Raw genomic sequence first — 57671 nt, 5'->3', positions numbered from 1 at the left:
GACCGCGTGATCTCACGATCCTGGGTAATGAAGAAGTACAGGATGGTAATGAGAAGCATAACCGGAAGGCCATACGACCGAATGCTAGCTGGGATGACGAGGTCGCCCACGAGACTCGGCACGCCGGTGACGAGAAAGCTGTTAAACAGGTTCGACCCGAGGACGTTACCGACAGCGAGTCCCGGAAGGTCCTTCCGGACAGCCATGACACTGACGATTACTTCGGGCAGTGACGTCCCCACGGCGACCGCAGTGATTGCAACGATCTCGGTGCCGATCTGGAGCGCCGTTGCGAGGTCGACGATTGATTCGACGAGAACGTAGGCTGCACCGAAGACAAATATCAGACTCAGGACCAGCTTGGCGTAGGTCTTCATGTCCACTTGTCCCTCCGGTCTCTCCGCAACCTCCTCGTCACGGTCCTCGATGACTTCCTCGATTAGCATCCCGACGTAGCGGTCCTTCTCTTTGATCGTGAACTGAATATACACCGCCAGTGCCGCCAGCGCAAGCAGGCCTTCGTACCACGAAAACGGGGAATTCCACGTCGCCACGACGAGAAACACGGCCGATGCGACCAACAACGGGAGATCGACCTCGACGAGTTCACGGATCACGCGGATATCTCCGCCGACGACGGCAGCGAGCCCGAGAACGAACAGCATATTCGAGATATTTGATCCGACGACACTCCCCATCACGATCGCTGGAACTCCCTGACTAACAGCCAAAAGCGACGAGATCAGTTCTGGAAGAGATGTCCCCCCTGCCACGATTGTCACGCCGATGATGAACGGGGAAATTCCGAGCGAGAGACCGATTTGCTCGGCAGCAGACGTGAACGCATCGGAGGCGGCCAGCAGAATTCCGAGACTTACAACGAACAACAAGACGGAGACGAAGACACCAACCATCTTTACGTCATCATACGGCAATGCCCATCTAAGGTATTCCGACCGGTGGTACCAAGCGAATAGGAGGACAACCAAGGACTAACAGAGAGAAAATGCGTTGATAATCGACCAGGGTATCGTCAATTTATATGGGTCGTCAGAAGGTTTGATGACTCTGGCTACATTCGGGGTTGTAGTGGCAGTACTTGATGAGAATCATGAATAGTCTGACGACCCGTATAGCTGCTATGCGCAGTCACCCGGTTGACTGAGATATGAGATATCCGAATACAAGGAACATCAGGAGGAGTACCGCTAATAGACCAAATGCCCACATAACTGAAAAAATTGCCTTGATCTGACTCACTACCCATACATTCACTGGTAGAAGTAAGTCGAAGGCAGTCAGAAGCAATAGAGTCCCGATTAGAAGACCTAGGATAATTCCAATACGCGCGATCACACGGAAAGGGTGGTTCATATATTATAGTATGACTCAGAACAACACGGTCTTGTTGAAGTCCTCTTCGGATAATGGGGTCTAGTAGCTGTACTGACTTGATGGAAACGCTGCTATCTCAAGAGACCGTGAAGTAAGAATGGGGCGCCAGAGAGCGATCTGTATGCTGTGTCAATCCCAGCATTGCCGACCGGAGTGACATCCGCCACGGATTCTCCTGTTTCGAACTCGCTCCGGACTTTATTACCAAGCTCACATTCACCAATAAGAACTATCCCTCGTTGAAATATCCGTGTCACAATGAGCGATGAAGAACCGAGTTTCCGGGAGTTGAGTTACCGGGCCATCCGTGTTCGGTTAAGGCCATACCTCCGGACTGAAGGCTTGAGCCACCCGTTTGTTCAAGGTGAAGCGTGATTTCTCTGGTTGGCGTGCCTCACAACGCACCAGTTCAGGAAGATTTGGTGTGGGATGCCCGAGAGCAAGGGCGAGATCAGCAAGTACCGGCTGGGCGACCGACCGAAAGGTCGTCGCCCAGCGTTCTTCCTCTATCTCCTGAAACACCGCTAACACGGCTCTGCTAACCGTCAGCGTCAGCAGAGCCGCCATCACGAGCAGCTCTGCAATCGCTTTATCCCTCGTCTCGAACGTCTCCAGTCCATACCGTGACTTCAGCTCCCGGAACACTAACTCAACCTTCCACCGCAGGTTGTACAGCGCTGCTACTTGCTCTGGCGTAAACTCTTCTGGGAGGTTCGTCACGTAGAGGTGGTAGTCGTCGGTGTCCGTAACGGGGACACCGACGACGCGGAACTCTACGGTGGCTGATGACTGCCTCTCACCATACTGCCGTCGCTTGAACTCGAACTCACCAGTTACATCGATGTGCTTCCGCTTGAGCTTCGAGAGCTGCTCTTGGAGGTGACTTCCTCTCAAGGAAATGGCGCGCCCACGCCATTTCCGTCGTTCACCCACGATTCGCGGATTTGCGTTCTTCTTCAGCCGACTCACGAAGTAGCCGTTGTTCGCGTGGATCAACGCGAAGCGACGGTAGCTGTAGAACCCGAGACCGAACAGAAACAGCCGCCCACGCAGCCAGTTCCCCGTGCGGAACTGGCTGCTTTCGTGAGTTCGTTCGTCGGTGAGGCTGAACTGTGCGAGCGTCCGTTTGGTCATATTGTAGACGAGGTACAACTGTGCGCCGGGTTGACCTCGTGAGTGGCTGGAAACGCTGTAAGAAGCCGATACAACCTGAAGACGGTTGCATCGGCGAACATCGTGTCGCGGAACTGGGTAAGTTGCGGTACGATGGTGTGAGGGGCCGTGACCTCCTCGAGCGCATCGCGAGGAGGTCGCTCAGGAGGTCTCGGAGTTGCGGCGTAAATCGGTCGTAGAAGCTGGAGCGTGACACCTTCTTGTTGGTCGCTGTCTGGTAGACGCGTTGAAACGCGGCGATAGAGCGGGTTTCGTCGTCAACGGCGAAGCGCAAGATAAGCGACCAGACGAGCATCGTGATATTGATTTTCCGGTGACGTTGGACGGCACTGCGCTCGCGCGCGATGCCTTCGATAAGATCCGCTGGAAAGAGAGAACTCAACCGGCGTCGTATGAGCGTTGGAGAGAGTTCAGGTATCACAACCTCTCTTTACGCGGTTTCTGAAGATAACCTCATCAAAACGCTAGCGTCTCTCGGTTTCTCTCCTTAACCGAACACGGATGAAGTGAGCAATTACTTCTAGTGTCTACTATAGAAGGTGATTGGTACGGAACTAGTCCATTCTCTGAAATTGTGTGTCGGCCCCTCACAGGAATTCGGTATAGCGAAATACAGTATATTTCACTATCAGCAATCCACTACTCGATTCTACTAATTGCAGTTGTGTATATTCCACTCCCACATAAGCCGAAGTATTAACATACTGTGAGATGATCAGTGAGTAATGAAAATCTCACATTCAGAATTACNGTTGTGTATATTCCACTCCCACATAAGCCGAAGTATTAACATACTGTGAGATGATCAGTGAGTAATGAAAATCTCACATTCAGAATTACCCCAACACACGGCGAGCGGGTTCCCCGGTGAGAAGCCATGAATTCGAGGACTGACTCCCAGGGTTTGGAGGCTGAAGAGGAGGCTGCAGACGAAGGGACGAGAGAGAAGCGCTACAAATGGTCACAGATGAGCCTCGACGAACTCGTCGACGTCTACTGGCAAGATATCGCACCGACGCGATATCGAGACGGGTTCGACGAGGACCGAGACGTTCCGACCTATGAGTGGCTCACCGAGTACGGATACAGTGGTATCGCGTACGCATTGCGCGAGCATCACGATTTGACGCCCAAGCAGTTCTTCGTCGATGTTGTAGGCCTCGAAAACGAGGTGTCTGATGAGTGGGAGTGGAACGTCAACCACGAGAATACTGTCAACGCTCTAGAAGTGTACCTTAACTCGATACGAACTCGTGGTGGACGGGCAGAGAGTACCGTCGAGACCCACCGGACGAGGTTAGCGAAGTGGGTGCGGACCTATCGAGAGTTGCACGGTACTGATGCGTTGCTCGAACCGCTGTCCGAGTTAGACCAACAGCCGCGAGAGATAGAACGCTGTCTCGCCGTCCTCGACGTCTTCGACGAAGAGCTATCGACCGACCGCTCGAAGCTCGAGTATCTCCACGTTGCCAGAGCGTGGTACGCGTTCGTGAAACGCCGGAAGTACGCAAAGTACAACCCACTCTCAGAGGCTGGTGAGGAGTTCGGCTGGGAAGCCAGTGAGCCGAACCCACAGGCGTTGTCGGCGTCGCAGGTGCGTCGAATCTACGGTGAGGTGGACTCACCCGAAGCGGAGTTACTCGTCGTCGCACTCGCTGGGTGGGGGTTACGGCCCTCAGAGGTTGCCGCGTTGCACGTCGACCAAGTGGTCTTGGATGCAGAGGACCCGCACCTGACGTTCGGTGATGGAGAGCGAAAGAACGGTCCCGGTGAGGTGACGCTACTGTATGGTGTAGACGTCGTCGCTGATCGGATTGATACGCTTTCGGATCGTGAGGCGTGGAACGGGTACCTGTTCCCCTCTCGGTCGTCGTCAACGGGACACGTGTCAGTTAGTACGATACGTCGGCGGTTCAAACAGCTCGCTGACACTGCTGGAGTGGTTGTCGATGGAGATACGCCCACGCCGAAGATGGGGCGACGGTTCTGGTACTCGGCGTATCAGGAGGCTGTTGGAGAGGTTCTGGAGGGACTTGAAGGAGTTGCTGAAGACCAAGGGAGTTCGTCGACGGAGGTTGTGCTTCGGAATTACTTGTCACGTGAGCAAGAGCGGAAAGCTCGGCGGAGGCGGATGTATGAGAAGTTGGATACGGCATTTGAATAACAGGAAAGAAACATCCGATGCGGATACGTGGCCGGCGGCTACTTACCTTAATTATTTAAACTAACTCTCTACATTGGTGACAATGATAATGAATAGTCCAAACAGAATCGGTTTGAAATAAGACAAATGAGCGGAAGCAACTTCATCGGGGAGGATCTTAGTGGAGCCGACCTGTCAGGATTGAATCTACGGGGCGTGAATTTCAGTTCTTCAAATCTTCAGGACGCGGACCTGAGTGGCTCAGACCTACGGTATGCAGTATTTTCGGACGCGAAAATTTCTGGCGCAGATTTCACTGATGCCGACCTCGGATACGCGGATCTGGATAACATACAGGCCGAAAAGACGGTGTTTTCGAACGCTGACCTCCGTAAGTCTGACCTCACTTCAGCTGCTCTTGAGCTGTCCGATTTCTCAGACGCCGTTCTTACTCACGCTAATCTCACAGGAGCAGATCTACGTGAAACAGATCTCTCAGGTTCCGACTTGTCTAACGCTCGTATGAGATCTACTGACCTTCGGTTTGGGAGCCTATTGGATGCCGTTGTCAAGGGTGTGGACCTAACTGGTGGTGATCTTAGGGATACCGATATGATGAGTTGTGACCTTGAGGCGTCGGTACTCATTGACACCAACCTTCGTGCGACTAATTTCACCGACAGCTCTCTACGTAAAGCGAATCTCACTGGGTCGGATCTTGAGGGTGCAGAATTGTCAAACACAGATTTAGCACACGCGACCCTTGACGGTGTTAACCTGTCGCGGACGCAGATTCGTCGTTCCAATTTACAAAACATCAGTGCTTTTGGGGCAGATTTCAGCCAGAAAGATCTGACAGGTAACGATTTTACTAGTGCCGACATCAGGAACGCAGACCTTAACGGTTCGGAGTTGGAAGATATCGACTTCAAGGACGCAAATTTATATAATGCTGATTTATCAAGTGCAAATTTACAACGAGCTAAGTTTCATCGCGCAGAACTCGTCGATGCGGATTTCACCGGATCTGATCTCCGTGGAACGACGTTCTCTTCAGTAGATATTCGAGGTATAAGATTTGACGGTGTAGATCTAAGTGGTGACACCAAATTCTACGGCTTTTGTTCGGAACCCACCAACGCGCAAGAGTGGAATGTGCTGGCAGAGGGATATGAGGCAGTCCGTAAGGCGTTCAGACAGAAAGCGCTTGACGACACTCACCGGGAGCTGTACTATCTTCAACGAAAGGCTCGAACAAAAGAGGCCTCTAAGAATGGCCAATGGATCAAGTATCTTGGAAACCTGACATCCCAGGGACTAACTGGATACGGGGTACGCGTTAGTTACGTACTCATTTGGACGGTGTTATTATTAGCTTCTTCTACAGCTTGGTATTCGCTGGTGGGAACGACAGGTAGTTGGACAGGGGGAAGTCTCTTCTACAGTGTCTCAACGCTCGTGACCTCGGCACCACATCCTCCGAAGAACCTCGTGCCGTGGGTGCCCAGAGAATTCACCGATATTGTTGTGCTGACCGAAACGTACGTAGGAACCCTGCTGATAGTTCTACTTGGGTATGTGCTTGGAAACAGAGATACGATTTAGAGAGACATCTCAACAGCGTACAGTGTGCTATTTTGGTGTAGAAATAATATAAATGATCCTCCAAACGTTTATTAGTACTCTCTAAAACCGACCTACTGACCGCTTTTGTCCCGTCCTATCTTTTGTTCTATCAACTTCTCCACTCCTTGCACCCCGATTGCTTCTGCAGAGATGGACGAGAGTTCGTGACTCAGTGCTTTCGCTACCTTCTCGACGAGATCATTGTCGTCGATGAAATCGGCATCGTCACGTTCGTAGGCGACCTTGGCGAAGGCTTGGACCGCTGCCTCGCGGCGGAGGTCCTTACGGTCGAACAATCGGTTAGCGATGTATTGGCGGGTCAGTATTTTCTCGGTTGGCCCGTATCCGTCGTCCTCGGTTTGGGTGAAATCAGCCATGAACCAGAGTCGCGCAAAGGCTGGTGCGTAGAGGTCTTCGGTCGATTTCGTAAACTTCTCTCGAAGCGATGTGACCGAAGTAGTTCCCTTCATCGGCCACCGGAATCGTACGTAGTCGGGACGCCAGACGACAGCTAAATAGTGCCAGATTCCTGGATCGCCAGCTGCTCTGCGAGGAACGTCGATAAATTTTCTCACGGCGGGTGCGACGGCAGCGTCCAAATCTGATCGATCCGACTCGAATCGATGGCGCCCTTCGTTCATGACGTAGTTGAGCACTTGGCCTAGCGAGTCAAGATCTGCTTCGTAGGCTGTCTCCTCTACGAAGGGTTGGACCTCGCTACAGTCGTACGTTATATCGTTTTCGAGGAACTCGTCGGTTACCAAGTTGCCTTCGCCACCAGTAGTGAGTCTGCAGAGTGTCTCCATCGTTAGATCGTCTCCAAGAGTCGCTTGACGTCGTTGTATGGTTGCTGTCGCTGCTGGTAGATCGCCTCAACCTCGTTTATCGTCGTGGAGATTGCTTCTATGCCCAACGAACTCTCGAACTCGTCGACTGTACCATCAGTAAAGTAGTCTCCACAGAGGTCGGTCAAGAGTGTCTCTTGCCAGTCGTACTCGATTCCCCCTTTGATGACTGCGTGTGTAGCCGCTTTGATCGTGAACTGTGTCAACATAGAGACGGCAAGGTGGTTTAGTGCGACACGTCCGATGAGCCCCTGTTTGGTCGGTCTCTCGATAGCGTTGACGGCTGCAACGACAGTCGGGGACGCTTCGTTGAGATACAGTTTTGGTTTAGCAGCGTCGGTGACGTCTACGTGCCACTCAGCTCCTGGCTTACCAGGGTTGTCGTCTTCGTTGAAGTCTGCGGGGATGACGGGAAGGTCACCGCTGAGCGACAACCGTGGTGGGTCGAGATACAGATCGACGTACGGACCGTGAGCGAGCATCCGACCACTCTGTCTCGCGTACTCGTCGTCGTCCGGTCGGTAGTCATTACGAATCAGGAGTGCCTCGAACTCGACACGACCACGGTAGGATTCCCTCTCTATTACGATGGTATCGCTGTAGGTTCCTTGGTCGAGGTCGCCTGTCTTGATTGGCTCGATGAATCGACCGTGTGTCTGTGGAGCGTATCCAGCTACGACTAATGCACCTTCGACTTCGTTTGGTGGGAATACGTAGTTCAGTGTGTCGTCTGTGACAGACAACTCGACGTCAAACTCGGCAGTATCCCACGCTTCGTCGTGTTCGAATAGTGGGAACTCCGACGGGTCTTTTGGGAGTTCTTGTTCGTCACCGTCCAGACGTAGTTCGGTCACCTCGAATCCGAGTGACTCACCATCGTGATTGTATGGATAAGCGTCCTGTTGGTATTGGTGAGTCGTCACGTGTTTGACCCTCCAATATCGGTCTCGACAGTGAAATTGAGCCGTGCTCTTCCTTCTCCGACCGCGTCAAGGTTTGCTGTCGAAACCGACACTGCGTCGAATTCGATGGTGTCCTTTCCACCGGGAACTCGAACCAGAGTCCCGTGGTTTTCCACAGACAAATTTGCGCCTGTTTCGGGGTCTGCGCCAGAGATGTTGTCCAACGCAACGGTCTCGATTACGTTATTTGACGAATCGAGTACAGCGAATTCTACCGTCAACCCCCAGTCGCCCTCGAACGCCTCTGTTAGCTCTAGAGTTCCAGTACTACGGTACTTGTCATCGATGTGATTGAGATCGGATCTGACACGGTCTATAGTCCGACTACCGCCACCACCACCACCGCGGTTTCGACCTCGGTTCGGACCACCTGAGAAGTAAGGGAACCGCCGCCCGACGTCCCCGAGCATTTCACTGTCGTCGGAGCCGGCGGCGGTGAGAAGTTCTGTCAAATGTGCTGGTAGAGTGTCTTTGAACAGCGTATCGATCTCGCTGCTACCCCCTGGATAGTTGTGTTCCAGCTTGCTAACTTCTTTCTCCCAAGTATCGTGGGCTTTCGGCTCAGCCTTACGGAAGAAATCCTCGACCACGAGATCCGAATCAGGAATATCGTCGTCGACAGAGCCGAACGGATGTCGAGCTTTCCCCGCGAGAATGATCGCCTGAAAGTGCTGAGTCGCGGATCGGGCGATGTGGTCGTACTTCCGGTATTTGACCACGTGACGTGCGCCACGGAACAACGCAATCTGGTTCGGCATGCTGTCGGGTCGTGATTCGTGGCTTCGAACTACGAGAGTGACCTCTGCATCCGTTGACGACCCTCCATCCTTGTGTGCGGGCACTGTCAGTGGGATGTTGATCGCGGCTACGTCAGGTGCAGCATCGAGTGTTTCACTCGCCGAGTCCCGCTGTTGGTACGCTTCGATGAACGCCTCCAGATCCTTGTTCGTGGTTGGATCGATAGCCGAGGGTGAGATATCGTCGGGTGCTTGGACAGAAATCTCGAGACCATCCTCGAGAATTAGTGGCCAGTAGTACACGACTGCCAGATCTTCGATCCGCTCTATCACCTTCTGGGGAGAGCGACGGCTGCGACTAGGCTCTCGGAATCCAACGACAATTGCCGTGGTCCCCGTCGCATCGGCTCTAGCCCGACTTTCGTCTATGTGTAAGGCGTCCGCGGCTATGTCTGCTGCAGCAGGCCCCTCTATCGATACTGCTCTGCGGCCCTGAGTGTCGCTATTACCAATCCACCCGTCTCCGTGCCATTCTTTCCCTCCGTATTCGTGGAATGGCAGGTCGATTCGGCCCACGAATCGAGGTACATCTGTGTCAGCCCATCCCTCAGGCGTCGTGAGAAACATGGCAGTCTTGATTCCGGAGAAACCCCACAGTACAGACGCACCGACACCGTGAACTCCGCCTTCTGATTCGTCTTTCGTAGATCGGCCAAAATCTTGAATGAGAGACGCGTAATTAGTGTCGTCAGAGAATTCGTCCCCTGTCAACCCGGTCGTGTTCTTGTCTTCGACCATCAGAAGTGGAAGCGTGCCCCTCTCTATCCGGTCGACCATGTTCTGTACACCAATCTCGTCGTCGTTTTCTGCGACGGCCTCTAGGTGATCCCGGAATTTCGTGTCCCAATTGATTGCGTCTAAGAACTCGTCGAGACGAGAACCTTCGAGTTGATCGAAGCGGTAGAGGAGTTCGGGCGTCAACCCATCTTGCGCTTCGTCAGCACTGTTTTGGGCTGTTTCACGGACGAACTGTTCGAGCCGTTGGTCGAGCGCGATGTCGGTGAGTGCAGTGCCCAGCCTGCGTTCTCCTTCATCACGTTTGTGGAAGTATGTCTCCAAATTCACAGACGATGCCGAACTGTGACCATCAGTGATATTATAATTAACTGATGAGTCGAACGGATATTGGAATCGCTCTGGTGCTTGGCCGATACCTCAATTCCCCAGAAGGACTAATAAGCTCACCTGACACTTGACTAATCATCGTGAGCGGAAGCCAGATCGATGCCGAAGAAGAATTCGTCCACAAACTGTACGGTGAGGACTATCTCTACCAGATTCCCAAGTTCCAGCGTCCATTCTCGTGGACAGAAGAGAACTTCGTAGATCTCGTCGACGACTTGACCGACGCCTACGAATCGAACAGTCAGTCGCATGGCGATCTATTGAACCGCGACCAGAAACTCGACAAGTCCCGAACGAAGGCCTACGAACCGTATTTCCTGGGGAGTATCATCTTGAACCGGGGCGGGTCGACCGGAGACCGCTTCGACGTCATTGACGGCCAGCAGCGACTCACTTCGGTGGCCATCTTACTCTGTGTCCTCAGGGACCGTCTCGATCACGAAGGGTGGTCGACTTCTCTCGACCGCTTCGTCCAAGAAGAGGAGGACTTCGCGAAGGGGCAGGAAGGCTCCGTTAGACTCCGTATTCGAGACCGAGACCAAGCCTTCTTCGAGGAGAACGTTCTAGAACGCGGGGCGACACTCGATCCTGCCGACCCAGCCGACGGCGACACCGAACCACAGCAGAACATCCTACAGGCGGTCTCTACCTTCGACGAACGGCTCGAACAGTGGGCCGATCGTGGGAACGACCTCACCTCGTTGGCAGCGTTCATCCCGCAACGAGTCGTGATGGTCCGGATAATGACGGACTCACTGAGCTCTGCGTTCCGTCTGTTCAACGTCACGAACGCCCGTGGGATGCCCCTCAACAACGCAGACCTCCTGAAGAGCGAGAATCTCAGTCAGATTCCCGAGGCCCACCGCGACGAGTACCAGCGAAAGTGGGAAGATATGGAAGAGGAGGTCGGGAATGAGGGCCTCGAACGGTTCATCGGGTACATGCGACACATCCTCGTCAAGAACAAGTCTCAGAAGTCTATCTACGACGAATTTAGTGACGTCTTCACGAAAAAACCGACCTACCGCGGTCGTGACTTCGTCGACGAGCTCGAACAAGTCTTCGACGTCCATCGGAAGCGAGTGTACGACGCCAAACTAGACGCCGACGACGAACACAAGAACGTCTACTACGCGAACTTGGTCTCGGTCATGCGCGACTTCTACCCGTCGGACGAGTGGGTCGTTGCGTTGATAGAGTTCGACAAGACGTTCGACGACGAGGGATTACTCTACGACTTCGTCTGTCGCCTCGAACGTCGGCTCACAGTCGACTGGTTGACTGGCTCGTCAAGCAGTGACCGATACTCACGCGTGTACAGTATCCTCAAAACCATAGAGTCGGCCGACGGTCCGCGAGAAGTCTTGCGGTCAGACTATCTCACAGGTGACTTGCGAGCGGAGAAAGAGGACTTCGAGGAATCGTTGGACCTACGCAACTTCTATCGGAAGGGGAACTACCAGTGGCCGAAGTACATCTTGATGCGCCTCAACTTGGAGCGGTACGACAACCGGAACGTCAAGGTCCAGTACGGGAACAACATCAACGTAGAACACATCCTCCCACAGAACCCGAGTAGTGGTTATTGGACTCAGCGCTTCAGTGACGAGTTGGAACGAGAGAAGTGGACGAACCGTCTCGGAAATCTAGTCCTCTTGGATGGGCGCAAGAACTACAAGGCGAGTAACCGGCCGTTCCCGAGAAAGTACAGAGAGTACTTCGAGAAGAAGAGCGACTTCGCGATAACGAATGAGTTGTCCGAGTTCGACAGTTGGACGCCGAGTCTACTCAAAGAGAGACACGAGAACCTGATCGACGAGTGTCTCGGACTGTGGGTCGATTCGGCTGCCGAGACCGAGACGAACGTGGTATAAGTGAGTAATAGGATGATGCGCACAATGCTTTCCGGAGGATTTCCGAGATGAGTTCTAATCTCGCAGCAGTCGACCTCTTCTGTGGTGTCGGGGGACTAACTCACGGGCTGGAGCAAGCTGGTATTCCCGTCGCCGCCGGCGTCGAGATAAACCCCAACTGTAGGTACCCCTACGAAGCGAACAACGACGCCGAGTTCGTCGAGGCGGACGTCTCGGATATCGACTCGTCCGACGTTGAATCACTCTTCCCCGACGATTCTACCAAGATTCTCGCTGGCTGTGCTCCTTGTCAACCATTTTCTAATCTCAACAATGGACGAGACACGTCGCAGACTTCCGAGTACAGTCTCCTCCAGAGTTTCGGGGAGTTGGTAGAAGATATTCAGCCTGCTATCGTCACGATGGAGAACGTCGCCGAGGTCCGAAATGAGCCGGTCTACTCGGACTTCGTGAACACGCTGTTCAGAGAGGGGTACCAACTCTGGTTCGACAAAGTGAGTTGCCCCGACTATGGCATTCCACAGCGCCGCAACCGAATCGTCTTGTTGGCCTCGAAGCTCGGAGACGTCTCTTTGATCGACCCAACCCACGATCCCGTCAACTATCCCACTGTTCGTGAGGTGATCGGTGACCTACCACCGATCGAAGCTGGAGAATATTTGGACGAAGACCACTTACACAAATCCCGTACGCTGGAAGAGCAGAACCTTGAGCGGATCGGGCAGTCACTACCCGGTGGGACGTGGAGAGATTGGGATCCGGATATCAGGCTCGATTGCCACCGAAAAGAGAGTGGTCGCTCTTTCGACTCTGTATACGGGCGTATGGAGTGGGACGCGCCTGCTCCGACGATGACGACCCAGTACTACAATTACGGTAGCGGCCGATTCGGGCATCCCGAGCAGGACCGTGCCATCTCACTCAGAGAGGGTGCAATGCTCCAGACGTTCCCCGAAGATTACGACTTCGTCGAAGAAGGAGGCGACGTAGAGTTCAAGAAGATTGGGAAGATGGTCGGGAACGCGGTACCGGTCCGCCTCGGCGAGGTAATCGGCCGAAGTATCGTCGACCACGTGGAGGAACACGATGTCGCAGCTTGAGCCAGAATCTACAGAGTCGGAGAGTGACTCGCCATACAAGATGTCTCTCAGCCTCAACGTCTTGAATCACCTGGGGCTGAACCTCTACAGCAACGTTCCGGCAGTACTGTCTGAAGCAGTCGCTAACGCGTGGGACGCCGACGCCGAGAACGTAGACGTGGACATCTACCCCGACGAAGAGAAGATCGTGATCGTCGACGACGGGCAGGGGATGGACGCCGAGGACGTGAACGAGCGGTACCTCCGTGTCGGGTATCGCAGACGTCGAGACGACGAACGCTCGAACCGTACACCGAAACACGACCGACCTGTGATGGGTCGGAAGGGTATCGGGAAGCTCTCCCTCCTGTCCGTGGCCGAGACAGTCGACGTTTACACAGCCAAAGACGGCGACCAGAATGGCTTCCGGATGCAACTGAGCGAGATCCAGCGAGCCATCGGTGAAGAGGAGTCGTCTTCTGGAGTCCAACAGCAACAGTACGTCCCGACGCAACTAGACGACTTCCCGGACGAACTCACCAAAGGGACGAAGATCGTCCTCACCGACCTCACGAAGCGGGTCCACACCACCGAACACGCACTTCGGAAACGGCTCGCACGACGGTTCAGTATTCTCGGGACCGAGTACGACTTCACCGTGAGGATCAACGGTGAGGAGGTCACCGCGACCGACCGTGACTACTTCCACAAAGTTCAGTTCCTGTGGACGTTCGAAGATCACCACTATCGAGATCTTTGTCGTGATTCCAAGCTCGAAGCCCACGAGGAGCGGGAGGGTAAGACCCCTGACGGCTACGAAGTGTCCGGATGGATCGGAACCGTAGAGAAACCGAGTGACTTAGTCGAGGACTATCCGGGTCACGACACCGAAGCCGACGACCTGAACAAGATCTCTTTGATGGTTCGTGGGCGGATGGCCAAACCAGACCTCTTGGAGAGTGTGAACGACAGTCGAATGTTCTCGAAATACCTCGTCGGCGAAATCCACGCCGACTTCCTAGATTACGACGACCAAGAAGACATCGCGACTTCGAATCGTGAGGACGTCGTCAAAGAAGATCCACGGTATCAGGAACTCCTCGACTTCCTTCGAATCCAATTGAGTCACATCGCTGGGAAGTGGAACGACCTGCGTAACCAGCAGGCCTCCAGAGAGGCACGTCAAATCGGAATCGTCGACATGTGGTACGAGAGCCTCGAACCAGAACAGCGTGAGCGGGCTCAGAGCCTCTTGGGTAAGATTAGCCGGATGTCGGTGAAAGACGAGTCGGACCGGAAAGAACTCTTCAAGTACGGAATCTTGGCCTTCGAGAATCTGAAGTACCAAGAGAAGATCGACAGTGTCGGCGACTTGACCGAGGCCGACGGACGGACGATCTCTCGCACACTCTCTGATTTAGACGACGTAGAAACCTCTCAACACCAGCAGATGGTCTCTCATCGGAAGAAAGTCGTAGACGCGTTCTTGTCTCGAGTCGAACAGGAGGGCGTAGACGACGAGACGTTCGTGCACTTGAGAGAGCATCCCTGGTTGCTGAACCCTGCGTGGGAGCAGTCGCCGGTAGACGAAGAGTTGCAGAAGACAGTCAAGAATCACCTATCTGAAGCCGGTCACTTCGACGGAGAAGTCGACGCGTGCGAGTCGACTATTCGGTGTGTTCGTGCAGCGTCCGGGTACACGTTGGTCGCACTCCGTCACCCGACCGAACCTGCGAACTCTGGACTACACGAGTTGGTCGATACGTTCGAGGATGCTCTTGAACACGGACTCGAAGAAGAGGGGTACGATACTCAGTTCGCAGACGTCGTCTTCGTAGTCCCCGATACCGAGACGTGGAGCGAGTTGGAAGGTCTCCTGAAGAAACGAGGTATAGTCGTCAAGAAGTACAAAGACCTCCTGAGAGGGACGTCCCGAGTGTACCAGTCTCGAACTTCGCAGGACTCCCGGAACGGTCGTGTCTCGAGGCTACTCAACCAGATCGACGACGGAGACGTGTTCGACTGACATCTCTCGTGTGCCGAACTTTTTGTACCAGAACGTGACCAATAACCAGTGTCGTGGACGAATCACGTGTAGAACGGTTCCGTGTCGGAATCCTCGAATGGAGTGAGGACAACGTTCGTCGATACCCGTGGCGTGACCCAGAGTCCTCCCTCTACGAAGTCTTCGTCGCAGAGTTTTTCCTCACACAGACTCCTGCCGAGAACGTCGCCCAGGTGTATCCCAAGTTTCTCTCACAATACCCATCTCTAGAAGCAGTTCGCAGATCCGATGTTGCGTCACTTGCGGATGCTATCGAACCGCTCGGTTTTCAGAACATACGATCAGAAGCTCTGTTCACTATTGCATCCGAATACGACTCACTACCAACCGATCCCACAGACTTACGAGAGCTTCCTCGTGTCGGAGAATACGTAGCCAATGCGACCGCTTGTTTCGCTCTCGACGCTCAGATTCCGATACTAGATCGCAACGTCGATAGAATCTACAGCAGGGTGTTCGCCGACGAGTGGCCAGAATCCCCGAGCGAACAGACCGAGTTTGCTGCTCACCTCCTCCCAGAGGGCGAGGCGAGGAAGTACAATCTAGCACTACTAGACTTCGCCGCGGCAATCTGTACGCCCGAACCGCGGTGCTCCGAATGCTTCGCAAACGAATTCTGTATGTATTACCAGAGTACGTCGGCCGGGGTCGACGGAAGTGGTGAATGGTCCGAATAAATCGGTTTTGCAGCCCTCTGCCGCTCTGTACCTTCGCCGTCGGTCGATACTGATTCAAGACGAGTCGACCGGTCCCCCGTGTGTCGATATCTGGAGACGAACGCTTTATCTGTCCCGTCGGACTTTCATCTAACAGTATCATGAACGTGTCTGCCGTCGACCTGTTCTGTGGTGCCGGTGGCCTCACGAACGGCCTCGAAGCTGCAGGTGTGACGGTGGAGGCCGGTTTCGACATTGACGCTGATTGTCGGTACGCCTACGAGGAGAACAACGATGCCGAGTTCGTAGACGCTGATCTAGCCGAAATCTCGAGGGAAAATCCTGAAGAAGTGGCTGAGTGGTTGGACGACGATGCCGATGCGACACTTGTCGCTGGATGTCCTCCTTGCCAGCCTTTCTCCCCACTTAACCACGGTTCTGAAAGCCAAGACCACGAGATGTACGAGATGCTCTCAGAGTTTGGTGAGATCGTCGCTGCGATCGAACCAGATTTCGTGGTGATGGAGAACGTCTACGAGCTTCGCCACGAAGGGGTGTACGAGGACTTCGAAGATCTTCTGGAATCGATGGGCTACCTGTTGAACCCAGATTGGAATAAGCGGGTATTCTGTCCAGAGTACGGTATCCCGCAGACACGTCGGCGATGGGTGGTGACTGCGTCGAAGCGGGGGCCGTTCAATTTCTCCCCCCGAATTCACAACCGACCAAGTCAGTTCGAATCTGTCAAGGAGCGAATCGACGACCTCCCTGCGATCGAAGCTGGTGAAAGTCACCCTGACGACTGGCTTCATACTGCTCGGTCACTCGACGACATCAACCTCAAACGAATCGAACAATCGGTTCCAGGGGGCACATGGGAAGACTGGGACGAGGAGCTACTACTTGATTGCCACCTCGACGAGAGTGGCCGTTCGTTCGGTTCAGTATACGGCCGAATGCGAGCAGACGAGCCTGCACCCACCATTACGACACAGTTCTACAATTTGGGAAGTGGAAGGTTCGGACACTACGACACAGACCAGAACCGGGCCATCTCGTTACGGGAGGGTGCGATGATTCAAACGTTTCCTCGCGACTACCAGTTCGCCGAAAAGTTCGAAGACGTCGGTATTACAAAACTTGGCCGGATGATCGGCAACGCGGTACCTCCTGCGCTCGGTGAGATCATTGGGCGACGCCTGTTGGAACACCTACGGGGGGAAAAGAAACAGGCGGCGTTAGGTGACTACGTCGACTGAATACTCGTTCTGGTATTCGTAGGGTATCTGAGTTTCAGAAACTCGTGCGTTAGAGGGTCTACTTGTAGCCCCGCCAAACGAGGACGCACAATGTCGAAATAGTCGTACTCAGACGGTATTGGAACATAGATTGGCGACTCTCGATTCGTGACTTGACCACGACGATTCACCCTGACTCTACGTCTTCTCGAATACTTTGAACGATATCTACTAGCTCTGATTTCGTCCGCCCTTCGAATGGTATCGTTGTACCAGCACGGCGGAGTCTCTGGATCGTCTCGTCTATTACGTCGTTCGCTGCGAACGACTCTTTGCCTTCGTCGTAGAGTACTTCGAGACACGCCAGTGCTGCTGGTTTGTACCGGCCGAGCTGGATGTCGAACACACGGAAACAGAACCGTCGGCTCTCGAATGCCTTCTTGGTGTTCTCGTAGTCTCCGTCCTCGTGGGTCATCTCGGCTATCCACCATAGTCGCTCGAAGGTACTGGACGCCGAGTCGAGGGCAGAACCGTAGGTCCAGAACTTCTTCTTCATCCCCGTCTGACTCTCGTATCTCCACCTGTGGCGAACGAACCACGGGAAGTGACGCATCGCGAGGTCGTTCCAGATCCCCGAGTCACTCGCTTCGCTACGACTCAAATCGATCTCCTCGTGGACGGCGACTGCTGCCTCGGAATCCATCCCTCCTTCGAACTGCGGATACTCGTCTACGATATCTCTCAGACGGCCCTCTAAAGCGTCGATGTCCGCACTGAAGTTCGTCGTCTGTGAATATCTCCCGAGCCTCTCGTCTTCGAAGAACTCTTTGTCACCCCTCAGGAACGCCTCGTCGTCCAATAGTCGCTTTGCATCGGCCTTCAATCGGGTCAAGGTCGTCTGTGTCATCTTTCCGTTAAGTTCTGGATGTGTTTCGTATAGTAGTCGGCTGGCTCAAGGAGTTCCTGTACAGCGTCTTCTACCTTCTTCGTCGCGAGTACCACAGACTCCGAGAGGTCCTCCTGTAGTCGTTCGGCGGTCTTCTCTGGTGTGTGGTCGGGATAGAGTTCGTCGTGGAGTTCGTCGAAGACAGCTCCCTGCCACTCCGGTGTCCAATCGTCTTCGTCTGGGTCGTACTCGGTTGCAGCGATCGTCACGAGACGAGTCCACACCGGTGTCATGACTTGGTTCCAAACGAGGTCTGAGACCTGCTTTTCGTGTTCGCTCTCGGCGTCCTGCATTACCGTGGTCACCTTCTCGTGGTCTTCGTTGAGCCACAGCACTGGTAGATCAGGATCTCCCTCGAGGTCCAAGTAGTAGAGCCGGTCCGAGGGTGGGAAGCGAGTATCGTCGTCTGCCTCGTGGACCTCTTCGAACGATTTAGTTCGGACGTCAAGGAGGTCTTGGTCTTTCCCACTCGTGTCGCTGATATCTAGCCTCCACTCTGGTCCATCAGCGACGAAGACACCCGCGTTCGTCGCGTAGTTCATCGACTGCGACGTGTCGGTCGTCCGGATCAGAATCGGGCGGAGGTTGACGCTCCCTCTGACGTCTTTTGCATCGAACTCCCACGTTCCTTCGTAAGTCCCCGAGCTGATCGGGTCCCTAGCCAGTACAAACCGTTCACGAAGGTACGTCTCCCGACAGTGAGCGGTGACGACGAGCATTCCCGGTATCTTGCCGAACTCCGGGAAGACCTTCCCCAAGAGCCCCTCTGGAATCGTCACTTCGATTTCTAAGGTGAGTGTATCCCATCCCTCGTACTCTTTGATATCGACGAGCTGGTCGACCCTTGGTTCGTTCGACGACTTGCCGTTGATCGAATACTCTGTCACCGAAAATTCGAGTGAACCCGGTTCACACCGGTGTGGATACGTTCGATAAGATAGCCCCTTGTTCAGTCGAATCTGTTTCACGAAGACGTCACCTCCTCGATACCGATAGACCCGTCGACGATCTTGAACTTGGTCTCGCCGAGGTCACCTAACCTCGGATCGGCATCCGCGAGAGCTTCAGATCGTATGTCGAATTCGACTTTGTCCGTGTCGTCATTCACCTCTATCACCCCTCTACCGTCGTTGAGTCTCCAATCGACGTGGCTCCCTGTGACTTCAACCTCTTCGACTGGAATCTTGGAAGCTTCTCGATCGTCCTCGAACATGGCCGCAATCTCGATCTCGACCTCCCACTGTCTGATCTCGCCTTCGACGTCCAGATCAGGCTCTATCCACCCCACGAACGTCCACCTATTCTTGTCGACTTCCGATTCCGTCACTCTCCAGTCGAAGGGACTCGAAACGTTCGGCGTCGAGACGCCGTTACTCCTGCCTCCAGACCGCCGTGTCTTCGGCAAGATGTCCCTATCGGGGCGAATCGAGTCTCCAGAGCGTTCTTGGGTGCCGTATAACAACTTCGAGAGATGCTTCTTCAGTAAGTCCCTCTTCAGTTTTCGAACACGCTTGACACACCCCGGCTCGAAAGTCCCCTTGAGCTCGTCGTTCTTCTTCCCAACCCAGTCGTCGTGCGCTGGCGGTTCTGCCATCGCCAAGAACTCGTCTATTGCTCTGTCTTCACGTGTTGGTGTCTGCCCCGGCTGGGGCCGTGCGTTGCCACAGGCGAGAACACCGTGGAACTTCTCCGAGAATCCCAGATGTCGTGCAGGCTTGTACTTGACCACCATCCCCGACCCTCGGAAGAAAGCGATCTCACCAACACGCACCTCCTCGTCGGGATACGCCTTCCGTGCAGCGAGTGACACCGGACCACTCTCCGGTGTCTTACGATCTTTTCGACTCCTTATCTCGTAGTCGAACTCTCTACTGGCAACCTCACCAGGCCCGCCTAGTGAATCTGGCGCACCGGAACGTCTCTCGTAGCAATCGATGAAAGGGGCAACACCATCGTGATCTCGGATCGTATCGTCGGTAACCTCTCTTTTGTCGCCCGCCATGTCCAAGTACACTTCGAGGTCACCACGACTGATCGCAGGCCAAAAGTAGTCCGCTGCAGTCTGCTCGAAGATATCTGCGACCTCGGACGGCGACGGTTGTTCCTCCATCGAGGGGTCTGACGGGTCACGGAACCCGACGATCATCGTACTCGTCCCTGGCACGTCCGGTCTCTCCAACGACAACTCTTGGGCGAGGTCTCCTGCCACGTTCGACCACATCGACTCTGGACGCTCCAAGTCCGGATTGCTCAGGCCAGTAGGTGATCCGAACCAGCCTTCGTTGTCGTACCACTGTCCATCTGGTGTTTGGTGCGTTGGAACGAACGACCGTCCTACCAGACGTGGTGACTCTTGTTCGTCTAACTCTTCGGCCAAGGTAGAGTTGAACAAGACCGTCTGTAGCCCACTGGCAACCCACAAGACGGAACTTCCGAGACCGTGTCTCCCACCTGTATCTCCAGTCTTGTTACTACTTCCGGGGTCACGGACTAATGCCGCATAGTCACATTCAGTAGATACCTCGTCTCCTTGTATCCCACTCGTGTTCCTCTCTTCCGCGACGAGAATACGAAGTTTTCCTCCACTATCTAGATAGTCGAGGTACTCTTCGAGGCCAGGACTGCTTTGTTCCTGAGCCGCTGCACGTACGTGTTCTAGTAGGGAATCCCAGCCGATCGCCTTCTCGAATACGTCTCGAGGATCTTGGAGCTCTACGAGTCTGAACGTGACTTCGACCGGGTTCTCGTTCTCGACCCCGGCGTCGTTGATATTCTGGAGAATCTCCTTCACGAAGGTATCGAGACTTCTATCCAGCGTCTTCTTCTGGAGGAGCCCCGGACTGTGTGACTGTCCTGGTGGTTGTTCTTTGAACCACCAGCCCTCGGGACGGGCTGAGTCAGATCGCATATATTGTTTCTGACTCTCACGTGGGACAGCCAATTATAAAAATGTGTGATTGTTCGTTGAAACTACTATTGCGTGATTGTGGTGTGTCCACTAATCTAAGCACTCCGTTACTTTCTTCGCTCGGAGCAACGACTCTGTTGCTGAATGACTGAATACGACGTGGATTCGGTTCCGTCGCACACTCTCAAATCGAACGGTCGTGAATGGACGTACGAAAAGCTTGACCAACGAACTCACCAGTGGACTCGGCCGTTAGACGAAGAGGAGATCGATTGGGACGTTTCGAACGTAGACCTCGTCGGAACCGACGTCCCCGTTCGTGTCGTCAGTCTCGAACTCCACGACGAGTGGACGGTACAAGGATTGGAGACTGCGGGGCCAGATTACCACCGGCCTGGGTTCACAGAGACAATCTCGTCCGAGTTCGTCTTCTCTACAGACAATCTGCAGGAGGCAGTAGAGGTCGTCAAAGAATTTGTAACACGTCTGTCTTAGGTGGGATCTGCACCACTCATTGAACGCAGTTTGCCGACATCAATTCGTGGTGCTCCTTTGCGTGCGATTAGTGGGTAAGCACCAGGGATTGCACGGCGTGGCTGCTCATCAACCGAATGGAAGCTGAGTCAAAGATATACGACGTCTGGCTCTGTTTTATTGAGAGTGCCTCGGAGGGTTTGGTCATCCACACTACTGTCCCACTGAAAAGTGAGGCCAGACTTAGCCGGTGTCGCATCAGCTACCGTCACTGTGACGTGGAGGGGGTATTTTGTGTTGGGGTCAAACTCTATTTGCCGGAACGACGCCAGCGTGTGCAGCGGTCGGTTGGTTGGCTCTGTTTTGCTATAATTTTCATCATCAAGTTTCTCGTAAGAGAGTCGGAGAAGATAGATGAGAACGCTGTCGTTTCGGTTTACTTGGAATGGGGCGGTACGTTCTCGGATTTGCTCGCCTTTTGAAAGTCCTTTGTAGAGGATAGGTGGATTGATTCGGGGCAGCTTGGTTGCTATACCAGTCAAGCGACAGTGTTGGTGCGTTGTGTCGTTGAAGGAATTGCTGGGCAATAACGGTGATTACCCCACGCGATCGCAGTAGCAGCTGTTTTCCAGAACTGTATTTCGTTCTGATACGAGAGGTTGTTACATAAATTGGCAAGCGGTTTCGTCAACTAGCCTAGTGGTTTTATATGGTTTGAATAAAAATGGATAGTTGGAATAGTTGGAGTAGTTCGAATAAGATGGGCGATAACAAACAAAACCGATTCGAGGAAGCGTTTGAACGCGGGCAAAAAGGCCAGATCAGCAGCTACGATGCATGGCTGCAGAACCAAGGCGTCAACCCGGATAACCTCAGCCATGAATACATCACTGCTTATCTTCAGAAACATCCTGAAGAAGCACCTAGTCATGATGATCAACTTGAAGAAGTCGCAGAGTACATCGGGTTCTTTTCGCAGCAGAAAGGAACCTACCATCTGCCAATCATTGCTCCTGCTGGGTTCGGGAAAACACAATTACTTCACACAATCAACCAGATGACGGAGCAACTCAATCTGGATTACCCTAACAAGTACTACTCTACGACACAGTTCGTTGAAGAGCAAGAAGAAGAACTTGGCATCTACAAAATCCTTGACGAGCTTGAAGAATACTGCAACGCGGTAGTATTGCTTGATGACTGCGGCCAAGACAAAAGAATCGATCACTCGCTGAAGAAAATCAACAGCCGGGTCGACAACTTACTGATAATCACGTCGTGGACTCCAGAACACTGGGCGCTCGAACAAGACCGAGTGAACGATGTGCTCCCGCTTTCTCAAGTAGTCGAGCTTTCACCGCTCAGCGAAAAAAACACGGTAGATGCGTTGAAAACCGCAGTCAGCGTCTACAGCAGCGGCCAACTGGATCTACCGAAGAGTCTCTACTCGGAAATATACAGTTCATCCTATGGAATACCGCTATTGTTCCACGAGATCCTGAGAGAGACATTCAAGCAGTCATTCCTGAGCGACTTCAGCGAAGTAACCACCGAGGCAGTCAGTACAGCAGTGCAGAACCTACAGCTTGACGGAGTTCAAGAACGTGTCTACGACCTTTCTGATAAGAAGCTACTCGTACTCAAACACGTTCTGTTATCCCCGCATCCAAAGGGTCAGCGACCATCAGAGCTCGTCGAGAAACTCAACAGAGACAAATCCACCATTTCATATCATCTCCAGAGCTTAACGGATAACCGAATTCTGGAGAAAGAGAAACAAGGACGTTCCGTCTTTTACCGTGTCAGGGACCTAGTAAAACCACTTCTCCAGCAGAGGATTGAGAAGGAGGGTGAGTTCTATGCCTAGTTTCCAGATTGTCCCTGTCCCTCAAGGGAGAATCACCCTCGAAGGGGTTGAGGAGACTATACAGAAGCTGTCTATCCACGAGGATAGCAGCGAATTCAAACGGGGGATTCTCCCCGGAACACTTGGTAGAAGCGAAAAAGGACCGATCTGGTTCAAGTACGGCGTTCAAGACGAGATGGAGTACAACACCCTTGACGGAACAGGGACCACAAAATATCTCGAGGAATATGTCGTGGCCTTCCTCGGAAACGGGTTCATTGCGATCTCAAATACGGACAATGAAACCAAGGACGATATTTTGTCCCTCATCAAACACCAGTTCCTTCAGGACATCTCACCTGAAACCACAGAATTCAGTGAGGAAGCACTGCGCAAAATAATCAATGACGCAAACGAGACGCTGCTTGCATACTTGGCACCTCGAGAACGCTCAAAGCCCGAAAGGGTCTCTGGTAAAGATCGTGACCTCCCAGGAACTGACTTCTGGGATGATTACGGTGATGAACCGCTTGACAAAATCAAAGTCAATGTTGACGGAGAGGAGACAGAGATCCGAGTCGGCTTCGACAAATACGGTGTCGTAGTTCTATATAAACAGTCACTAAATTTATCTGAACAGATTGAGGCACTGCGCATTCTCGCAGAAAATCTGTTCACACGGTTGATTGATCCCGGTAGCTATCAGTCAACATTCTCGGACGAAGAGGAGGACATCTAAAACCATGAGCTACAGCCAGATCCCCACTGAAACACACCAGGGATTCCAAGAACACGGAGAGTGCCCGACCGGAGTCGTACGACGAGTGCAGGCCCAACAGGCTCATGAAGATTTCATGAACAGGTTGAACGGTGAAGACACGGTGATGATCAAAATCACTGAAGTTGAGACCTTGCTACGGCACAGAGGTGAGGTCCGAGATACATACTTCCCAGATGACGTGACTGTGATCACTAGCGGTGTGATCCACGATGATGACCTGAAGGAGCTTCGTTGGACCCAGGAACGTAATGCGGTGCAGGCATTCGGACCTGACTTCCATATTCCTACGGATTACCCAGTTTACGGTAACATGGACTCTGAAAGCCGAGTTGAGAACATTCGGAACATGATGGAAGGCACAGAGTGGATGATGAAGGAGTTAGTGGATACAGATATTCAGATCCTGCCATTGGTGAAAGGATATACCCCGGACGAGCGCGGGATTTGCTATGATATGATCCGACGGCACCAGCTGCAGTACTGCGTCTATTACGGATCGCAGTACTTCGGCGGGAAAATGGGTAATGGTATTCAGAAACTTGATCAGGATGTTCGAGACGTTGTCTCAGAACTGACTCTTGAGGGTCTGATATTGATCGGGTTGCAGTCGTCAAACGGGTTAGCTCGTATGCCTCCCGAAGTTGTAGCGGCTGCGGGTCAACGTTGGATCTACCAGTCTGAGCTTCGTGATTCCTCAATCAACGAGGCAGTTGAAAAGTACAGGCAGTGGCGGTACAGCGTTAACGCAGAGCTTGGAGGCGGCCAAACTACTCTGGGCTCTTTCGCTGCAGATTCCAACGAGGTGATGATCCATGGGTAACACACGAAACGGAAACTACGTTCCAGATTCAAACAGCAGTGCTGGCAGAGCCCCTATACAAAGCGGAGGTGCTCAAAGCTCACTTGATGAGCAGACAGACTCTCGTCAGACCGCAGAACGGGAGATAGAGGAATCACATGAAAATTACGCCGAGGAAGCAGAAATTACTGACCGACAGGCCAAGAGTATGCATCAGCGACGTGAGAACGTCGTTGACTCTCTGAAGGAGGAAGGGCTGCAGGTTGAGGAGGATCACATCTTTGGCTCGGTTATGCAGGGAACTCAGACGGGACCGATGGATGAGGACTCTGACGTGGACGTCATGGTTGTTCTTGACGCAGATAAGCACGGAGAATGGGCTCGAAGTGAGAACGGGCCAAGAAATGCATTAAATGCGGTGAAACGTCGATTGGAAAAGAAATATCCGAATCAGGAGATTTGCGTCGATAGGAACGTTGTCGCGGTGAAATTCAGCGATTTCACTGTAGAGGTTGCACCAGCATTCCGTTACAGCGATATCCGTAACCCGGAAAGCCCGGTTGGTTCGGTTACTGTAGGTGGCATAACGCTTCCTGTGAACGCGATGGGAGCTGATAACCCGAACAACGGTTACGCCATTCCAGACACGTACGGCGGTCAGTCTTGGGTTGGGACGAACCCGAGAAAATTCCAGTCAATGTACAACGCTGTAAATGAAAACAACGGAGGTAAGCTTCAGAAGGTAGCTGTCTCTGCGAAAAACTGGAATGAAGAGAACGGCAAACCCGTGAACTCCTATCACATGGTGATGATGACGTACAAGTATTTCCAAAATGATGCGCCTACAGGTGCTTCAACCAGTCAGCACATGAGTAACTTCTTCAGAAACCTGCCGCAGTACGTCAACGAGGAGACCAAAGAACCTGTGTATCAAGAGCAGATCGACCGAGGGATGAGTACGGAAGAGAAGCGACAGGCAGCCCAGAAGGCGTACAAAGCGAGTGAGAAGATTGAGGAAGCGGAACGACTCAAAGAACAAGGCAAAACCGAGGAAGCCAAAGAAAAATATCAAGAAGTCTATGGGAAGAAGTTCAAATAAGAGAACTATGACTTTAGAAGACTCTGACTCGGGTTTTCGAAATCGGATATACAGTCGGTGTTTAGAAGAGAAAAATAGCAATCTATGGAATTTCAAGCGCTACTATGCTGCAGCGACCTTCTGGTCCTGGGTTGATGTTGGTACAGATGCATTCACAGCGCTTGCAGGAGCGGTACTTACCTACGGCCTGGCTTGGAGAGGGTTACCAACATGGATGATGGTTTCTCTCTCGCTACTTGTTGGAGCGATCTCAATCTTCAAAGGTAGTCGTAAACCAGGGCAGAGAGCCGAGAAGGTCCACTCTATCGGGAGAGAATACCAAGAACTCCATGATCAAATTCAGGATTTCATTGAATTAGATTTGAAAGATGGAGATCGAGAAAAGCCTTGGCTCCGTGACCGATTTAATGAACTTGCATCTGAACGGCATAATTTAAAGTCCGAAGCGAAATTAAGCGGGGTCTGGTACCGCTGGATTAAATGGGAGCGCGGTGACGAAATCTATGAAGAGGCAGCGACAACTGCTCAAGAACGAAAACTCCTTGATCCGGAAGGATTCGAGAAAGAAGGCTCAGAAGAGGAGTAATGGGATTTCTATGGGTTAGTTAGAAATCTGGACGAATTCCGGTGACAATCACTTAGGGGACAAAAACGCAGAATAGAATTAGAAAGGTCATCGAGTCGTCCAGCATCGATCCCCTCAGCCTTAGTCCATTGACTGACCCTGTTACTTGGATATCACGTCAATAAGTCACCACCAAAGTGACCGAGAAATGACTACTGAGATATCAAATCATTTTATTTGGTGTTCGACATCTTGCAGACGAGTGGGAAGTCTAGTAAACAATAGTGTCAGAAGGCGGGTGGTCGCCGCTGATTCACGAGTAAATCCTCTCTCCGTTCGCAGTGTGGTTCGTGAAGAGGACCAACGGTGAGAGCGAAATCGAAGCGGAGGCAGCCTGCTAGGTTGTTAGGTAGAACTTCGGGTACGATACGGTTAGCATGGCATTCGGCCTCGCCGCGTAGTTGACAAGGATACTGAAACGGCACAGAAGCGAATTGTGCGGCCTTGACTAGCTGGGTATCCACTACAGCATATCGCAGATGATGTCAGCACCGTCACCGAGACAGTCGACGGAGTTTCTTCCTCCTCCAATCTACAGATGGACTTCTCCGAGCACTGCTGCTCATTAGACAGTCTTGGCTCTGTTGAAACCCTATGGTAGTCCGCTCTACAGTGTAGAGCGTGCTATTGTATCAGGATGGCTGGTTCGTATCGTCTGGGCTGATGGTTGTCATTGAACGCGTATGTTTGGATTGGAGGTAGCGTGTTAGTGTGTTGGCCGAGTAGAAAAGACAAGCCGACTGGTGAGCTTTGGAAGAGATGTATTGTTTCGATGTTTGACCTGGTGTTCAACTCATCTCGAACGGTTTTTTGAAACTCGTTCGCAATTTTAACACCCTGTTTCGGTGAGATTCCTTGGTCATAATTAGTTCGCTTAATCTCTATCTCGGTGTTAAAATCGGGGAGGTCACTTGCAGTGTTCCCGACTTCTGGACGAACATCGTCAGTGAGGCTAAGGTATATTGCCAAGTCAGTCTTGCTGGAGTCTTTAAACGTCGAATTGATACTCAGTTCGGCATCACTTGGTGAAACAGTGACATCCCACGTTATTTCGTTGAAGTTCGGGTCTTGTTGGGTCCATTTGGCGTGGATTCCCCTGGTCGTCGGGAATTCACACCCAACAGCGAACGCGATTGGTAATCGTGTTCGGCCCATGAATTCAATTTCTCTGTCTTCTGAATACTCGGCAAGTCGGTTAGTCAGCCGCGTGATTGTCTCCCCGATCCTGTGATTCCACGTCTTTTCTCCTGGAAGACGATTGTCTTCGAAGTGGTTGGATATGTCGGCGTGAAACCATAGTTCGTCGGTCGGGTTTGGCGACTGGTACGAATTAATCGAACATCGGATAGTGTCCGAATCGTTTCCGATGTTTACAAGAGCATCTAGCCGTCTCTGAATCACCTTATCTACAACTCGATTGAAATTTGGTGAGTCCTCCTCACTCAGTTCGAGAGCGTGAAAGAACCACTCGGAGAAGTTGTTGATAGTGTCAATATTACTTAGAATTTCGTTAGCCTTGCCAGCAGAAAGACCAGGGCATCGGAGTACAAAGGTGAAGAACGTGTCTTTGTTTGTGTAACGAGCATGTATTTGGGGGATTTCTACGTTTAGGATTGTTGGCGAATCGAGGATATCTTCGCTGAGTAGGAGTATTGCGCCAGAGATCTCTTCGCTCTGCAATACAGATTCGATTTGACTCTCTAACGGATCTGGTCCGATTTTTCGTTCATCTCGCCACACTGGAACGCCATGTTCCCTGAGACGACGGTCTAATTCGACTGCCAAATCTTTTTGCTGGTGGTTATACGAGAGAAATACCTCTCCAGTGGGGTCAGTCATGTGTAGAATCACCTGGTCTGTACTTGACAGAATTTGCAGAGCTATTTAACTCTAAGTCACCGGTTCGAGGCTCTTTGATTAGTGTGAGTTCCTCGAAACTGTCGTTCCGGTGGAAAATATATGGCTTGATGTTGAATCCGGTTTGCTTGTTACCGCCGATAACGATGAGGAACGGATGGGGGCACTCGTAGGATTCGTTGTCAGCGATTGATTGCATCTCTTCTTTGTCTTCGTGGCTCAGGTTCGGTGCTGTGTTTGGGTGGGTGTGCCATTCGCCAAGATAGTATAGCCCGTACCGTTCTCGTGATTCTTTAAGAGCTTCATCGGCTTTCTCGGTGCCTCTGAGAAACGTTGTCGGCGTCTGGATGGAATCTGGTGGCGGGTCGGACGCGCGAATTATCTGCCCGCTTGATTTATCGGTGTATCTCCCAGTTAAGATGCCGCCAGTTTCGTCTGGTGCATCCCTTTCGAAGTACTCGATCATGTCGTTGAGACAGACTCGTGGAAGTTCAAGTATCTGCTCTCCTTCGGACTTCCATTGGATCGAATCTGGAAACGGTTCGTCACGACGTGTGACAGAGATTGAGTCTTGACTGCGTGATGCTTCCATAACGGTGAAGGAGGAGTGACCTTTTGCCAGCCCAGTAGACTCTTCAATTAGGTTCGGCACGAGGCCTCCCCACGTTGCAATCGTATTCATTGTGATTACGGAAGCGGGGTGCCAGCAGCCGACGCGTTCTGGGACGAGATCATCGTCGGGATGGTGTTCGGACAAGTCTTGGAGAGTCCAAGGATTGATTTGGGCTTCGAAATCCTGAACGTTGAAAGACTGGGTGAAGGTTGAGTACGTGTAGAGGCGTTTTCCTTGTGGACCAAGTGCTGTGGAGACGACTAGTTTGGCAGAGTCCCACCGTTCCTGGGCAAATGCATACAACACTTGATCGTTCCCGGTACAATCAAGAATGATGTCCGGGTCGGGCACTGCTTCTTGATCACTCTCGGACAGTGGATACCGTGAGGTTACGTCGTGTATCCTAGCGTGTGGCGAAAGGTCGCGTAACCGATTCGCTACTGCCGTGGCCTTGTACTGGTTTAGCGCGTTGAGGGAGAGCGTGTGGCGGGCAAGATTTCCAATCTCGAATTTCTCCCCGTCAACGATGGTGAGATTCGTACAGCCATCTCGAAGTAGGTTTTCGGCGACTGTACTACCGAGTGCGCCCGCACCGATGAGCATAATATTACTTTCTCGGACTCTTCCATCGAGTTTTCCCCGGCGCAATAGTTGGTCCTGCGCCCAGTTATCCGACTCTAGCCATCTGATTGATTCAGATTTGAAAGACATCTGGGCGAGGCGCACACGGTTACTAGTAAGATCCCGAAGTCCACTGAAACCGGACGTGTCTGGAATGTCGTCTATTTTGATTGCTTGCCAATGGATATACGCGTTGTCGCTCCCGATGGATTCCGGTATTGGGAATCCAAGGAGAAAATATGAAAACGTTGCATGTGGGTATGCTTCACGCGTTTCCCCAAGGACTTCGAATACGTTTTCTTCAACATCACTCAGCAGGTCATCCAGCTCTCCCCAATCCTCTGGGACCTCCCACGGTGGTTTGATCGGCGGTTCTTCAAGAAGCAACCACACACCAGGAATCACGTCGTCTGTTTCTACCGAGTCTCCCCACTCTGGGGTGTAGACAGAGTCTCCTTCTACATCTAAGTAATCAACTACGACCCGTACGGGTGTCTCGTTTAGTATTGACAGGGCTGCAAATCCGTACGTTTCTGTTTGTTCTGACCACGTTTGAAATGATGATCTCGTTTCGTTGTACGCGAGTTGTGGTTGATTGGCTGATTGTGAGAAAGCAGGAAGTTCGTACGGTTCCCCGTCTTGTCTAAGTTCACCGGTAGAAGCGAGTTCCAACCATCTAACTGCACGAAGGAGATACCACCGTAATCGTTCCTGCGCGTCGAATGGTTCTTCGAACCCGCCAGTTCGACCGATGGAGTTTGTATATCGGTCAACACAGATGTTTCCGTTTCGCCACGGACGGTCGACGTTCCCTGATGTGTTTAGTGTTTGATGTGGGTGTGTTTGCGTAATCCCATTTTCTTTGTCGGGGTAAATCCCGATATTGCCGCCCGGGTAGGACTCATCAATACGGACGTACCAGTCTGTTTCCTCGGGTATGCTTGACTGCGTATTGATATTCTCTGGGGTGAGCCGGATTTTTACTGTCCATCTCGAATCCCCGTCCCGCTGATCCAACCCTTTCAAGATTTGGAGTTCGGGGATGTCTTCTATCTCATCGACAGCTTCGGTAATGGCGTTTGGTGGCATACTGAAGTTGAATTACCCGAACCGTTGTGAAGAAACGTTAGCTGTGTTATTCGGGGGAGTGAATGTGGCCTTACTCTCGTCGTCCGTATCATCATCGTCACTGTCACCGATTAACGGGAACTCTTCACCGAACATCTCTCGCCAATACAGAGCCGATTGTTCCTTGTCTTCTTCCTCATAAGCTCGTTGAGCCACCTCAGAAGCGTCTGTCACTCGACCGTAAAATGCGGCGAAATCTCTCCCCTCAAGACGGGCGAGTACGTTGTTCTCAGGGATACCGTGTTGTCCAAGTACTGGCGTATCCTCGTGCTCGGCATTTGGTTCGTACTTTTCAATGAAGACGTCGAATGCACGCACCACGCCTTCTGCGACGCTTGAAATGTAGTCCGGACAGCACTCTCCGATAAGCCGCTCTAACGGGTAGCTTTTCGGCCGTTCGGGGGAGTCAACCTGCGTCCGTCGCCACCACTTGAGGGCCTTGACAACATTGATGTAGTGACCGTTGGTCCGGTCGTTCTTGTTTTGCGTCCAGTCCAGTGTTGCAAGGGGATGGGTTTGATCCCAAGAGTCCAGTTCTCGATCAGGGATGTCTAACGGTTCATCTTGCCAATTTTTCTCGGCACCTTCGAACGTGTTATCTATTGATTTGGCGACGATTCCCATGTCTTGCTGATCAGCAATATCGGCGATGTTCGCTTTCCCAATAGAATCAGGCGCAGACAATTCGTTTATCACCGCTTCACTCGGGGCAGCAGTGAGAACGAGGTCCATCTCAACTTTGTTCAGTTCGATTTTGTAGGACCGTTGATTTGGTTCCCACTGGCCTGGATAGTACCGATTAAGAAACGGCTCGCAGAGCTCCATTGCATCGCTGGCCGTATATTCAGATTTCGGCAGGTTTGTCACGAAGACTATATCGACGTCAGATTTCTCGTCACCGATTGGCTTGACTGCCGTTCGACGAGCGTAGCTGCCTTGGAGGAAATCAGAGACGTGAATTCCGGATAGGTCACCATCGTTTGAGAGTCGCTCACGGAGCTGTTCATGGCCGTCAACGTAATCACTTATTTGTTTGTCAGTCGGTCGAATGTTTGAGAGGAATTCCTCAAACTTCGACGGTAACTCAGTCATTGGTTATCCTTTCTTGCCAACCATTATGAATCCGATGTGGCCTCGGTGAAAGTGAAACAAGAAGTGGAATTACAGAATGAATAGTAGGGCACAGTTCGGACTAATTGTGGTGACAGTTACCATATAGAGACAGTAAGTGTTCCAAAAACGATTCAGATTCATCACTGATTTTCGGTCTTACCTTCATTGGGATTGGATTCCTGATTGGTTCGCAATACTGTAGCAGTGAGGCGATTCTAGGTTCTCTAGTTGGATTTCTAATCCTGAGTATACTCGAGAACAAATAACCACTATCCAAATCCGAAAGGAATCGTGAGTCGGAATTAGGACGGGGACGCCAAGCTGAAAGGTAGTCCTCTGGTCGTGGAACAGCCTCGAATTAGTCGCCAAGACCCACACTAGCACTTTTCCACCTAAGCGAGGCTATCTGGAAACGCTCAATGTCTTTGTCGGACGCAATTCCAGAGCCACAATATTGTCCTTGAACACAGTGTGCTCTCTACGGCAGAGAACAATCAAATTTCTCAACAATCATCACCAAAAGTCTCATATCCGGTGTAGTGCTTTATTACAAGTACATCCAATTTGAGACACCATGCTAGAGGAGAATGAGTTGCGAATCATGGCGACACTGGATTCCCCTAAAAAGCGCCGAGCACTTGCCGCTGAGCTCGGGTACGAGCCGGGGACCATCACGAACGCTGTGATACATCTCGAAAAATTGGGATTGGTCACCCGCGAACGGGTGGGCAACGAGACGATAATACACCCTACGTCTGCGAAGTGCCTCGAGGTGTATCAGGACCTCACGGCAACCAACTCCCACGTTGACTTCCCGGAATTGCTGACGTCGTCGATGCTTCGCGTCCTCTATTATCTCCACGCCGATGAAACGGTGTCGGCAGTCGAGCTTGCCCAACGAACCGATGTGTCACGAGCAACTGTCTATCGGACGCTCAAGACGCTTACAAACCGGGCAATAGCTCTTAAGCAAGGAACTAGATACCGCCTCACCGAACAATTCTCAGGACTTCACAAGTTCGCTGTGGAACTCCGGCACCAACACCACCGTATGCAAATCCAGACCGACATCGGAGGTGGAACACTTCTGTGGGAATCTTATGACGAGTTCATTGTGCGAACAGACGAGGTTGTTAACGACAGTCAGTACCTGCTGACAGGACTCGATGCATTCAGCGAATACGGTCTGCAGTTCTTCACGCGCTCGGGGAACTATTACTTCTACTCAGAAAGTCGAGAGTCACTCTCACCGGCCGACTTGGTCTGTCACCTACTCCTCATCGAGAACGACGCTCGCCACCGAAAGTACGCTATGCTTCTCATTACCGCAACCAACACATCCCACGAAGATGTTCGCGAAGTCGCAATATCCTACGGAGTCGAAGACATCATCTCACCTCTCTTGACGTACCTACGAACAGAAGGCGAACAGTCCTCAGCACAAACCCCGCCCTGGTCTGAAATGGAATCGCTCGCTCGTGACTACGAGGTAGAGATATGACCCGCGAATCGACGTTGGAATACACGGCGATCCGAGAACAGTTTCACGAACTCGCGAACCTGATCAACGAGCCGATCACGGTTTACCTCATTGGAGGAGGTGCTCTTACGCTCCAAGAGCTCAAGAACGCGACAAAAGACATCGACCTCATCGTCAGAGAAGAGTACGAACTCAAGCAGCTTTGGGCAGCACTCACCGCAGCGGGATATGAGCCGCCAGAAGATCTCGAACAAGAGTATGACGAACTTGATGCTGCGTTCATCCTCGAAAACGGTAAGCGTCGATTCGACGTCTTCCACAGACAAGTCGCCGGTGTACTCATGCTGAGTGACGACATGGAGGCCCGAAGCCAGCACCTCTTCGAAGATGGACCGTTGACTGTCCGGATGGTGTCGCTCGACGATATCTTCCTCTTCAAATCAGTCGCAAACAGAGACGATGACGTCGACGACATGGTTGTACTCGCACAAGCAGGGATCGATGAGGAGTTAATCGTCCAAGAGGTGCACACCCAGTTGTCGCTTATTGGTCGAGACGAGTTCGTCGGTGCCATGAAACACAAACTCGCCCGCCTCAAAGAGCAAGGGTACTCGTTCGACATCCAAGATGAAATCGAACGTTTGCACTCGCGAACCGTGGACGGTGAACGGGTCGCTCAGTGTATTCGACTACTTGCGGAAACCGAATACGATGACGACCTGTACGAAGGAGTTCCCGAACGGACAGTCGAATCGAGGGTTGGTGAGGAGACAGCTACGTCCGGTATTAAATGGCTCCACCAGATCGGGCTCGTCAGATACGGTGAGGACGGATCACTCGTCCTCCAAGAGAAAATTGAGAACAAGTAGCGCCAGTTCGTCACTCTGGACGGACGACCTCGTCGCATGAATAGCACTCTGCGAACACACCAGTTGTCCCATCGGCCTCCTCAAACTCAATAATCGACTGGTATGCCTCAATCTCTTCGCCGCAATCAGGGCATCGACCAAGCGCCGTCGAATCACTTGTCATGGGGGATTGTGGAGACGCATGTGACACAGTCTGTCTCCACAGGAAATCATGTGGTGACATCCTCCTCGCCGTAAACGGCGAGGCTTCCCACGCATGGGGAATACCAGTTAGTCCTCGCTGGCAGAGGGTTTAGACTCTTCGTAGGCTGTGAGCGTCATCTGCGCTGGTACGCTCTTCTCACGGTGAGTCGTGGCGGTGTCACAACCGCGCCCATCCCGAGGTGAGTCATCGCGTTCCGCCTTGTCAAGCGGGACGCTCTCTCCCCATGGGTCAATCCGTCGTGCGATGTTCGCGGAAGCGTTGATGTCAGCCTGAAACGTCGAAACGTGGCAGTCGTCGTGCGGACACCGGAACTCTGCCTGAGAGTCCCGCCGACCGATACGGTGGCACGAGTGGCACGTCTGCGAGGTGTACGCCGGATTCACGTACTCGACCGGGATGCCTGCTTCCGTCGCCTTGTCCTCGATGCGCCCTTGCAGTCGGGCGAACGCCCACGAGTGAAGGCGACGGTTCATGTACTTCCCGTAGTCGAGGCGCTCACGGATGTACGTCAAGTCCTCCATCACCAACACCGGGTTCTCGAACTGCTTGGCGTACTCGACGGCCTGCCGAGACGCTTTCTCCACGCTGTCGGTGAGCGCGTTCTGGTAGTACGAGAAGCGGTCTCCAATCCGCCACTCGGATGCGTTACGCTCTTGGAGTCGTTTCAGGGTCGTGTGCATCTCTTTGCGGAGATGCTTCGCTCTGCTTCCGTTACACACGAACGGGTCAGACGGAGAACCGTCCTTGAGGGCACAGCCCGTGATGAGGGCGGTTTCTCCGATGTCTAAGCCGATGTGCGTGGCGTCACCGTCCGTCGCTGGTTCTTCGACCGGGTACTCGACGGTGACGTGCAGTACCCAGTTCTTCCGGTGCTTCTGAAGCCGTATCTCCCCCGCCTTTGCGTCCTCCGATACGAGGTCGTGCCAGAGGGCTTCTTGCTCGGGATTGATACGGAGCGGTATCCAGAAATTCGTTCCACGCCCCGGTCGGGGAACCCACCACGTAAACTCGTAGTCGCGTTCTTCGGAGTAGTCGAACTTTGCAGCCTGATTCGTGAGCCGTATCGGGTGTTCGTCGTCCAATTCCTTCGCGTTGTAGGTCTTGCGGAGTTTCGGGACGTAGTTGCAGAGGGCAGCCTTCGCCTGATACGGCAGGTCGTAGGGTGTCACGATGTCGCTGACTGCCGACATGGTACTCGCCCCGGCGTCGAACGCCTCTTGCAGACCGTCACGGTACGTGTCGAGCAGGTCGTTGAGTTTCGACTGCTTGTGTGCGGTGGGTGGCGCGAACGTCGCCTGCAACGTTTTCGTGACGGTCGGAGACACGCTACTGCTCCTCCACGTACTTCATGAGTACGTCGATGCTCACTTGGCCGGTGGTGGCGAGGAAATACCCCGGTTGCCAGAACGCCTTGTCGAGTGCCTGCCGAACCTCGGGGTTCTCATCACGGATTTTGCGGGATGTGACGCCCTTGAGTGAGTTGATGAACTTGGTGAGGTCGGTCGTTGGCTTCGCCGTGAACAGAATGTGAACATGGTCGGAACCGCCGTTGACGTTCTGGATGCTCACGCCGAAGTCCTCGGAGATGTCGCTGGCAATCTCACCGATACGCTCTGCGATTTCGTCGGTGAGTAGGTCTGCGCGGTACTTCGTGACGGTTACGAAGTGATATTGGAGCGCGTAGACTGTGTGCGACCGGGTTTCGAGGTTGTACTTCATTTGGCCGTTCCGATTTCAACACACCCAATTCTAATAAAGGCTTGCAGTCGTTGGGTATTTGGCCTGCAACCGATGGTGGTTCGTGTAGGTGTTGTCGGCTTCACGCCCACCGTAAACGGCGGGATTCTCGCCTTCAAAAAGATAGCGCACGAAAAATGTTTAGCAGGAGATAGGCGCTAAGCCTCCTTCCTCAAGGAGCGACGAAGGCAGCGAGTAGGGGATACAGCGCCGCACGATTGTTCATACACTCTACACCGACCGGCCCACAGGCCCACGTTCTTCATCGTTCTTAGCGTCCAACTAGGTGACGCACCACCCGTCAGAATCGGGCGCGTACAAGAGAATTCCGCCTTTGCGAGTGTCGCCGGTACAACCTCGCGACCACCCGAACAAAACGAACAAAACGAATGAAACGAATGAGAGAGATATGAACCGTCCACAGAATAAAACTGATCGACTATACCGGCTGCAGACGCATTCATTGAAGTAAATGATAGAAACGAATGAAACGAACGCAATAGTTGAAATGAATTCGTTTCATTCAACGAGCGAAACGAATAGTTGGTTTTAATTCCGTAGTGATTCATTCACCGAATGAAACGCCCTTGCTGAACGCAACGAACGCAACGAACGCAACGAACTAACAGAGTGGAACGAAAGAAATGACCGACACTAACGCCGCACGAATTACTGTAGCAAACCAGAAGGGAGGCGCGGGGAAGACAACCGACGTTATTCACACCGGTGGAGCGCTTGCTGCCCGGGGGCACGACGTCCTCTTGGTCGATATCGACTATCACGGTGGACTCACATGCTCACTCGGCTACAGCGATCTGTACTACGATACTGACCGCACCACGCTCTTCGATGTCCTTGACTTCGATCAGATGGAGTTAGTGAATGACATCATCGTCGAGCACGAAGAGTTTGATATTCTTCCTGCTAGCGAGAAGCTTGCGAACAATAAGAACATCCAAACGCTGCTTGAAGCGCCCAAAAGCCGAGAGCGTCTGGGAATGACTCTCGACAAACTCAACAAGGACTACGACTACATCGTCGTCGATACTCCACCGTCGCTCAATGTTCTCACCGATAACGCCCTCGTCGCGACGCGGAGCGTTATCATTCCAGTACTCCCCGAGACGCTCAATGCCAATAGTCTCCGAATTTTCGCAAAACAACTTCAGTCCCTTGAGCCAGCCTACGGAGACGTCAACCGCCTCGCTATTGTGTGCAATCGGGTCGAGCAGAACGCTGAACACCGGAACACGATTGAGGAAATCAAATCTGCCTACTCGCTACCTCTCTTCGAGATCCCGAAGCGAACGGATCTCTCGCAATCGATTGGTGAGGGCGTATCGATCTTCGGCTTCAGTAAGGAGAATAAGCGCGTCGAAGACGCCCGCTCGCTATTCAACGACATCGCAGACCTGCTCGACGAAACCTTCGAGAAAACCTCAGCCCTGGAGGTTGAAGCATGAGCGATGGTTGGGGAAGCGCCTCGGGTATCGAAGGCAACTACGATGACGACGAGGAAGTAGAGGAAACAAACGAGACAAACGAGGTGACTGAGACCGCTGAAGCCAGTTCATCGACAGAAACGAAAGAAACGAATTCACCGAACAAAACGAACAGAACGAATAAAACGAACATTAAGGACGAGTGGAACGGCCGAACGATCTATATCCCAGATAGTATCCTCGACGATATGGAGGACACGTACCTCGAGTCCCAGCTGAAACTCCGAAAAGCGGACCGTGACGAGTTCAAGAAGAATCGTCATTTCTACCCGCTTCTCGTTCAGTTCGGTCTCGAAGCACTCTCGAATGCCGATACCGACGAAATCCAAGCTCGTCTCTCCAACATCGGAGAAAGGTGAACGACGTCGTCGTCACCATGCAACGCCAGCTCACCGGCCTTATACAGGAGCCGAATCGTCTGCCTGACGCTCCCTTCATCTTGGGCAGCGAACGCCGAACAGAGCGGGATCGCGTCCCCGTCGACAAAGCCGCGGTCGGCACGCCGCTCAAGGATCGTCGTCAACTGATTGGCGTTGTAGGTGGCAAACTTGATCTCCGAATCGTGAATTGCCTCGGGGTCAAGCCCCTAGCACTCTGCCTTGATTATCTGTAGATTTCAACAGAGCCAAACACGGCTACACGATTATGCATGTACACACCTCATTTCATGAGCTATCTATGAATTGTGTATATGGACACACCTCTTTGCACGAGCTTTTTCCCACATACATCTACGCAGATATACCCCCTATAGACACACCGCTTTGCACGAGCATCTACCCACATACATCTGCACAGGTATTCCCATAGACACACCACTTTGCACGAGCTATTTTGGTATTCGAATATGCGTGTACACACCGGTTTGCACGAGCCTCTCGTGAAACTCCTGAAGCTCCTGAAACTCCTGAAGCGAGGTTTTAAGAATAATCCTTGAGAGGGTGGTATCAATGAGCTTGGAGCCGTTCACCGATGACGACCCAATCTTCCGCCGTGAATCCGTCCTCCGCGACACCTATACACCCGAAACCCTTGTCGAGCGAGATCGCGAACTCAGAGAGTTCCAAAACGCGCTCAAGCCCGTTGTGAAAGGCGAGGTACCTAAAAACATATTTTTGTATGGCCAAACTGGGGTCGGAAAATCCATTGCAACAGAGATGGTTCTCGACCGACTCAAGCAAGATCAAGAAAATTTCGATGACCTCAATGTAGAGGTCACGTACGTTCTCTGCAAAAATCTAACAAGCTCGTACCAGGTTACCGTTGAACTTGTGAACACGTTTCGAGAACCTGAAAATCAGATCTCTGGAACTGGCCACTCACATGGAGCGGTCCTCGCGAAACTCTGGCAACACATCAACGACATCGACGCAACACATCTTCTCATCGTCCTCGACGAGATCGATAGTGTTGGAACAGACGATGACATCCTTTATCAATTACCACGGGCGAACGCCAACGGCAAGGTTGACCCAAACAACGTCAAACTCGGTGTTATCGGGATTTCGAATGACTTCACGTTTCGCGACCAACTCGACGCTCGGGTCCAAGACTCTCTCGCAGAAGACGAGATCCACTTTCCCCCATACGATTCAAATCAGCTCCGTACAATCCTCCACGACCGTGCAGGAAATGCCTTCGTCGACGGGGCACTCGCAGACGACGTCATCCCACTTTGTGCAGCATTCGCCGGGCAAGAGACCGGAAGTGCACGTCAGGCATTGAAGTTATTGTATAAATCAGGTGATTTAGCGAGAAGCGAGGATGTGTCGATGGTTGAGGAGCGACACGTCCGCGCTGCACAGGACTTGGTTGAAGCCGGTAAGGCCAAGGATGAGCTGGAGGCGTTGCCGTCCCAAAGCCATCTAACGTTGTTTGCGATGCTTCGGATGGCAGACAAAGGCTTACTCCCAGCCCGTTCTACCGATATTTACGATTATTATGATAGAGCCGCGAGAGCAATTGACGCAGACGTCAAATCCATCCGAACAATTCGAAGCCGGTTGTCTCAGCTGTTGATGAAGGGATTCTTGAAGAAGACGCAGCGCAACGAGGGTCTGAATGGTGGCTCGTTCTTTTTGTATGAATTAGATATTCGTGAGGAGTTAATTCGAGAAGTATTACAGGAGGACGATCGGACGAAGCAATTGTTCTCTGAAGGCTCGAAGCAGTCCAGAATTCGTTGAATAGTTGTTGAGCTCGCGAGAGCGTCACCGGCGATGTGAAAAAGGAGTTATTGACTTGTCATTCTGAATTTGTTAAGAGACGTGTTCTGGGAAAGCTCGTGCAAGCCGGTGTGTGCACGTGTATACGGATGTTTCAGATGTGGAGTTCTGTTAACACTGCCAAGGATATGTCCAGAATACTGACGACCATACTTGTTCGGTGAACTCGCCGAGATTGGATGTTTGGACGTAGCCACTCAGATCGAGTACGATAACGATCCGGCTGTCTCGGTCTTAACCGAACCGGATAGATGGAACAGACGACTATTCATCTCTGTCGCTTCTCGTCAGGAGCTATAGGACACACACACCACTTTGCATGAGCTATTTCCTGCGAGAGTATGCTTTCAGTTGAGACCACACTCCAATCTAGGATAACAGAAAAGTTTATTATCTAAGGATGTGTACCGTACCCGCATTAGCATGAAATCTGATCATTGTGTTTGTTTGACTGTGGAATAATCCGGTAGTGGGTGCAGTCACGTGTGAAAAAGCTCGTGCAAACCGGTGTGTGTGTGTGTGCAGAGGTTCTTCGTTGACGTCCTCCACACGACTAAGGTCATTAGCCTTCTCCTCGAGTCTCTGTAAATCAACTTCTTCCGGCCCTGTATCTACAAGCTTTCACAAATAAGTCATCTCTCTCTTGGAGCTAAGTTCATCTGAAACTCGGGGTCGTTACTTGCTTTACTACAGATCGTGCACTGGCAGTACTGGTGTGGTTACTGGCAATACTGGCAACGCTGGTTGGTCAAAGCGACTACAATTCAAAGATTCGAGGTGGGATTGCACGGTCACCCGACCCGTGATTGCTGACTGGGTGTTTAGTACTGATCTGATTCAATGTGAGTCTGATTTGGCCTCTTACTGATCCCGGGTTCGCGTCGAAGAACAGATGAAATGTGGTGTGTGACGTTCAAAACTCCTGACTGAATGTCGATATCACAGTAATACGCTAATTTCACATGGGTCAAATAAGAGGGGAATCCGAGCTGGGTTTGGCTCCGTGATCTCCGTGGCGTATGCCAATTAACTCTTGTATTTAAATCTAGAAAAATTCTAGATATTAGTATTCTATCTACAATTTTCTTAATCAACAGAATTTAATCCTTGCCTGAATTAAACATTGTTGAGAATAGGGCCTTGGGATAGGCTCATAAAATTTCGATGTACATGTTCAAATCAGACAACAACGCTCCCAATACAGTCTCCAGTTCAACTCAAGAATCGACTCGGCTTGGTTCGGCTCGCCGCGTCATCGTGACGACTGCCATCTTGAGCTTAGCTTTGCTCGCACAACCTGCCGCAGCACAACAGGGTGTCATCTGCAGTGCAGACAAACTCCCCGGAATGATTGAGGGCTTCTTCCAGATAAGCACCACTCTCGGTATTATCGGACTCGTCATTGTCTGGCAGGCCGACTCCCTTGCCGAGGTATTCACGATGAGTCACGACCAAAAGAAGAGCCTCAAGCGCCACAAACTCGCAGCGTTGAAATCCGCGCTCATCCTCGCCGTGCTCGGACCGCTGTACACGGTTGTTGGCTCGATGTTGGGGCTACCGATGGCCCAGTGTGTCGACCTCGCACCCTGGTAACTCGGAGATACACTTCCCCGAATTGCCCTGATGCGTACTGATGTGTGGTCCGTTGTGGTTGCTTGCCTTCTCGTAGTGAGTAGCATCGCGGGGCTTGTGACTGCAACCCCACCACGTCCGGGAACAGAAGACAACGGATTGACCGAGAACGAATCGGCGACGCTGTGGTCTCGTGACTCTGACGACTACATGAACGAGACCGAGTACCGCCAACGTTACGGCGAGAACCGAACTGCAATCCACCAACTCGCAAACGGCACGGACATCACGTTCACGCGTCCGCCGACGACCGCAGCGACGTGGACACGCAATGATTTCGGTGACTTGGAAGCCGGCGATTCACAGACGTCGCTGCACCCAGAGCACGCTTCTCTCGAAGATGGCGTCTTCATCGAGGATGCACACGCGACACTATTCGCTGTCCACCCATCCACGCGAGGACATCTCGAAGCAGGCGACACCTCACTCTACGTCGCCCCCGACGGCACTGTTCGTGGCTTCGTCGATTATCGTGTTCGCATCCCGAACGGGAGCCAATCGAACAACTCGGATGTCTCGTGGTCACTCGTCGACGACGAAATCACGGAAGTACGCCTGAAAGCAGGTGACGACGTCGTCGCTCAGTCTTCGGGAACTCACACGCCCGAATTCGACTACGAACTCAACGAGGCGTGGAGTACGACGCTCACACTCGAAGCCGACGTCGAAGTCCAACTCGAGAAGACGACGGAAACGCCGATTGAAAACCGAACCCAGACAGAGGTCACGTACCCGAGTGAGACGATTACTGTCTCTGATTCGGTCGACGTCGAGGTCTACAATCTGCGTGCGTACTCCTACTACGCCGAGTATCCCAATGGCGACACTGGGGTTGCAATCTTCCAGTCACGTCCGTGGCAAGGGTACTCCCTCACCGAGGATGGAGAGTCGAGTGTTCGCGGTGTCTGGCGTTTTTACACGGCTCGTGATCCCCGATGGGATACACTTGTTCGAGCAACCGAATCGAACGAGACGGAGGTCACATCAGATGCCCTCCCAGTGTATGTCCACGCGTATCCGTCACGAATTGGCCCACGGACTGAACCGATTCGTGATGGACCGACGATAATCGATTCGTGGGGCCAAGAGCGCACGAGTCCACAGGCCACTATTGCAGACACCGTCTCAGTCGAAGTCGTCGACCAGTCGTACACGCCCACTTATGGCCTAGCTGTTCGAGCAGACGAGGTCGACCGCGATGCACTTCGTGTTGCTGGTATCGTCCGTGGCATCAACGCCACTCCCTCCGCCTCTGACGTTGGTGGTGGCCCAGAGCGTGAGCTCCGTGAAAGTCGGCTGACTGCAGAGGTGATCGATCAGACGAACGACCAAGCAACAATCCGAGTTGAGCTTCGGGACAACGAGACGGGTACACCGATTGACCTCACAGCTGACGAACGCCAGGGAACACTCAATGGCGAACCCGGTGGTGGGTACATCACGATTGCCGACCAGCAAGTTCGGACGAACGAGTCTGGCGTTGCGGTCGTGACGGTCGGCCAACCGGGATTCTACACAGCACGATACCACCCCAGTACGTGGCTTGTGGCTAACCCCGCGTACGTTTCCGACACGGCGACTGCGCGATGGCACCCTCTCGGCACACTCGATGGGTGGTTTGCGCTATTCGTCGAGGTCGGTTGGCAGTTCATCCCGTTCATCGTGATGTTCTACGCCGGAAAGCGCGTCCTCCGATTCTTCGGACCACGAGAGGATTCTCAACGATATCCATGAACCAAGATCAATTACATTTCAATAGACGTACCGTCCTCCAAACCGCAGCAGGTCTTTCACTTGCTGGTCTCGCTGGCTGTCTCAACGGCGGTGGTGAGACCGGTGATGGGACTACCACCGCGACTGACGACTCTGACAGCCAGGGTGACCTGAATAGAGTCGCTGTCGAGGGAACCTCACTTGTTGTTGAGCTTGGTTCTGAGGCTAACGTAGAGCGGGTCAATCTCATTCAACCGAATGGCGAGTTGTTCGGACGACGCGATGTTGCTGCCGGCGCTCAACAGGTTTCGTTCGAGATTGGAACTACGTACGACTCTGGCGAATACCGTGTGTTAGCGGTTCAGGGTGAGGATACTGTCGACGAGACGAGTCTAGAGGTTCGACCCGAACTCGAAATCGTCGATGTCGGGCTTTTCAGAAACAATCCTGACAAGCCGTGGGACGAGGTGTACGGTGAGAGTAAGACTGACCGAAGAAAAGACAGTGAAGCGTTTGTTTCAATCCGTAATTCTGGAACTGGTCCTGATGCAGCAATCTCACTTCGATTCCTAGGTGATGTTCCTAATCCGGCTGAGAACCCACGGAACGAGGGGATCTATGAGGCTGATGAGGTAGTTATCCCGGCTGGCGAGACCAGAGATGTGTACAGTAACTCTCTCCCATTTAGTGCACAGACCGGCGACGAGGGTATGGGTTGTAGTGTGGACACAGACACCGGTGAATTCTCTGTCCATGTTGGAACACGAGTTTCTGGTGACGAGGTTTCGGAGAGATTCGGAGTCAAATACTCCGGCTCTGAGACAATGACCGACTGCGAGGTCGAAATCAGTGTGATCTGACCATGGTTGATCTCATAGACGTCGTTTTAGAAGGATTCAAAGATGTCATCGAGTGGCTCACAGATTCGTTCACTGAAGGAATCCAGACTGGTTACACTGCACTCTCTGCTGAGCTATTCGGTACACCTACCCCACAGACAAACGGTGCGTTTGTGTTTGGCATCCCGTCGAACAGCCCGTGGATTCAGATTAGGGACTCGCTTGTTGGTGGCGAAATCATGCTCATTGCGCTGCTACTGCTCGTGATGAGTGTCCAGGCTCGACATGTGATTCGTATCTTCAATATGGGGAGTACGTATGAGGCCCGAAAAACAAAGAAAAATGCCTGGACTGGTGCTGTTTTCATCATCTCGTGGTACTGGGTTGGTACCATCTCTCTGTACCTTGTAGACGGATTTACCATCGCCCTTGTTCCATCTCTTTCCAGCCTGTCAAGGGTACTCGGTGGATTCCTGAACACAATCACTTTCAATCCAATATTAGGACTCCTTCTTGCAGCACTCGGCGGAATCTCGATGTGGGCAATTGAGGCGCTCTTTTTCATCCGCGAAATCCTGCTGTACGTCTATGTCTATGGGATGCCGATTGCTATCGCACTCGGATACGGAAACATCCCCGTTCTCTCTGACATCGCGACCGGCTTTGCAAAACGGTTCGTTCCCTTAGTCGTTCTCCCACTCCCGGCAGCGGTCGTGTTCAAAGGCTACGACCTGTTGTTCGCCAGTGGGGCCATCAGCCCCGCAACTGCCTTCCTCCAGTATCTCGTCGCCGTCTCACTCCCCGTCATCGCACTCTATCTCACGTGGAAGACGTTCTCCTACGCAACTCCGCTGACTGCGAAGGCCATTGGGTCGGCCAGCAGAGGCGCAGTGGTCGTCGGAAGCGTCGCCACGGGTGCATACCTTGGTGGCGCTGGAGTCGCCACAACCGCCGCTCGATGGGGCCCCAAGGCTGCCGCCGGGCAAGTAATCGCACAGAAAGCCGCTGGGAGGAGCAACGAGAGCTCTGACACCCAGAACACAACCTCGTATCGTCGAACCGAGAACGACCCGCACAACTACAATTCCTAATTCATCATGTCGACAGATTCAGACGCAGCAGCACGCCGTATCATGGACCAATTCGGTGAGGAAAGCCGCATCCCATTCCTCAATGTCGAGGAGGGAGACGTTGGTGTCCTCATCGCCTTCCCACTCGTGGGACTGTTCATCGCCGGCCTCCTCGGAATCGACTCACTCTCACTCCCACTCATCGCTGGAGGGCTTGGCCTGGGGGCGGCCATCGTGTACGTCGCCCCCGACCACCTCAATGCGTGGACATGGGCGAAGGACGTGTATCGGTTTGCGAAACGGCCGCGTCGAACGTTCAGCGCAGCCGAATCGGAGGACAACTCTGCTCGAAACGATGGTGGCCTCGCGAACTACACCCCGTTCACTCCCGACGAACGGACACAGGACCTCACCAACGTTGAACGGGCGTGGCCCGGTGCTGGAGCCATACAGCGATCGGACGGCGCGATGGAGGCGTTCATCGAAATCAATCCCGGAAACATGGACTTCGCCATGTCCGATGATTGGGCCGGGTTGCAAGAAGCGGGGGCTGAGTTCGCGAACAAAGAACTTGACTCGAAACTCAAATTCCATGCGACGACCCGGTCGTTCCCGGTCGAACAACTCACCGAGAACATCGAACAGCGCCTTTCCGACGAAGACGTCTCTCGAAACCCCATCTTTCGAGAACTCCTCGAAGAGTACCGCGAGCGACGCCCACGGGCGATGCGAGAGCGTGGGACTCAACAGATACGCTTCTTTATCGGTGTCGAAGCGTCGCCACTCGAAATCTACGACCGTTCCGACGATGAGCGAACCCCGGCAGAGAAGTTGACCGATATCCCTGTCATTGGGTTCCTATTCAACCCGTTCGTTACCCGCCGCGAAGACCTCTCAGAAGCCGAACAACGTGCTCGAATGTTCGAAACGCTCGATAGCAAGATTGCTAGTATCGAGTCGGGATTCATCCAGCAGGCATCGGGATGGTCCGCTCGTCGACTCAGCACGGTCGAGTTGTTCGTGTTGACGATGGACTTCTGGAACGGTCACGAGCACGACTACGACAACCCCAGGCGAGTGATTCGAGACCAACCAATTATCCGGAGTTCTCGCCGGGAGGATGGTTTCGATGCGTAGTTTCACCCTCCAGATCGAGAGTGAACTCATCACCCAGACCCTTGAGTGGGTTCAACAACCGACGTCACCGGAGGGTGCGATGCTCTACGCCGCTGGGTTGCTCACAGTTGGTCTCATTGGAGTCGTTGCGTGGAAACGCCGCACAACTGAGAAAGCGCCCGAAGTTGACTTCTCAGATGTGTTTGACGAGGAGACACTGGAAACGGGCCATACTGATGGACGGCTCCTCGACGACATCGCAGAATCACACAAGACGACGATTGCACCCGCCGCTGTCGAATGGGAAACCCGTGCAGCCCACGTCGGCGAGCAGTGGACGACGACACTCTCGATTACTGATTACCCGGACTACCCGAACGACGGCTACCTCAGCGACCTGTTCCAGCTGACAGACGTCGAGTTCGATCTCACTGCCCATATCCGGCCAAAGAACCAGAAGCGTGCTCTGAACGAACTCCAAGACATCGCTGATGACCTCCAAGTTGACGCTGACCTAGAAAAGAGCGTTCGAAGTGGCTATCTCCAACAACGCGCGAACCAAGCGGCTGCGACGTACAACGCTGTTGAGAGTGGAACCAGTGTCTTCGACCAGGCGCTCTTCGTCACCGTTCGCGCCGACACACGTGATGAACTACGTGACGCCGTCCAGAGTGTGAAGAGTGCACTCCGCGATGAGCCTGCCAGTCTCACGCCAAAGACGGCCATCTGTAAACAGGACTTGGCGATACAATCTGCAGCACCGATCGGCGACAACGTCTTTGGCCGAGAGTCAATTGCCCTTGGTGGGGCTGTTGGTGCCCTCCTTGCATCGCCACACAACGCGACAATTCTCGAAGAAGGAGGCGTGGAGTTCGGAATCCACAAAGACACGCACAGCCCGGTCGTCATCGACCCATTCGCGCGTGACAACGGCTATGCGATGTTCACGGTCGGGGACACTGGCTCCGGCAAATCCTTTGGATCGAAGCAGAACTTCATTCGGTCTATCGAGCAGAGTAAGGACCGAATCGGAATCATCCTCGAACCGCTCAACAACTGGGCGGGTGTCGCTGAAGCGCTCAACGCCAAACGAATCACAGTTGGTGGGACACTTGGACTGAACCCACTAGAGATTCGCCAGACACCAGAGCATATCCAGCGGGCGATGGGTGAGGACGCGAGTCCATTCAACGAGAAACTCGACGACGCGATGAGTTTCCTGACGAACTACTTCGCACTCCGTGGCATCTCGCTCGAAGACCGCCGGACAACGCTCGAACTCGGTCTCAAGCGTTCATACGAGCGACAAGGAATCACCGACGATATCGCCACACACGGCAACCCAAGCCCGACTGTCCGTGATATGATGGACGTCTTCGAGGAGATGGTCGAGTCTCCCGAAGACTTCGTTGTCCGGACTGACGCCGAAGCGAGCAAGCTCCGTGACGACGCAACGTGGCTTCTCGACCAGCTTCGACCCTTCGAAGACGAGGGGAGATATTCGAATCTCGGCAGGGCCTCGGATTTCAACATCCGTGACGAGAAGGTCATCTACCTTGATCTAGCCCAACAAGAAGGCAGCGTCAACAGCAGTACGGCACTGACGATGCAACTTCTCATCTCGCTCGTCTACGAGCGGGCGAAAGAGACCGACAAGGAGGTTGTGTTCGTTATCGACGAAGCGCGGTACATCATGCAGGACGCCGCGAGTCTGGCGTTCTTGGAGACGGTGTTCCGTCACCACCGACACCACAATCTCTCGATTCGGTTGGTCACACAGACGGTTGACGAGTTCTTCGAACACACAGAGTCCGAAGCAATTCTCGACCAGTGTGCAGTCAAGCAGTTCCACCATCTCGATGGCATGGACGAAACGTGGGCCAAAGAGTTCGGATTGAACTACGCCCAGATGCGCTTCGTCCAGGACGCGATTCCCGGAAACGAAGATGCTGGCTATTCTGAAGCTCTTGTCGGCGTTGACGGCGAGTGGCGTGGAATCCGTGTTGAGGCGATGCCCAAAGAGAAACAGGTCATCGACTTCGACCCGACTGAATCGTCTGCTGAGTCGCTTCCAGGTGCTGGAGGAGACACAGTTGACCCCGAGATACAGGCAGTTCGTGAAGAGCTTCGAGACAACTCTCTTTCGAGTGAACACCCCACAGCTTCCGCTAAAACTGACGGTGGTTCTCAGGAGGTGTCCGAAGATGGAGCGTGAGTATCTTCGCGTCACACCGACGTCCGAAGAACTCGGGACCAACGGTATTGTCGAGGTCCTCAGCAGTCTCCACAAGCTATCGACGACCTCGGAGACCGGGCTGCTCAGTAAATTGAACCCACTCAACTCCTCTGAGCCCCCACGCTTCGAATTCCTCGCGATAAGCGAGGGTACCGATAGGCCGGTTGAGTTCTACTACGGGGCAACTGAGCACCTCGATACGCTCGAGTCGCGACTTCTGTCGATCTACCCGTCGACGTTTGACATCGAGCGTACGGAACTAGACCCCGCTCAGAAACTTATCCCCGAGCGGGAGTACACCCGCGAAGAATTCGAGGAAGCACTCGAAGCCGGGCAGCTATGGGATGAGTTTGACGAGCATGATGAAGATGATGACTTGGCAGAATCCGATGAACAGGAGCACGAGGTTGACTCAGAACCAGTCCACGCTCGCCCGTCGATAGACCAACTCCAGCCAGTCGGCGTCCAGTGGCGGGGGACTGCCGAGAGAAAGCGGGATTGGATGACGACGCTCGTTCCGTTCACGAAGGCGACTGCAGGCGAGGACGCAGGTGCTGAAATCACGATCACGCCGTTATCGACACTCATCGAACACTTGAGCGACTTTGATCACCCAATCGGATTCCAGGTTGTCTTCCAGCGGCGTCCTGAATGGAAAGCAGACGCCGAACTGCGCGTCGAAGACCTCAAAGATGGGCGAGACACATTCGCGCAACGGTACATCGGTCCGATTTTCGAATTCGACGATTACGATTACGAAGACAGACGTCGCCGGCGAGAACGTAACCTGCCGGACAGTGTCCAAGATCGTATTGACCGAATTACTGCGAAGCGTCCGAAGAAGACCTATTCAGTCAACCTTCGAACGGTCGCTGTTCCACCAGTCGACGCTGATACCGATGACCTAGCTTCTCAACTCGCGTCCATTCCTCCAGTGTTCGACCCACTTGACGGGCCGTTCTACGGCCTCAATGGACGGCGAACGGAACACAAGGGCTGGTTCAAATGGACAAGGCGAAAGAACGCTCGCAAGCATCTCAGAAACGTTCTGAACTGTGAATTAACGACTAGTTGGCGGAAAAAGAAGACACGCCCAGACCTCATCTTAAACGCTGATGAGTTAGCGAACTTCCTCCTTGTTCCGTCGGGTGAGCAACTCAGCGTCGAGGGTGCACGGGGGACACGTGCTGAACAACAAAGTCGGAATCCACTCCCACGGCCCCATCAGGACCTCATGGGAGAGTTCCGCGATGGGATGGCGATTGGGTACGCTCTGGACGGGAACAGGGAGCCCGAAGACGTTCCGGTGTGTATCCCACCGGATCTGCTGACAACTCACTATGGCCGATTCGGGACCACTGGCGCAGGGAAGTCTAAGGCCTTCATCAACGAAATCCTCTCGCTTCACGAGAATACCAAGGGGCCAGTCATCGCCATCGAACCGAAAGGTGACGGAATGGCTGAGAACTACATGCGAGCACACGCTCGGCGTTTCGGTACAACCGACCTCGAAGAGAACGTCATCCACTTCCCGATACCGGATGTGCTCCCTGGGTTCTCGTTTTTCAACATCAAACCCGCCTTAGAGAATGGGAGTCGGCGTACTGATGCAGTCCAACAGAAGGCCAACCACTACGAAGAGATTCTGAAACTTGCCGTCGGGACCGACAAGTATGACTCGGCTATCAGCTCTCCAACCCTGATTAAGGTCCTCATCAAGGCGCTCTTTGACGAACAGCATGGCCGAGAAAACGGGCTGTATCGAGAGTCTGCGGACTACTTTGCCCACCGGCAGTTGGAGTATGCAGTTGACCAACTCACGAGGGCGGGACCACCGACCCCAACGTTCGAAGACTTACCCAAATCGAGTAATGAGGAAGTCACACGTCTGCTTCGGCGACTACTCGAACTTGACCCGGCTTCATTCTCGATGAGAGTAAGCGGTATCGGATCTCGTCTTGCCCACCTTTCGCTAGACACCAACTTGCTCCCGATGTTCAACAACACGGAGCCTCGGTTTGACTTCCGTGACATCCTTGACGAGGACAAAATCATCCTCTTAGACCTTGGCGAGCTTTCGGGTGAAGCCTCTCGGCTCGTGACGGGTGTTGTGTTCTCGAACCTTTACGAGGCGCTCAAAGAACGAAGGCGCAAGGTGAACGACTACCCGGATGACTATGTTGTCAATCTCTTCGTCGACGAAGCCTCCTCGGTCGTTGTCTCTGGCTTGATGAATGATCTGTTAGAAAAGGGTCGGGCGTTCCGACTCTCTGTCGGGCTGTCGATGCAATACCCTGAGCAGATCGAAGCCGAAGGTGGGCGGAAAGTCTACTTGAACACTCTGAACAACATCGGAAGCTCACTCGTCGGCCAAATCAGCGTCGACCGGAAACTAGCCCAAGCGATGTCTCACGAGGGGATGGGCCCCGAAGAGTTCACCAACCGAATTGGGTCGCTGCCTCGTGGCGAATGGATTGCAAAGCTCCCGAGCCCGAACTTCAAGCAGACTGGACCCTTCCCATTGAGTCTCGAGCCACTGCCGATCCCAGCGGGTCATCCAGAAAGCGACTATCCACTCTCTGAACGGGAAGAAGAGGAATTCAAAGAGACGCTTTCAACGATGCACAAACGCGCTAAGAACGAATTTGGTGTCTCTGAGTCATCGGCACCGAGTACACAGACGCCCGAAGAACTTCAAGAGGTTCTCAGCGTTACTGACGACGAGTTAGACGTTGTTCTCGCGAAGGTTGTTCGGAGTATTCAACTCCAAAACGATGTCCGTGAAGAAAACGGGTGGGTTGCAGTCGAAGCAGTTGACGACGAACTTCGGCGGTTGTTCACTGAGGTCGAAGCCGAGGTTCCATCGTACGACGAGTTAGCGAGTATTCGGAAGCGTTCTCGATTACTCGAGACGGAAATTGATGTGGATGCTGACGAAGTAATCATCCAGCTGAGTGCCGCGGGGGAAGATGTTTCTACGCCAGACACGGGTGACGTTCGATCCGCTGGTGGAGATGACCACGATGGAGCACTCTTAGAGGTTGAAGAAGAACTCTCCAAACTCGGGTTTACCGTCTCGATTTTGTCGCAGGACGGAAGTGAGATGCCTGATGCACGAGCGACTCACCCAGAGTTAGAGGAGACATTCGCCATTGAGGTTGAGACGACGACACCTGGGAAACCCGCAAAGGTGCTCACAAACCTTCGGAAAGCGCAAGAAGAGGGTTCATTCCCTGTATTTGTTGTCCGTCCTGGAGACACGGAAACCTACTGGGCAGAACGTGTTGAGAATATCCTTTCACCACCGATTCGAGAATTAGCAGACGGTGAAACGTGGTTCTACACCTACGATTCGCCGCTCATGTTCAACGGTGGGGCGACCGAACAGGGCGGTGTTACCGCAGTTCGACCTGTGAACGGTGGTGACGACCAGAGACGTACTGTGTGGGCATTGGAGGACGATTCGATTGTTCTCCGGGATGGGTCCGGCACAGAGTATCTCCGGGCCTCCGAACGGCCTTCAGTCACCAAAGAGCGCGTGCCAGCAACGTACAGCTACGACCCAGCTGTCGACAAATATCTCGTGTATGGCCGTGGGGAAACACACGTCTACGAGTCTAAGGACGCATTCGAGTCTGAGTGGGTGAAAATCAAAGAGCCGTTCATCCCTGAAAATGAGTTGCCGAACCCAACGTACGATACAGACGACTATGCTACTGTCATCCTCTCTGAAGACGATGAAGCAGTCGTCTACGATGGTGGTTCACGGAAGCCACTCGATTCGCTCCTTGAGAATGCCCACGTGGAAGACCTAGCCGAAACCAAAGAAAACAGGGAGCAATCCGAACCCCATTCCGACACCTCTTCAGAACCTACTCTGGAGACCGGTTGGAAAGACGACCCAGACGCAGTTGTCGAACAATTCGTAACTGAATGGATAGTCGAAGACGAGCATAGTTCAGTCCCTGCCGCAGAGGTGTATTCGACGTATGAAATGTGGGCTGAGCAGCACCAAATCAGCCCTGACTCAAAGAGTTGGTTCAGCAGACGTCTCAACAATCAGATAGTGTTTGAGCGCTCAACTGAGCGCCGCAATGGTGAGGTTGTTCGCAGCTACAACGGCATTACACTGGAGAATCTGAGTAAAAGGTGATGCACAGTCAAAACATGGTCTCTGGGGCCTCTGGTGTCGTTCTATCGTGTTTCTCTTTCCCGTTACGCCAACGGCGTCTACTTGTTCGTCAATATCTGCAAAAACGCAAGACTGCGGCATGTTACGGCATCTCCGAGAATGGCGTTACATCTACTGGGCCTTCAGAAAATGCCGTACATTGCGTACACACACGGTACGAGTCTTCTACTCGCAGATTTGGAAATCTGTTACGGCAAAAAACGACTAGTATAGGGTGGGGGGTGGCCGTCGTAGACGGGCGAGCAATTGCTCGGGAGATTTTATCGTGGCGCGAGAGGCGCGCAGCCACAACCGTGAATCGACAATGACGAAAGAAACTACCACACTCGTGACACAGGAAACGCTCCCACCAGAACTCGTCGAACGAGACCAATGGGTATGCTGGCGAAGTGAGAAACGAGACGGGAAGCAAACGAAGATTCCAGTGGTCCCTGGAGAAGGATCATTCGCATCGTCGACGGACTCAGACACATGGTCGGATTTCGAAACAGCACTCGACTTCGTGACCAATGGGAGAGCAGATGGAATCGGCTTCGTGTTCACCGCTGAGGACCCAATCGTCGGCATCGACTTGGACGATTGCCGAGACCCAGATACGGGTGACGTCGACGACGACGCACAGGACATCATCGACCGACTCGACTCCTACACGGAAATCTCACCATCGGGAACGGGCTATCACGTGCTCATCAACGGGGACCTCCCCGAAGGCCGAAACCGACGTGGGCATATCGAACTGTACGACACAGCACGATTCTTCACCGTCACCGGCAACCGCGTCGACGACACGTCCGGACACGTCAAACGCCGACAGGACGCGCTCGAAGCGATTCACCGTGAATACGTCCAACTTCACTCCGAGAAATTCGAACCCGAACGTGACGAACATACGAGCGTCAGGGACGACGCCAAAACCACACCCACAATCTCCCTCGAAGACGACGAGTTACTGAAGAAAGCGAAGAACGCTTCGAACGGCCCGAAGTTCGAACGCCTGTGGAACGGGAACACCGCTGGCTACGACAGCAACTCCGAAGCAGACATGGCGCTGTGTTGTCTGCTGGCCTTCTGGACCGGTGGAGACACGACACAGATGGACACGCTGTTCCGACAATCGGGACTCCTTCGAGCGAAATGGGACGAGGTTCATTACGCCGACGGGTCGACGTACGGTGAGAAAACCATTGACCGGGCGATCGAGGCGACGTCGGAGTACTACGACCCCAGTCCAAGAAACGAATCGACGCAATCGAAGCTTGAAACGGGGCCTGAGACCACCGTTGTGGATACTGACGAACCGGGCCGTCGCAACGCCTATCTCCTCGAGAAGAACCAGTTGTTGTCTACCCGTGTGAGCGAACTTGAGGCGACGATTGAACAGAAAGACGAGCGTATCGCAGCACTCGAAAGGCAGGTTGAGGACCTCAGTGCAGAGCCTTCGGGTCAGAGCGACGAGGATGACCGTGAACAAGGACAACGAACCGGTGGCACCGAAGACAACTCAGAGGCTCTGTTGAAATCCTATTAGTCAGACATGACCCCTCGTGAAAGAGCCGTTAGGTAGGTCGTGCGAATCTAGCGATTCAGCAAGACAGGTCTAAACACGATTCCAGCGACAGCGCCGATTGCGGCACCAAAAGTCAAGCCAAGTGCGATACCTATCCCAATATTGTCCATAAATACGCCGAGGACAAGGCCAATTATCATACCAAACCCAGCTCCGATACCGACTGCCATCGATGACCCTATCCAACCGTCGTTCTCCGTCTCTTGACTCATATGCAACAGTTTCACACCTCGACTATAATAACCCATATGGGATACCGACGTGAGGCAAAATCGCAGATAATTCTGCTCAGCAGAGTTCGGGCATTACCCGATTCGTAGATGACCTGTATTGACCACAACCGGAGCAGAATATATCACATTCTGAGGATTTCAACAGAGCCAACTCAGACAATACTTCGCTACTCGGCCGAACGAGACGCTTGTTCAGTGGGAACTCCGAGTAATATCTAATAGCTATCTCCGTTTTATAGCCCCGTCAGGGGTGACGGGGCAATCGGTGTGCCCTGGAGACAACGCATGCATTCCGAGCAACAGCAACACGCACGTAGCATCGAGAGGCCGCTGAACAACCCGAAACAGTCCCGCTCCCCGTGGTCAAACCTCAATCTGACTGTCCCAAATAACCGTCACCGCACTTCGATTGTCGCGTTCGTCGAGTGCGTCCTCGTAGAACTCACTCACGAGGATGTCGGTGCGGAGTACGTCTCATCGAACGTGTGGGGAACAAAACGAACGCAGTTCATCGCAGCTGATGACGTTGCAGAGACGTTCTGCAAACGTCATTATGACGAGCGTCTGGGATGGCATGAGACGACAATCAGTCGGGAATCCGTACGCAACGAGTTAATCGACCGACTTTCGCAGACAGCATCACTGGCGACCGACCATAGTCACAGCGCACCTGTTGAGGCGAGCGATGTGTTCAGTGTGAAGCCGGTGCGGCAACTCTACAATCGACAATCTTAACCAACGAATGTTGGTCTTTTCAGGTCACAACGAGACGGCCACGTTGAATACGCTACTTTCCCACCACCACTGGTCCCGTCAGAAACGGTCCTGTTGCATTTCGCCTGAAAAGACCAATGGCGACATCATCTCGATTCTGTTGGTTAAGACGACCATATCACTGTCTTCTGTTGAACCCCCAGACTGTGACACGAACCGCGTGACCCTCTCCTGCATTTCTGGGCACGGTAGTCCCTCATCCAACGTAACAAACACACCAAACAACTATGTCCCAACAAACCCAACACTGGTCTATGTCGAGCGGTACTATCGATATAGACGAGTTCGAAAACGCTGACGCCGACGAATTCGAGGAACGGAATGACACCGAGCGAATCGTACTGTTCCTCGACAAGAATGACGACCGGGCGTGGAAGGCCGCGACGATTGCCGAACGACTCGGGCTGGAGACGGACGCTGTCAGTGCGATCCTCTCACGATTGAAGGAACGCGGTCTCGTGCGGCACAAGCGCCCGTACTGGGCGATCACGGACAACAAGGAACGGCTCCAGTCGACCTATCGGCTCCACCGACACCATGAGAGTGCAGCCGAACAATACGGCGAGGAGCGTCTCGAGGATTTCCGGACCGACCAGATGGAAGATGTACAGTGACTGCGTTCGAGGACCGGGAACACGGCGACGTCGTCTGGGGGACCGATCCGCTCTCGGAGAGGGGTCGCCCGAGGCTCGTTCTGGGCGTCCCGACACAGATGACGCAGCGCTTAGTTTATCGGGGTTCCATGGAGAGAACTGATGGAACTCAGTGACGGCACACTCACGGTTTCACGAGAGCTTTCAGAACTCGACAAAGATGTACTCGAGTTCACGCAGATCCTCGACGCCTGCGATGTTACCTACGTCATCGTTAGCGGGTACGTCGCGATCCTCACTGGGCGTTCTCGATCAACCGAAGACATCGATGTCATTCTGGATTCATTGTCCGAAGCGGAGACTGAACAGTTAGTTACGGAACTCAAAGATCGAGGATACTGGGGGATGGCGATGCCGCTTGATGAGATGTATTCGATGTTGAGCGAGGGCAGCCGGATCCGAATCGCTGAGGAAGGAGAGATGTACCCGAACTTCGAGACGTGGTTCGTCTCAAACGATGTTGAGCGTGAGGCCCTTGCGAACCCCCTCACGGTGACATTCGATGAAGGGCAGATCGAGATCAGTCCGCTTGAACTCCAAATCGCGTACAAACTCCGGCTTGCGCAAGCCGCAGACAGCCTCAGCGGAAAGGATTTCGAGGATGCACTTCACCTGTACCTGACTTTCGAGGAACGATTTAACACGGAGCAGCTCGAAACGTATGTCAACGAGCTTGGAGTGGAGGAATACTATGCTGAACTCAAAAACGTTTGAAGACGATCATCGGCGGAATACCGAGCAACGGCGTGCGATGATCAAACAGTGGGCCGAGTACGTTCGGACGCACGACGATAGTGAGTGGTCACGCCAACAGAATCGGCTTATCGACTCGCAACTCCAGTCGGCTAACGAGATGGCTGCGGCTGGCGATACAGATCCCGTTCGGTTCGCGGCCGCTCGCGATCGACTGCGCGACCGATGACCGACGAGGATGCGCCTTTGCAGGATAACGAGGATATCAATGGTGAAGCATCGGCTCAATGTTGATTAGACAGAGTTGCGTATCTTACCCGCTGGCACCAATCGCGTAGATCCGCCCATCTGCGGTTCCAACGTAGCACATTCCGTGTGCCAGTGCGACTTCAGTGTCCATGATGTAGCCCGCCATCCCGATGTCTGGGACGGTGATCTCAATCGTCCACGCATGTTTGTCACCGGTATCGTAAGCAACGACTGAATCGTTCCGCGGCACGACCACACCACCGTCACCTACAGCGGGTGGTTGATTATCGCCATTCTCAGCCGACCGCCAGTGAATCGACCCGTCCGAAATATCGATTGCAACGAGTCCTCCGTGATACGTATTCACGTACGCGGTGTCCGCTGTGACTGCTGGTGAGGGGATCGCGTTCCCGTAATCCTCGTCGACGACGGTTGTCCGCCATAGCACGGTTCCATCGGCGGTATCGGCGGCGACGAGTTCCTCGGCGATGCCCGGGACGTACAGACGGCCGTCGGCGACTGTCGGTGTGCCCTGAATATCCGGACAGCACTCCTCAGGCGTGGCGATCTGTTCGCTCCAGCGTGGCTCACCGGTCGTCGCATCGAGCGCTGCAATACGGCCGTCCGTTAATCCGACGTAGACGCCGTCACGATCCGCACAGGTTGCTGTGTAGCACTCCCCGTCGATAGGTGTGCTCCACTGTTGGGTACCATCCAACGTGTAGGCGTACACCGCGTTGTCCTCGTCTCGCGTCGCCAGGTAACACGTTCCGTCGACGACTGCTGGCGAACCAGTCACGTCCGGAACCGTCTCCGTCCACTGGATCGATCCATCGGAGCGGGCGGGAGCCGTCAGGGTCGCCTGCTCGTAGTCCGGCCCGCGGGTGACGGCCAAGAG

General features: G+C 53.2%; 42 protein-coding genes and 2 pseudogenes (1 of these 44 running past the window's edge). 28 read left to right on the top strand and 16 right to left on the bottom strand.

The window, feature by feature from the left end:
- Both C457_RS10970 and C457_RS10965 read right to left on the bottom strand, forming a co-directional pair.
- On the bottom strand, positions 1-914 hold the 5' portion of the coding sequence (locus C457_RS10970) for a calcium/sodium antiporter (RefSeq protein ID WP_008094604.1). The gene continues 67 nt to the left of window position 1, outside the view; only the first 914 of its 981 coding nucleotides appear in the window; it begins with the start codon at positions 912-914; the stop codon falls past the left edge of the window.
- A gap of 796 nt (positions 915-1710) precedes the next feature.
- Positions 1711-2989, bottom strand: a pseudogene (locus tag C457_RS10965) (IS4 family transposase).
- A gap of 546 nt (positions 2990-3535) precedes the next feature.
- On the opposite strand from C457_RS10965, the gene C457_RS10960 reads away from it, so the two are divergent.
- Entirely contained in the window at positions 3536-4732 is a 1197-nt protein-coding gene (locus C457_RS10960; protein WP_049913555.1) for a tyrosine-type recombinase/integrase, read from the top strand.
- 126 nt (positions 4733-4858) lie between these two features.
- A complete protein-coding gene (locus tag C457_RS19660; RefSeq protein WP_083864285.1) occupies positions 4859-6316 on the top strand; it encodes a pentapeptide repeat-containing protein in 1458 nt (485 codons plus the stop codon).
- Positions 6317-6408: 92 nt separating this feature from the next.
- Here the strand turns inward: C457_RS19660 and C457_RS10955 are convergent, their stop codons facing one another.
- Genes C457_RS10955 through C457_RS10945 form a run of 3 tightly spaced genes read right to left on the bottom strand, consistent with a single transcriptional unit; the run spans position 6409 to position 10006 of the window.
- Positions 6409-7143 carry a DUF6339 family protein gene (locus C457_RS10955; RefSeq protein ID WP_008094596.1) on the bottom strand — a complete coding sequence of 245 codons (735 nt, stop codon included), beginning with the start codon at positions 7141-7143 and terminating at the stop codon, positions 6409-6411.
- A gap of 2 nt (positions 7144-7145) precedes the next feature.
- Positions 7146-8105 (bottom strand): hypothetical protein, encoded by a 960-nt coding sequence (locus tag C457_RS10950; protein ID WP_008094595.1) that lies wholly within the window; start codon positions 8103-8105, stop codon positions 7146-7148.
- Positions 8102-10006: a hypothetical protein gene (locus C457_RS10945; protein WP_008094594.1), complete on the bottom strand. Its 1905-nt coding sequence runs from the start codon at positions 10004-10006 to the stop codon at positions 8102-8104. Before C457_RS10945 ends, C457_RS10950 begins: the two co-directional genes overlap by 4 nt.
- 140 nt (positions 10007-10146) lie before the next feature.
- Between C457_RS10945 and C457_RS10940 the strand changes: the two genes are divergently transcribed.
- The 5 genes from C457_RS10940 to C457_RS10925 all read left to right on the top strand — a co-directional run bounded on the left by C457_RS10940 (position 10147) and on the right by C457_RS10925 (position 16999).
- Positions 10147-11940: a DUF262 domain-containing protein gene (locus tag C457_RS10940; protein WP_008094592.1), complete on the top strand. Its 1794-nt coding sequence runs from the start codon at positions 10147-10149 to the stop codon at positions 11938-11940.
- Between the two features lie 47 nt (positions 11941-11987).
- On the top strand, positions 11988-13040 hold the full coding sequence (locus C457_RS10935; RefSeq protein ID WP_008094591.1) for a DNA cytosine methyltransferase: 1053 nt from the start codon (positions 11988-11990) through the stop codon (positions 13038-13040).
- Positions 13027-15045 carry a BbrUII/HgiDII family restriction enzyme gene (locus C457_RS10930; RefSeq protein WP_008094590.1) on the top strand — a complete coding sequence of 673 codons (2019 nt, stop codon included), beginning with the start codon at positions 13027-13029 and terminating at the stop codon, positions 15043-15045. Before C457_RS10935 ends, C457_RS10930 begins: the two co-directional genes overlap by 14 nt.
- 53 nt (positions 15046-15098) lie before the next feature.
- Positions 15099-15761 carry a base excision DNA repair protein gene (locus C457_RS19655; protein WP_008094589.1) on the top strand — a complete coding sequence of 221 codons (663 nt, stop codon included), beginning with the start codon at positions 15099-15101 and terminating at the stop codon, positions 15759-15761.
- A gap of 140 nt (positions 15762-15901) precedes the next feature.
- A complete protein-coding gene (locus tag C457_RS10925) occupies positions 15902-16999 on the top strand; it encodes a DNA cytosine methyltransferase (protein WP_008094587.1) in 1098 nt (365 codons plus the stop codon).
- A gap of 166 nt (positions 17000-17165) precedes the next feature.
- On the opposite strand, the gene C457_RS10920 is transcribed toward C457_RS10925, so the two are convergent.
- The 3 genes from C457_RS10920 to C457_RS20075 are packed head-to-tail and all read right to left on the bottom strand — an operon-like array spanning position 17166 to position 20832.
- Entirely contained in the window at positions 17166-17885 is a 720-nt protein-coding gene (locus tag C457_RS10920; RefSeq protein ID WP_008094585.1) for a DUF6339 family protein, read from the bottom strand.
- The gene (locus C457_RS10915) at positions 17882-18892 is read right to left on the bottom strand and encodes a hypothetical protein (RefSeq protein ID WP_083864284.1); all 1011 of its coding nucleotides are present in this window, start codon (positions 18890-18892) and stop codon (positions 17882-17884) included. The genes C457_RS10920 and C457_RS10915 overlap by 4 nt, the downstream gene beginning before the upstream one ends.
- On the bottom strand, positions 18889-20832 hold the full coding sequence (locus C457_RS20075; RefSeq protein WP_152420002.1) for a hypothetical protein: 1944 nt from the start codon (positions 20830-20832) through the stop codon (positions 18889-18891). The genes C457_RS10915 and C457_RS20075 overlap by 4 nt, the downstream gene beginning before the upstream one ends.
- A gap of 144 nt (positions 20833-20976) precedes the next feature.
- Here C457_RS20075 and C457_RS19650 point away from each other — a divergent pair, with 144 nt between their 5' ends.
- The 6 genes from C457_RS19650 (at position 20977) to C457_RS20070 (ending at position 26417) form a co-directional block, all read left to right on the top strand.
- Positions 20977-21327 carry a hypothetical protein gene (locus C457_RS19650; protein WP_083864283.1) on the top strand — a complete coding sequence of 117 codons (351 nt, stop codon included), beginning with the start codon at positions 20977-20979 and terminating at the stop codon, positions 21325-21327.
- 739 nt (positions 21328-22066) lie between these two features.
- Positions 22067-23173 (top strand): hypothetical protein, encoded by a 1107-nt coding sequence (locus C457_RS10895; RefSeq protein WP_008094581.1) that lies wholly within the window; start codon positions 22067-22069, stop codon positions 23171-23173.
- Positions 23166-23891 (top strand): hypothetical protein, encoded by a 726-nt coding sequence (locus C457_RS10890; RefSeq protein ID WP_008094580.1) that lies wholly within the window; start codon positions 23166-23168, stop codon positions 23889-23891. The genes C457_RS10895 and C457_RS10890 overlap by 8 nt, the downstream gene beginning before the upstream one ends.
- Before the next feature lie 4 nt (positions 23892-23895).
- Positions 23896-24753: a hypothetical protein gene (locus tag C457_RS10885; protein ID WP_239640749.1), complete on the top strand. Its 858-nt coding sequence runs from the start codon at positions 23896-23898 to the stop codon at positions 24751-24753.
- Positions 24746-25831, top strand: coding sequence for a CBASS oligonucleotide cyclase (locus C457_RS20335; protein ID WP_204365663.1), 1086 nt, complete (start codon positions 24746-24748; stop codon positions 25829-25831). The genes C457_RS10885 and C457_RS20335 overlap by 8 nt, the downstream gene beginning before the upstream one ends.
- A gap of 7 nt (positions 25832-25838) precedes the next feature.
- On the top strand, positions 25839-26417 hold the full coding sequence (locus C457_RS20070) for a hypothetical protein (protein ID WP_152420001.1): 579 nt from the start codon (positions 25839-25841) through the stop codon (positions 26415-26417).
- Between the two features lie 663 nt (positions 26418-27080).
- On the opposite strand, the gene C457_RS19645 is transcribed toward C457_RS20070, so the two are convergent.
- The 3 genes from C457_RS19645 to C457_RS10870 are packed head-to-tail and all read right to left on the bottom strand — an operon-like array spanning position 27081 to position 31767.
- A complete protein-coding gene (locus C457_RS19645) occupies positions 27081-28295 on the bottom strand; it encodes an SAVED domain-containing protein (protein ID WP_008094572.1) in 1215 nt (404 codons plus the stop codon).
- A complete protein-coding gene (locus C457_RS19640; protein WP_008094570.1) occupies positions 28288-30636 on the bottom strand; it encodes a ThiF family adenylyltransferase in 2349 nt (782 codons plus the stop codon). The genes C457_RS19645 and C457_RS19640 overlap by 8 nt, the downstream gene beginning before the upstream one ends.
- 12 nt (positions 30637-30648) lie before the next feature.
- Positions 30649-31767, bottom strand: coding sequence for an SMODS domain-containing nucleotidyltransferase (locus C457_RS10870; protein WP_049913533.1), 1119 nt, complete (start codon positions 31765-31767; stop codon positions 30649-30651).
- Between the two features lie 595 nt (positions 31768-32362).
- On the opposite strand from C457_RS10870, the gene C457_RS10865 reads away from it, so the two are divergent.
- Both C457_RS10865 and C457_RS10860 read left to right on the top strand, forming a co-directional pair.
- On the top strand, positions 32363-33289 hold the full coding sequence (locus C457_RS10865; protein ID WP_008094565.1) for a helix-turn-helix domain-containing protein: 927 nt from the start codon (positions 32363-32365) through the stop codon (positions 33287-33289).
- On the top strand, positions 33286-34137 hold the full coding sequence (locus tag C457_RS10860; RefSeq protein ID WP_008094563.1) for a DUF6036 family nucleotidyltransferase: 852 nt from the start codon (positions 33286-33288) through the stop codon (positions 34135-34137). Before C457_RS10865 ends, C457_RS10860 begins: the two co-directional genes overlap by 4 nt.
- Before the next feature lie 10 nt (positions 34138-34147).
- On the opposite strand, the gene C457_RS21235 is transcribed toward C457_RS10860, so the two are convergent.
- From C457_RS21235 to tnpA, 3 genes are all read right to left on the bottom strand, one after another.
- Entirely contained in the window at positions 34148-34300 is a 153-nt protein-coding gene (locus C457_RS21235) for a DUF7837 family putative zinc-binding protein (RefSeq protein ID WP_439331323.1), read from the bottom strand.
- Between the two features lie 107 nt (positions 34301-34407).
- Entirely contained in the window at positions 34408-35667 is a 1260-nt protein-coding gene (locus C457_RS10855; RefSeq protein WP_049913532.1) for an RNA-guided endonuclease TnpB family protein, read from the bottom strand.
- Between the two features lies 1 nt (position 35668).
- Positions 35669-36061, bottom strand: a complete 393-nt coding sequence (tnpA, locus tag C457_RS10850; RefSeq protein WP_008094559.1) for an IS200/IS605 family transposase — start codon at positions 36059-36061, stop codon at positions 35669-35671.
- 662 nt (positions 36062-36723) lie between these two features.
- Between tnpA and C457_RS10845 the strand changes: the two genes are divergently transcribed.
- The gene (locus tag C457_RS10845) at positions 36724-37542 is read left to right on the top strand and encodes a ParA family protein (RefSeq protein WP_008094558.1); all 819 of its coding nucleotides are present in this window, start codon (positions 36724-36726) and stop codon (positions 37540-37542) included.
- Positions 37539-37940, top strand: a complete 402-nt coding sequence (locus tag C457_RS10840; RefSeq protein ID WP_008094556.1) for a hypothetical protein — start codon at positions 37539-37541, stop codon at positions 37938-37940. The genes C457_RS10845 and C457_RS10840 overlap by 4 nt, the downstream gene beginning before the upstream one ends.
- Here the strand turns inward: C457_RS10840 and C457_RS21175 are convergent.
- Positions 37862-38104 (bottom strand): hypothetical protein, encoded by a 243-nt coding sequence (locus C457_RS21175; RefSeq protein WP_394295177.1) that lies wholly within the window; start codon positions 38102-38104, stop codon positions 37862-37864. The two genes, C457_RS10840 and C457_RS21175, sit on opposite strands and share 79 nt — an antisense overlap.
- 427 nt (positions 38105-38531) lie before the next feature.
- Here C457_RS21175 and C457_RS10835 point away from each other — a divergent pair, with 427 nt between their 5' ends.
- From C457_RS10835 to C457_RS10785, 11 genes and pseudogenes are all read left to right on the top strand, one after another.
- Positions 38532-39767, top strand: coding sequence for a Cdc6/Cdc18 family protein (locus tag C457_RS10835; RefSeq protein WP_008094552.1), 1236 nt, complete (start codon positions 38532-38534; stop codon positions 39765-39767).
- 1296 nt (positions 39768-41063) lie between these two features.
- On the top strand, positions 41064-41399 hold the full coding sequence (locus tag C457_RS19630) for a hypothetical protein (protein WP_204365662.1): 336 nt from the start codon (positions 41064-41066) through the stop codon (positions 41397-41399).
- A 189-nt stretch (positions 41400-41588) separates the two neighbouring features.
- The gene (locus tag C457_RS10825) at positions 41589-43172 is read left to right on the top strand and encodes a hypothetical protein (RefSeq protein ID WP_008094550.1); all 1584 of its coding nucleotides are present in this window, start codon (positions 41589-41591) and stop codon (positions 43170-43172) included.
- On the top strand, positions 43169-44011 hold the full coding sequence (locus C457_RS19625; RefSeq protein WP_083864282.1) for a hypothetical protein: 843 nt from the start codon (positions 43169-43171) through the stop codon (positions 44009-44011). The genes C457_RS10825 and C457_RS19625 overlap by 4 nt, the downstream gene beginning before the upstream one ends.
- 2 nt (positions 44012-44013) lie before the next feature.
- Positions 44014-45081, top strand: a complete 1068-nt coding sequence (locus tag C457_RS10820) for a hypothetical protein (protein ID WP_008094549.1) — start codon at positions 44014-44016, stop codon at positions 45079-45081.
- A gap of 6 nt (positions 45082-45087) precedes the next feature.
- Complete coding sequence (locus tag C457_RS10815; RefSeq protein ID WP_008094546.1) at positions 45088-46197, top strand: hypothetical protein; 1110 nt, start codon at positions 45088-45090, stop codon at positions 46195-46197.
- Entirely contained in the window at positions 46190-48391 is a 2202-nt protein-coding gene (locus C457_RS10810; protein WP_008094544.1) for a VirB4 family type IV secretion system protein, read from the top strand. Before C457_RS10815 ends, C457_RS10810 begins: the two co-directional genes overlap by 8 nt.
- On the top strand, positions 48381-52565 hold the full coding sequence (locus C457_RS10805; RefSeq protein WP_008094542.1) for a hypothetical protein: 4185 nt from the start codon (positions 48381-48383) through the stop codon (positions 52563-52565). Before C457_RS10810 ends, C457_RS10805 begins: the two co-directional genes overlap by 11 nt.
- A gap of 343 nt (positions 52566-52908) precedes the next feature.
- Positions 52909-54025 (top strand): annotated as a pseudogene (locus C457_RS10800) (phage NrS-1 polymerase family protein); the annotation flags it as partial.
- Positions 54026-55432: 1407 nt separating this feature from the next.
- On the top strand, positions 55433-55792 hold the full coding sequence (locus C457_RS10790; protein WP_008094536.1) for a MarR family transcriptional regulator: 360 nt from the start codon (positions 55433-55435) through the stop codon (positions 55790-55792).
- A 141-nt stretch (positions 55793-55933) separates the two neighbouring features.
- The gene (locus C457_RS10785; protein WP_008094535.1) at positions 55934-56545 is read left to right on the top strand and encodes a hypothetical protein; all 612 of its coding nucleotides are present in this window, start codon (positions 55934-55936) and stop codon (positions 56543-56545) included.
- A 292-nt stretch (positions 56546-56837) separates the two neighbouring features.
- Here the strand turns inward: C457_RS10785 and C457_RS10780 are convergent.
- Positions 56838-57671: outer membrane protein assembly factor BamB family protein (locus C457_RS10780; RefSeq protein WP_008094534.1), on the bottom strand; the 834-nt coding region annotated here is incomplete at its 5' end.

Origin of the sequence: Haloferax prahovense DSM 18310 (genome assembly GCF_000336815.1) — an archaeon.
Classification (GTDB): domain Archaea; phylum Halobacteriota; class Halobacteria; order Halobacteriales; family Haloferacaceae; genus Haloferax; species Haloferax prahovense.
Note: the sequence above shows the minus strand (reverse complement) of the source record. Positions and strands in the feature narration are given on the sequence as shown.

What these genes read in the sequence shown, in the direction of transcription:
- C457_RS21235 (WP_439331323.1), bottom strand. Translation starts at nt 34,300, where the DNA reads ATGACAAGTGATTCGACGGCGCTTGGTCGATGCCCTGATTGCGGCGAA.
- C457_RS10885 (WP_239640749.1), top strand. Translation starts at nt 23,896, where the DNA reads ATGAGCTACAGCCAGATCCCCACTGAAACACACCAGGGATTCCAAGAA.
- C457_RS10820 (WP_008094549.1), top strand. Translation starts at nt 44,014, where the DNA reads ATGGTTGATCTCATAGACGTCGTTTTAGAAGGATTCAAAGATGTCATC.
- C457_RS10805 (WP_008094542.1), top strand. Translation starts at nt 48,381, where the DNA reads ATGGAGCGTGAGTATCTTCGCGTCACACCGACGTCCGAAGAACTCGGG.
- C457_RS19650 (WP_083864283.1), top strand. Translation starts at nt 20,977, where the DNA reads ATGACTGAATACGACGTGGATTCGGTTCCGTCGCACACTCTCAAATCG.
- C457_RS10925 (WP_008094587.1), top strand. Translation starts at nt 15,902, where the DNA reads ATGAACGTGTCTGCCGTCGACCTGTTCTGTGGTGCCGGTGGCCTCACG.
- C457_RS10935 (WP_008094591.1), top strand. Translation starts at nt 11,988, where the DNA reads ATGAGTTCTAATCTCGCAGCAGTCGACCTCTTCTGTGGTGTCGGGGGA.
- C457_RS20075 (WP_152420002.1), bottom strand. Translation starts at nt 20,832, where the DNA reads ATGCGATCTGACTCAGCCCGTCCCGAGGGCTGGTGGTTCAAAGAACAA.
- C457_RS10930 (WP_008094590.1), top strand. Translation starts at nt 13,027, where the DNA reads ATGTCGCAGCTTGAGCCAGAATCTACAGAGTCGGAGAGTGACTCGCCA.
- C457_RS10790 (WP_008094536.1), top strand. Translation starts at nt 55,433, where the DNA reads ATGTCGAGCGGTACTATCGATATAGACGAGTTCGAAAACGCTGACGCC.
- tnpA (WP_008094559.1), bottom strand. Translation starts at nt 36,061, where the DNA reads ATGAAGTACAACCTCGAAACCCGGTCGCACACAGTCTACGCGCTCCAA.
- C457_RS19645 (WP_008094572.1), bottom strand. Translation starts at nt 28,295, where the DNA reads ATGACTGACCCCACTGGAGAGGTATTTCTCTCGTATAACCACCAGCAA.
- C457_RS19640 (WP_008094570.1), bottom strand. Translation starts at nt 30,636, where the DNA reads ATGCCACCAAACGCCATTACCGAAGCTGTCGATGAGATAGAAGACATC.
- C457_RS20335 (WP_204365663.1), top strand. Translation starts at nt 24,746, where the DNA reads ATGGGTAACACACGAAACGGAAACTACGTTCCAGATTCAAACAGCAGT.
- C457_RS10955 (WP_008094596.1), bottom strand. Translation starts at nt 7,143, where the DNA reads ATGGAGACACTCTGCAGACTCACTACTGGTGGCGAAGGCAACTTGGTA.
- C457_RS19625 (WP_083864282.1), top strand. Translation starts at nt 43,169, where the DNA reads ATGAACCAAGATCAATTACATTTCAATAGACGTACCGTCCTCCAAACC.
- C457_RS10960 (WP_049913555.1), top strand. Translation starts at nt 3,536, where the DNA reads ATGAGCCTCGACGAACTCGTCGACGTCTACTGGCAAGATATCGCACCG.
- C457_RS10865 (WP_008094565.1), top strand. Translation starts at nt 32,363, where the DNA reads ATGCTAGAGGAGAATGAGTTGCGAATCATGGCGACACTGGATTCCCCT.
- C457_RS10895 (WP_008094581.1), top strand. Translation starts at nt 22,067, where the DNA reads ATGGGCGATAACAAACAAAACCGATTCGAGGAAGCGTTTGAACGCGGG.
- C457_RS19660 (WP_083864285.1), top strand. Translation starts at nt 4,859, where the DNA reads ATGAGCGGAAGCAACTTCATCGGGGAGGATCTTAGTGGAGCCGACCTG.
- C457_RS10870 (WP_049913533.1), bottom strand. Translation starts at nt 31,767, where the DNA reads ATGACTGAGTTACCGTCGAAGTTTGAGGAATTCCTCTCAAACATTCGA.
- C457_RS10920 (WP_008094585.1), bottom strand. Translation starts at nt 17,885, where the DNA reads ATGACACAGACGACCTTGACCCGATTGAAGGCCGATGCAAAGCGACTA.
- C457_RS10890 (WP_008094580.1), top strand. Translation starts at nt 23,166, where the DNA reads ATGCCTAGTTTCCAGATTGTCCCTGTCCCTCAAGGGAGAATCACCCTC.
- C457_RS10785 (WP_008094535.1), top strand. Translation starts at nt 55,934, where the DNA reads ATGGAACTCAGTGACGGCACACTCACGGTTTCACGAGAGCTTTCAGAA.
- C457_RS10815 (WP_008094546.1), top strand. Translation starts at nt 45,088, where the DNA reads ATGTCGACAGATTCAGACGCAGCAGCACGCCGTATCATGGACCAATTC.
- C457_RS10845 (WP_008094558.1), top strand. Translation starts at nt 36,724, where the DNA reads ATGACCGACACTAACGCCGCACGAATTACTGTAGCAAACCAGAAGGGA.
- C457_RS10810 (WP_008094544.1), top strand. Translation starts at nt 46,190, where the DNA reads ATGCGTAGTTTCACCCTCCAGATCGAGAGTGAACTCATCACCCAGACC.
- C457_RS10860 (WP_008094563.1), top strand. Translation starts at nt 33,286, where the DNA reads ATGACCCGCGAATCGACGTTGGAATACACGGCGATCCGAGAACAGTTT.
- C457_RS20070 (WP_152420001.1), top strand. Translation starts at nt 25,839, where the DNA reads ATGACTTTAGAAGACTCTGACTCGGGTTTTCGAAATCGGATATACAGT.
- C457_RS10835 (WP_008094552.1), top strand. Translation starts at nt 38,532, where the DNA reads ATGAGCTTGGAGCCGTTCACCGATGACGACCCAATCTTCCGCCGTGAA.
- C457_RS10840 (WP_008094556.1), top strand. Translation starts at nt 37,539, where the DNA reads ATGAGCGATGGTTGGGGAAGCGCCTCGGGTATCGAAGGCAACTACGAT.
- C457_RS10825 (WP_008094550.1), top strand. Translation starts at nt 41,589, where the DNA reads ATGAACGAGACCGAGTACCGCCAACGTTACGGCGAGAACCGAACTGCA.